The sequence below is a fragment of the Candidatus Krumholzibacteriia bacterium genome, assembly GCA_035268685.1.
Taxonomy (GTDB): domain Bacteria; phylum Krumholzibacteriota; class Krumholzibacteriia; order JAJRXK01; family JAJRXK01; genus JAJRXK01.
This window is the reverse complement of record DATFKK010000019.1, coordinates 1-57,671: the sequence shown is the minus strand read 5'-3', so window position 1 is coordinate 57,671 and position 57,671 is coordinate 1. Positions and strand designations below refer to the sequence as shown.

Here is a 57,671-nt window from a genome sequence, read left to right as displayed (position 1 = left end):
TTCTGGCTCATCGCCCAGATCATCGTCGCCAACGTGCAGGTCACCATCCTGATCCTGCGACCGGGCCCGCCGGTGAAGCCCGCCCTGATCCACTTCCGCACGGGCATGAAGAGCTCGCTGGCCAAGACGGTCCTGGGCAACTCGATCACGCTGACACCGGGAACCTTCACGCTGCACATCCGCGACGACCATTTCCTCGTGCACACGATCCACGAGAACCTGGCCGGTGGCCTGCTCGACGGCACCATGCCGCGCAAGGTGGCCGCCCTGTTCGGCGAGGAACTGCCCGACGACATCGAAGCGACGCTGCTGGACGACCCGGACGCCGTCCGAGAGGAGGTCGAACGGTGGTCTTCCTGAGCGTGATCACGATCATCATCGGATTCGCGCTGATCCTGCCCCTGTACCGGGTGCTGCGCGGCCCCACGGTCTACGACCGCATGGTCGGCGTCACGGTGGCGGGGACCAAGACCGTCATCCTGATCTGCCTGGCCGGCTTCCTCTACGGGCGCATCGACATGTTCGTGGACATCGCGATCGCCTACGCCATGCTGAACTTCGTGGGCGCGCTCGTGGTGGGAAAGTACCTGGAACGCTCCGGCACGGGAGGCCGCTGATGCTCGAGTGGATCTCCTACGCCCTGATCGCGGTGGGCACGGGGACGGTTCTGGTGGGCAGCGTGGGCGTGAACCGCCTGCCGGACTTCTTCACGCGCTCGCACGCCTCGGGCAAGCCCGACACCCTCGGCCTGATGCTGGTCATGACCGGCCTGGCCTTCTACGAGGGCGTCGATCTGAGCACGGCGAAGCTGCTGCTGATCGTGGTGCTGGTGGCCGTGGCCAATCCCGCTGCCGCCCATGCCCTGGGACGCGCAGCGATCCTGAACCGTCAGGTGCCGTGGCTGCGCCGGGATCGGAGCAACGGATGAGCGAAGTCCTGATCGCGTTCTTCTTCTTCCTGGCGGCCGTGGCGGCCGTGGTGGCGCTGCGGGTCAAGGACCTGCTGGCGGCCGCCGTCGTGCTCAGCCTGTTCAGCTTCCTGGCCGCACTCCTGTACGTGTCGCTCGGCGCGGTCGACGTGGGCTTCAACGAAGCCGTGCTCGGAGCCGGCGTGACCGGCGTGCTGTTCGTGGTGGCGATCTTCAACACCCAACGCAAGTCCCGCGACTGAGGAGGATCCGCATGCGAGGCGTTGCCGCGGCCGTGCTGGTGATCCTGGGGGCGACCATGCTCTACGCGGGCCTCGGACTGCCGGCCTTCGGCGATCCGCACGCGCCCGCGGCGGAGCACGTGAGCGACTACTTCATCGAGCACGCCTACACCGACGCCCACACACCGAACATGGTCACGGTGATGATCGGCGACTACCGCTCCTTCGACACCCTCGGCGAGGGAATCGTGGTCTTCGCCGCGGCCTTCGCCTGTTTCCTCCTGTTGAAGGGCAGCCGCCACCGGAAGGACCCCTCGTGATCACCCGGCACCCGAGCATCATCATGGACGTGGTGGTCCGGATCATGGTCCCCGTGATCCAGATCTTCGCCCTGTACGTGATCTTCCACGGGCACTACAGCCCGGGGGGCGGATTCCAGGGCGGGGCCCTGCTCGCGGCCAGCGTGTTGCTGCAGCGGGTGGTGCTGGGGCAGGAACGCTCCCAGCCGAGCTTCCGGCGCGGACTGGCCATGCCCTTCGCGATCACGGGCATCCTCCTGTACCTGATCACCGGCCTGGGCGACATGCCGTTCGGGGGCAACTTTCTCGAGTACGACATGCTGCCCTTCGGCATGGCGCCCGACTGGTTGCACAACACGGGCATCCTGCTCGTGGAGATCGGAATCGCCTTCGCCGTGATGGGCGCGCTGGTGTCGATCTTCGACGAACTCGTGATCAGTCATCGCCCGCAGTCGCAGACGGACGCCGCGGCCGGAACGGAAGAGGAGACCCTTCGATGAGCGAACTCCAGGCCCTGTTCGTCGACCGCTGGCCCTACGTGGCCACCTCGGTCCTGATCCTGATCGGACTGTGGGGGATGGTCTTCAAGCACAACCTGGTGAAGAAGCTCATCGGAATGAACATCTTCCAGGGTGCGATCATCCTGTTCTTCATCGTGCATGCCTACAAGACGGGTGCGAGCGTACCGGTGTACTCCGCCGAGGTCGGCAGCGAGGCCGAGCAGTACATGAATCCGATCCCGCACGGCCTCATGCTGACCGCGATCGTCGTGTCGGTCGCGACCACCGGCGTGGCCCTGACGCTGCTCACCGTGATCCACCGCCGCTTCGGAACCCTGGAAGAAGACGAACTCCTGCGCCGCCTGCGGTCCGAGTAGTCGGGAAGGATCGGGATGGAGTCGGTGTTGCTCTCACTCGCCGCCGAGGTCTCGCGCGCACCGCGGGACGCCGCCCAGGCCTTCGGGCCGACGATGGACCACCAGGCACCGGCGCTGGGCCTGCTGGTGGTGATGGTGGGGGCGTTCCTCGTGGCCGCCCTCGGCTACTGGAAGCGCCGGTTGGCGTATCCGGCCACGCTGCTCACGCTGCTCACCTTCCTGGGCACCGCGATCTACGGACTCGAGCGCGTGCTCACGCTCGGTCCGCTCCACTACCGCATGGCGGGCTGGGAACCGCCGGTGGGCATCGAACTGAACCTCGATGCCCTCAGCGCCTTCGTGATCACCATGATCGCACTCGTGTCGCTGCTGGTGTGCGTCTACGCCGGCACGGCCGTCCGCCGCGAGAACCCCGAGCGCGAGTCGACCTTCTACGGCATGCTCCTGGTCATGCTGCTGGGCCTGACCGGCATGGTGATCACGGCCGACCTCTTCAATCTGTACGTGTGGTTCGAGGTCAGTAGCCTGGCCGGCTATGCGCTCATGGCCGTGGGACACAAGAAGGCCCCGGTGTCGGCGTTCCGGTACCTGCTGCTGGGAACGCTCGGGGCCTCGTTCTACCTGCTGGGTGTGGGCTACCTCTACGTGCTCACCGGCAGCCTGAACATGTTCGACGTCGCGGGGCGACTGGGCGAACTCCAGTCGAACCCGGCCCTGTGGATCTCGGTGGTGTTCATGGTCGGCGGGCTGGGCCTGAAGATGGCCCTGTTCCCCATGCACCTCTGGCTGCCCGACGCCTACACCTACGCCAGCAGCACCAGCACGGCAATCATCGCGCCGCTCATGACCAAGGTCAGCGCCTACGTGATGATCCGCGTGCTGTACTTCGTCTACGGCCACGAGTGGTCGCTCCACGGTGCCGGTGGCCTGGGACCGGCGATCACCTGGATGGCACTCGCGGGGATCGTGGTGGGCAGCGTCATGGCGATCGCGCAGAAGGACGCCAAACGCATGCTGGCCTACAGCTCGATCGCGCAGGTCGGCTACATCGGCGTCGGCATCGGCCTGGCCACGCCCCTGGCGCTGGTGGGCGCCATGCTGCACATCCTGAACCATGCGATCATGAAGTCCTGCCTGTTCCTGGTGACCGGGAGCGTGCAACTGCAGGCCGACACCGTGCGCCTGCGCGACTACACCGGTCTGGGCCGCAGGATGCCCTGGACCTTCGCCGCCTTCACCCTGGCCGCGCTGGCCATGGTGGGCGTCCCACCCACGAACGGCTTCTTCAGCAAGTGGTACCTGGTGCTCGGCGGCATCGCGGCCGGGCAATGGGTCGTGGTCGTGCTGATCCTCGCGAGTAGTCTGCTGACCGCGGTCTACTTCTTCCGCGTGCTCGAGCGGATCTACGCCCGCCCCGCTCCCGAGGGCGAGGACGGCGCCCCCGTGACGGCAGTGGTCGATCCGCCCCTGTCCATGCGGGCGCCGGTGCTCGTGCTCGGCGTCGGCGTCCTCGCGCTCGGCCTGGCCAACGCCTGGCTGGTGTCGACGATCCTGCGCCTGGCCCTGCCCGCCGATCTGCCCTGGCCACTCTGAGGTCACCTGATGCCCATCGACGTCGTCTCCCCCACCACGATCGAATCGGTACGCCCGCTCTGGGCGGTCCTGGTGTCGTTGATCGCGATCCCGTTGATCGTGGCCAGCGACCGCCGTCCGAACCTGCGCGAGGCCTTCACGCTGGTCGCCGCGGCGATCAAGGCGGTGCTGGTGCTGTCGATGCTGCCGTGGGTGCTCGCGGGCGAGCAGGCGGTGGTGCAGCTCTGGGAGATCTCGCCGGGCATCGAACTGGCGCTGCGCGTCGACACGCTGGGCTATGTGTTCGCCGTGGTGGCGTCGGTGCTGTGGTTCCTCACCAGCTTCTACTCGATCGGCTACGTCCGGGGCGCGGGCGAGAAGAAACAGACCCGCTACTTCGCCAGCTTCGCGCTGTGTCTGTCGGCCACCATCGGGATCTGCTTCTCGGCGAACCTGCTGACCTTCGTGGTCTTCTTCGAGATCCTCACGCTGGCCACCTACCCGCTGGTGATCCACAAGGAGACCCCGGCGGCGATCACGGCCGCCCGGAAGTACCTCTCCTACACCCTGCCCGCCGGCCTGGCTCTCCTGCTCGCCGTGGCCTGGTCGGTGTCGGCCACCGGCGGCAACACCGACTTCGTGCCCGGCGGGTTCCTGGGCGCCACGGACCTGTCGGAGACCAGCCTGCGCTGGCTGTTCCTGCTCTTCGTGCTCGCGGTGGGCGTGAAGGCGGGGATCATGCCGCTGCACTCGTGGCTGCCCGCCGCCATGGCCGCACCCACGCCGGTGAGTGCGCTGCTGCACGCCGTGGCCGTGGTGAAGGCCGGCGTGTTCGGTGTGCTGCGCGTGACCGGCTACGTGTTCGGCCCCGAACTGCTACGCGAGATCGACGTGTGGACGGTGCTGGCCTGGGCGGCCGCCATCACGCTGACGGTGGGTTCGCTGCTCGCCCTGCGGCAGGACAATCTGAAGCGACGGCTTGCCTACAGCACGGTGGCGCACCTGAGCTACATCGTGTTGGGCGCCGCGCTGCTCACCAGCGCGAGCTGGTCGGGTGCCGTGATGCACCTGATGTTCCACGCCACCATGAAGATCACCCTGTTCTTCTGCGCCGGTGCGATCTACGTGCGCGCACACAAGGAGAACATCAGCGACATGCACGGGATCGGCCGGCAGATGCCGATCACCATGCTCGCCTTCGCCGTGGGCAGCCTGGGACTGGCCGGAGTGCCCGGCGTGAACGGCTTCGTGAGCAAGTGGTACCTGGCCGTGGGTTCGATGCAGGCCGACCAGACGATCTTCATGGGTCTGTTGCTGCTCAGCGGCGTGCTGAACGCTGCCTATTTCTTCCCGATCGTCCACGTGGCCTTCTTCCGCCGCAACGAGGAATTCGACCGCTTCGGCGAGGCTTCGCCGCTCATGGTGGTGCCACTCGCGCTGACCGCGATCATCTCGGTGGTCCTGGGCGTGGCCCCGAACTTCGGCGTGCACGCCTGGGACCTGGCGCGCTCGATCTCGGCGGCCGTCACGGGAGGTACGTCGTGAAGCTGAAGACTCCGAGCACGCGCGGCTGGATCTTCGCCGCCGCCAGCGGCGCGATCGTGATCGCGCTGCCCTACTTCCTGCCGCACGGCGAGCACCACGGCTGGTGGAGCGCCATTCCGGGCTGGTGGTCACTCTTCGGGGCCGCCGGCTGCGCGGCGATCGTGATCGTGAGCAAGTGGCTGGGCCACGTCTTCCTGCAGAAGGACGAGGACTTCTATGAGTAGATTCCTGGCGTCCTCGACCGCGGCTCGACTGTTGGTGGTCGTGACCTTCGTCCTGCTGGCCGGATCGATGGTGGCCATGGCCGCCACCGAGGGCGGCGGTCACGGCGGCGAGCATGGGCGCATCCTGGCCCCCGTCCTGCATCCCGACACCTTCGCCACCGACTCCTGGCCGCCCGCCGCGATCCTGGTGATCGGTGGGGTGGGCATCCTGCTCCTGCCGTCCCGCATCCGCGGGTACGCGGCCGTGATCCTGTCGGCGATCACGCTGTGGTACGTGTGGAACCTCCCCGACGGCGCGCGTCTGGTCGTGGGCGTCGGCGGGCAGGACCTCACGCTGCTGCGCGTCGACCGGCTGTCGCTGGTCTTCGGCAAGATCTTCTCGTTGATCGGGATCATCGCGGGGATCTACGCCCTGCACCAGCGCGACACCCGCCAGCAGGTGGCCGCACTGTTGTACAACGCCGGTGCGCTGGGGGTGACCTTCGCCGGCGACTACCTGACGCTGTACGTGTTCTGGGAGCTGATGGCCGTCAGCTCGGTGGTGCTGATCTGGGCCCGCCGCAATCCCGAGAGCGAGGCCGCGGGCCGGCGCTACATCCTGGTCCATCTCGTGGGCGGCGCGGTGTTGCTGGGGGGCGTGCTGCTGCACCTCGACGCCACCGGCTCGATCGCCTTCGAGCGCTTCGCGCCCGGCGAGGGCGGTCTGGCCGCCTGGCTGATCCTGATCGGTTTCTGCCTGAACGCCGCGGTACCACCGCTGGGGCCCTGGCTGCCCGACGCCTACCCCCGGGCCACGGTCACCGGCGCCATCTTCTGCTCGGCCCTGACCACCAAGACCGCCGTGTACACGCTGATCCGCGGCTTCACCGGCTGGGAGATCCTGGCCGTGGCCGGCGTGGTGATGGCGCTGTACGGCGTGGTCTACGCCGTGCTGGCCAACGACATCCGCGAATTGCTCGGCTACCACATCATCAGCCAGGTGGGCTACATGGTCGCCGGCGTGGGGATCGGCACGGCGATGGCCGTCAACGGCGCGGCCGCCCACGCCGTGAGCCACATCCTGTACAAGGCGCTGCTGTTCATGGGCGCCGGCGTGGTGATCCACACCACGGGGCGGGAGAAGCTCACCGAACTCGGCGGATTCTGGAAACGCCAGAAACTGGTGTTCGGCCTGTACATGATCGGCGCCTTCTCGATCTCCGGATTCCCGCTCTGGAACGGCTTCATCAGCAAGAGCATGGTGGTGGCCGCCGCCGGCGAGCTGCACTGGGACTGGGCGTTCCTGCTGCTCATGCTGGCGAGTGTCGGGACCTTCCTGCACACCGGCCTGAAGCTGCCCTACGGCACGTGGATGGGCGAGGACCACGGGATCCGGCCGAAGCCGGCGCCGGTGAACATGGTCGTGGCCATGGCCGTGGCGGCCTTCTTCTGCACGATCATGGGCGTGGCCCCCGGGTTGCTCTACGCCCATCTGCCCTACGAGGTGCACTGGGATCCGTGGACCGCACCGCACGTGATGGAGGCGGTGCAGATGCTCCTGTTCACCTTCTTCGTCTTCTACCTGTTCATCCCGAAGCTCGGCGGCCAACCGACGATCTCGATGGACACCGACGTCCTCTACCGCAAGCCCGCTCCGGCGGTGCGCGCGGTGTTCGTGCACGGAGTGGGCGCGGTCTTCGACGGGGCGCACGCCCGGGTACACGCGCTGGCCTCGCGTCTCGCTGCGGCCTTCCGGGATCCGACCGACTGGATCCCCGGTTGGCCCGAGCGGGTGGAATCGGACGAACCCGGCTACGACGAGGACCGGGCCCGGTTGCCGCTCATGCTCCCGTTCACGCTGACGCTGATCGCGTTCGGCGTGATCGCGGGCTGGCGCTTCCTCGGATAGGTCGGTCGATCGGCCGGCGTCGACTGCCTGGTCAGCCGCGCGCGTACCGACCCATGAGCACCGTCTCGTCGAGCACGTGTCCGCGCATGGCCACCTCGAGGCTGGCGCGGTCGGTGCCCTTCGACACGTCGAGCTCGTCGACGTCGAGGGCCAGCAGGCGGAAGCGGTAGCGGTGGTCGCCTTCCTTGGTGGGCGGGCACGGACCGCCGTAGCCCTTCTTCTGGAAGTCGTTGCGGCCCTCGGTGCCGAGCTCGTGGACGTTCTCGATCAGTCCGTCGGCTTCGGCAGGGAGGTCGAAGAGCAGCCAGTGGGTGAAGATTCCCGACGGGGCGTCGAGGTCGTCGACGATGAGGGCGTAGCTGCGTGTCCCGGGAGGCGCAAAGCCCCAGTCGAGCGGGGGTGAGACGTCCTCACCGTCGCAGGTGTAGCGCGTGGGGATCATCGCGCCCTCGGCGAACGCGGGACTCGTCATGGCGAAGGCCTCGGTGGCCATGGGGGCACCTCCTGGGTTGACTCCCGGCCGACCGGAGACCGGCCGGCCGGGGTCGTCGAGCTCAGGTCGTGGGCAGCTCTGCCTTCTCCCACGCGTCGTAGCCGCCAGCGACGACTTCGACGTTCTCGAACCCCTGCTCGGCGAATCGGTCCGCCGCACGGGCGGAGCTCTCGTCGTTGGGTCAGTTGCAGTAGAAGATGATCTCGCGACGACGGTCGAGGTCCTCGGCACGATCCTCGAACTCGTGGAGCGAGATCGCGCCGGAGACGCCGAGGTCGTCGCACTTCTTCTCGTCGTCGTAGGCGCACACGATCAGGGCATCGCCTTCCGAGGCGTGCTGGTGCGCAACCGTCGGTTCGATGCGGGGAATGTCCACGGGGGACCTCCTTGCGTCGGGGCCTGCCGGCGATCCAGGTCGCGATCGTCGGTCGCCGGCCGGGGAGTGCACAGCCTAGCGATGCCGCGTGGCGGGCGGCGCGGGGACGGTCCGTGCGCGGAGCCGGGGGATCTCCCCAGCCCACACCTGCTCGATCACTGCGCCGTGTAGCCGCCGTCGATCACCAGCTCGCTGCCGGTGACGAACTTCGACTCGTCCGAGGCCAGGTAGACGATGCCGTGGGCGATGTCCGCCGGCTCTCCGACGTGACCGATCGGATGCTTCGCGTCGAGTTCGCGCCGGAAGGCCTCGACACCGTCCGGGTGCTCCTTGCCCAGCTCCTCGACGAGCGGTGTCCAGATGTAGCCCGGGTGCACGCTGTTCACACGGATCGAGTCCTCGGCGTAGAGCAGGGCGTCGGTCTTCGTCATGAGCCGGACCGCGCCCTTCGACGCGTGGTAGGGCGGAAGATCCGGAGCCCCGACGATTCCGTAGATCGACGACAGATTGATGATCGATCCGCCGCCGGCCGAGCGCAGATGCGGAATCGCCGCGCGCGTGCACAGGTACACGCCGCGCACGTTCACGGCCATGAGCTGATCCCATTCCTCCGGTTCGATCTCGTGCGTGGGCTTGTTGGGTCCGGCGATCCCGGCGTTGTTCACGACCACGTCGAGCCTGCCGAACTCCTCGACGACCGCGGCGAAGACCTTCTGCACCTGCTCCTCGTCGCTCACGTCGAGCTCCCAGGCGGCGGCCGTACCGCCTTCGTCGCCGATCGTGGCGGCCACTTCTTCGATCTCGTCGGTCTTGACGTCGGTGACGGCCACGGCGGCACCTTCGCGGGCCAGCGCGAGACAGCTCTCGCGGCCGATCCCGAGGGCGCCGCCGGTGACCAGGGCGACCTTGTCCTTCAGGCGTGGCATGGGGTCCTCCTCAGTCGGGGGCATCCGCCCGGTCCCACGGGCCCGGACGGTCGGATCGTGCGCTCGGAGCGTGAGCTAGGCGAGCGCCGCCGAGCCGACCATCGGGGCTTCACGGGTCGGCGGTCTGGGCGCGCCCGGCAGACCGTGGTGCCAATGCCCGGACAGGCCGGTGCACCGGACCCGAAGGCACCTGGCGGGCAGCCTCTGCGACCGCAGACGCCACACTCGATCGCTACTTCCCCGTGTCCATCCGCTCCAGCACGAGGGGGGTCGACTCGAGGTCCATCGCCTTCCGCCAGGCCTCGCGTTCGGTGTCGAAGTCGTCGGGTTCGAGATCGCTGCGCCGCAAACGGATCTCCCGCCGTACACACACACGACCCTCGTCGACCGCGACGCCCAGGGAATAGCCGAAGGTCTCACCCTCGACGGTGGCCGGAGCCGCGAGCCGGGCCGACGACCATCCGTCCGGAAGCGGGAGCCAGGTCTCGAAGACGAACTCCTCGCTGCGGGGAATCCAGAGCGACGAGCGGCGACTTCCGAGCTGCAGACCGGAGAGCGGCGTCTCACCGAAGAACGAAGCCACGTCCAGGATCCACACGTCCCCCTGCGCCTCGGGGATCGGACCGGCCTCGAGCTCGGACGACACCTCGAGCCGGATCCGACCCGGCGTCGACAGATCACGATCGACCCCGGCTACGGTGATCTCGTCGTCCGGGAAGCGGTTCGACCACCATGTCTCGGCGGTGCCGTGCAGGTCGTCGACCGTGCGGTGCCGGGTCAGCGCGGTGAAGCCGTCGGCCACGACCTCCGCCCGAAAGACCTCACGAACGGGATCGAGTTGCAGGATCTCCGTCGTGTGCCCGACCGTCTCGTCGGGATCGCCGGGCGTCCGGACGAAGCGCGCGATGCCCGATGCAGCAATGTGCCTCTGGAAATTCCTCATCTGGGTCTCGGGAACCGAACTCGAGCGCACCGCCGCGGAGATCGCATCGTCGTAGACCTCCTGGGGATCCTTCACCACGTGCAAGGCCTGCACACCGCGCAGGTCCGGCGGAAGGGCTCGGGGTGGACACCCCGGGGCGGCTGGGCAGTACCATTGATCCGCCGATGACTCGAATTCGCCGGCAAGGACCAGCGCCAGGTGACTGAACTGCCAAAGTCCCGGATTCGCCGCGTCCAACCCGCCCAGGGAGGCGGCGCGCAGGAGCATCGGCACGGGTTCGAGGTCGACTCCGCGCATGAGATCGTTCAGGAGCATGGACTTCTCGAGTCCGGTGGCGGTTCGACGCTCGACGATCTCCTCCGACGGCGTGAATCCGGCCTCCGACCCGATCTCCAGCGCGTCGGCGAGGACGATCTCGTCCTGCACCCACGTGTGCAGGGCGTCGGCCCGCCCGATCGGGTCCTCGATCCCCTCCGTGACCTCTTCGGCCAGGGCGACCACGTCGTCGTGGATCTCGTCGTCCAGCATGGTCGACGCCCACAGCGACGTGGCCCAGGTGTTCCAGTTGTTGTTGATGAACCAGCTCGCCCAATCCAGGTCGTAGTCACCGTAGTGGGCGATCCACACATGGGGCGTGCGGATGTCGCGGGGCGGAGCCATCGGATCGTCACCGACGGCGGCCTGCCGGGCCCACGTGAACTTCGACAACGTGGGATACGTCCGGTCCTTCTCGACCGCCTCGAGACGGTACTCGTCGGCGTCGATGTTCTGCGGACAGACGTTGTAGGCGAGGCGATTGCCCGTCAGCACGTGGATCTGCCCGTACCGGACGGGCCATTCGTCCGCGAGATCGATGCGCTTCTGGTAGAGCTTCGAGTCGAGACGTGTCTGCAGGCTGTAGCCGAACACGTCCCCGGGTTCGACCTGGGGAAACCCGATCACGACACGGCGGCCGAGGTCGACCTCCTCCTCGGTCAGACGGATCTTGTCGTCCTCGAGATCGAAGCGCTCGATCGAGCCATCACGTCGCACGACGAAGGCCTCGACCTTCTCGACCTCGATCCCCTGCACCGGGATCGCTTGCGTTGCAACGTCCTCGTCGAGTTCGTCCAGACGGGTGAGCAGGCGGTTGTTCTGGAACGTGCTGTGCTCATCCTGGATGTCCAGGAGGTGCGTGTCGACCAGGATGACGGCGCCCGTGGTTCCTTCCTCGCGCGCCTGCTCGGCGAAGGGGATCACCTTCTCGCAGTAGGCTCGCAGCGCGTCGTCGCCACGCTGACTCAGCATGAAGTCGCGGTCGGCGGTCGACCCCTCGGTCACGAAGCAGGTCAACAGGATCAGGGCGAGAACGGGAGCGCTCGGCAATCGGGTTCGTGGGGCGTTCATCGTTCGGACTCCGAGGCTTCGGGGAAACGGATCTCGACATGGCCGGCCTCGCTGTCGCGGACGGTGTCGAGGACGGTTGCGAGGGAGGACACACTGTCGGCGGGCACGACGCGCGGTCGGAGCTGCAGGTGACGTTCGAGGAACAGGACATCGCCGTCGACCCACCACCTCGTGCGCACACGCGATCCGGCACCTTCGGCCTCGAGGGAATCGGCCGTCACCGTTGTGCCGGGAGGCAGCTGCAGTCGCCAGCGCTCGACGCGGTCGGGAAGAGACCGCAGGTCGACGGGTGTCCGACGCGTGGCCGGCCTCAGATCGAAGCGACGCACGGGGAGGATCCGCCGCGGGAAGAACATGCGCCGCCCGGCGCGCGGCAGCGGTGTCCGGGCCAGCGCCTCGACGTGGACACGTAGCGGTGCGCCCCAGTCGTCGCGGCCCTGAACGTCGACGGAGGCGACGGCCGCGCGCAGCCCGCGGTCGAGCAGACGATCGGCGTGGAGCTGACGTCGCTCCTCGGTCGTGTGCTCACGTTCCGCCAGCGTCGCCATCAGGCGTGCGTTGTCGGTCCGCGTCTCACGGAGCGAGATCTGCCACCGACCGTCCGCATCGATCCGACCGTCGATCTCGACCTCGACGCGACCACGTCGGGCAACGTCGGCCGGCACCTCGACCAAGCGCACCGCTCCAGGCCGGAGGACCAGGACCGGCGACACCACGTTCCGCGTGGGAAACAGACCGGCCGGAAGGCCGTCGTAGGTCGGGTCCAGCCACACACCGCCTCGACCGTCTTCCGCCCACACCGCGAAATGATTGAACTGCGTCATGTTCGGGACGTCGGGATCGATCCAGCGATCGGCCGCTACCAGCACCGGGTGCGCCTCGACGTCCACCGCGCGCAGCATCGCGATCAGCAGCGTCCCCAGTCCCTTGCAGTCGCCGTAGCGACGCTCGAAGGTCGTGGACGCTGGTTCGGGAAGGATCCCACCGAGGCCCTCGAACAGACCCAGATATCGACAACTCGACTGGACGTGGCGGTACAGGCGTTCGATGCGTTCGGCGTTGCTCGTCGCTCCCACGACCACTTCGCGGGCAGCAGCCACGATCTCGTCGTTGGCTTCGAGGGTGGGCGCGATGCGCCGCGCGTAGCCCTTGCCGACCGTGAACCAGGCAGGACCCGCCGCGAAGGCATCGGCGCGCGCGGTCTCGCTCGTCTCGGCGAACGCCGCCGTCCACTGCAGTCCTCCACCCGGTGGTCCGAGCGCGAGCGCCTCGGCCGGGTGCGGCCGAAGGTCTCGCAGCGTCCAGCGAACGACCACGGCGTCGTCCTGTTGCGTGCTGTCGACCTCGACCGTTCGAAGCAACGGATCCGGTCCCCGCACCGACCACAGCAGACGGTGGTCGTTCGGATGCCGGACGCGCAGCGTCCGTTCCCGCGTGGGGTGTCCCGTGTCGTGGAGACCGACCGGGGGAATCCCGTGTAGACGGTCGACGACGTAATCGATGCGGACGTCGAGTCGATCGCCGACGCGGACCGACGGGATCAACGTCGAGCGCATCCGCGATTCGACACGGACCAGCATCCGGGAGCCAGCGCTCCAGGTGGCCCAACCCAGATCATCGCGTCGGAAGGTCCGAGTGGTCCCGTCGGGTCGGGTGAGCGTGGCCCGGAAGCCGTGAAGCTTTTGGTAGGGTTCGTCGACGACCGTCACCCGTGCGATCTCACCGATGTCGACGTCGTCGCCCACCGTCACCGACAGACGCTCGGTCCAACGCCCGCGGACGGCGTCGTCACCGGCGTGGTAGCGCAGGTCGAGTTCGGTGGTCCAGTGGTCGTGGACGGTGGCCGCCGTCGCTCCGCGCGGCAAGACCGGCAGGAGGAGGGCCAGGGCGATGAAGGCCGCGACCATCGCTGACGGTCGCGGTCGTTTTCTGCTCATGAACGGGCCAACCTCGGGCTACGGGAGCCCGACCCGAGACTACCAGACGCCGTCGCGGAGACAACCAGCGCACGAACGACATCTCACTTTCGGAACGGCGGGACCGCAACGCTCGAGACGCGGTGGACCACGGACCCCTCCACCCGTGGGCTCGAGGGTGCGCAGAGGCCCACCCGGCTGGATCCGGATGGGCCTCTGCGTGGTGGGAATCGCCGGCGCGTTACTTCAACATGATGACGCGCCCACGATCCGCCCCCACCGACGATTCGACGAGCACCTGGTACACGCCGCTCGCGGCCACGCGGCCCTGGTCGTCGGTGCCGTCCCAGCGCACGCCGTGCTCACCGGCGGGAAGCGGGTCGACGTCGATCGTCCGCACCCGGCGACCCGCGGCGTCGAAGATCGACACCTGCACCGCACCCGGCGCGGCCAGCTCGAAGCGGAGCTCCGTGGCGGGGTTGAACGGATTCGGCCGGCCGCCGACGAAGTCGATCCCGCGCCCGAGACCCGGAACGTCGTCCACCCCGGTCACCCCGAACACGAACTCGTGGTCGTCGAGCGGCACCAGGTGACGGTCGGCGAACTCGTCGTAGGCCGCGGCGTACTTCACCGCCATCGTCTCGCCGAACTCCGCCACGTCGAACTGCAGGCGCACGGTTCCGTGGCCGGCGCGGGCCGACGCGAAGCCCAGGCGGAGAACGCCACTCTTCTCGTCGTTGCTGGCGACCAGGCCGTTGCCCTCCACGACCGTCGCCGATTCGAAGGCAACGCGCTCGGGATCGTAGGCGAAGAGCATGTCCGCACCCGCGGCCGCGCTGTACTGCAGGAAGACCTCGCCGGGCTCGCTGCCACCGCGCAGGAAGAGGTCCGGCTCCTGGCCCCGTTGCCGGTCCGGCGTGAGGAGGCCGACGGCGGTCTGCAGCACGAGGACGGCATCGCCGACGTCGACGGTGTTGTCGGAGTCCATGTCGGACGCACAGAACTGCAGCGGCGTGGGATCGTACGAGCCCAGCGCGATGAGCAGCGTGCGGATCGCATCGGCCGAGTTGATCTCGTCGTCCTCGACCGGGTCGCCCTTGTCGCAGCCGACGAAGATACGGCCCCCATCGGTGACGTGGGGGATTGCCCCCTGACCGATGTCGAAGAGCCGGCTGGACGTGATGGTGACGTCGGTGAAGCCTTCGACATTGCCGCCGCGGAAGTCGAGTTCGAGCACCGGCTCCTCGACATCCACCGGAATCGAGACCGGACTCGTGCTCGCCGCCGAGATGTCCGCCGTGCCGGACCCGGCGTTGAACTCCACGAGCCAGTCGTGCGTGGTCCCGGTGACCCGCACGTCCTCGAGTGCGGCGAAGACCGGATCCCAATGCAGCTCCAGGTCGATCCCGGCGAGCTGCGACGGGTCCGACTTGGCCACGGGGATCTGGGACACGCCGACGGGCATGCTTACCGTGCCGCCGATCTGCGCGTTGACGGTGTCGAGCGAGAGTTCGACCTCGTAGTCGGGGGGCTGGGTGGGATCGAGGACGGCGCAACCGTCACCGACCAGCGTGAACGTTCCGATCTGGTTGTTGCAGTCCGAGTAGCCGGGCCCGGGTGGGTCGAAGCTGGTCGGATTCGCGGGGCCGACGCAGAGCCTCGAGTCGTCCGGCACGTCTTGGACCGCCAGGAGGGTGAGTGTCACGAGCGTCGCGGTCGTCTCCGGCATGCAAGCACCGGTTCCGACGATGAAGTTCTGGGCCTGAGCGTCGCCGATGTTCAAGGGCGCGGGCCCGTAGAGCGAAAAGCCGAGCTGGAACAGGCCGGCCTCTTCCACCCCACTCACCGACAATTCGTAGGCTTTCAGGCCACCGACGATCTGATCCGCGACGACGTAGACGTCGAACTGAACTCCGGGGACGACGTTGCGCCCCCGCACCGTGCCTTCTTCGTCGAAGTAGATGCCGACATCGCCACCCGGCTGCGCGTGCACCGATGGCACCAGGGCCGCGATCACGACGCATGCGAGCGCCGTCTTCATCAGACTCTTCACGGAACAACCACCTTTGCAATGTGGATCATGGTGACGGACCGCGGTCCATCGAACCGGGATCCGTAGACGTTCGTGAGGGAGCCATGTCGGGGCGCACGAAGGGGAAGCGACGGCGCGGTGCCCCGAGACGAAGCATCGGAGAGGAGTTCTGGAGTATCGCAACCCCACCCGAGCACTTCGACCCCGGTTCCGTGACGAAACGTGTGCGCGAACGGAACGAAACGTGAGATACGGCGAAAACCGGCGCTCGTGTTCGAGGCACCAAACGAAGCGGCCGACCGTACTCCGGGGTTCCGACGCGGAACGTCCCCACTCCGTCCCCACGACCAGGAACGCTTCCGCCGCGGAAGTGACGCACGCCCCACTGCCGTTCGCTGCACCACCCACACGAAAGCCCGCACGGCTGCCACCGCGCGGGCTCTCACGAATCCATCACCGGCACCGAGGCCGGCCTGCGAACCTACTGCGTCAACGCCTCCCCGAACGGCGACGTCAACAGCCCCGCCGTCATGTCGTCGAACCAGAACATCTGGTCCTCCGGACACAGCGCCTCGTGTTCGGCGTCGAAGGTCGAACCCGCGTCGCCGAAGTCCGGCCCGAAGACCTGGGTCAGGTGACCCCATGGGTCGTCCGGATCCACGGTGTCGAAAGCCATGCGGTCGCGGAACCCACTGTCGCCGACCACGCGGAACTCGTAGACCCACTCGTCCATCTGCTGGGTCTCGACGACGGTCTCCTCGGTCTCGCTCTGCGAGAATCCGAACTGCAGTTCCTGGGTGGGCAAGGCGTCGACGGTGATGTCCCTGCGGTACTGCAGATCCACTTCTCGACCGAGCAGGCCGGCGGCGAAGCCCTGCACGGCGGTGGGACCGGCACAGCGCTCGACGATGCACTCCCCACCGGAGTTCTCCATGACTTCCTCGTCGGCGCCGCTGGAGTCGGCACCCGCGCGGTGGACGATCTGAATGGTTCGAATGCTTCACACCGGGCCCGGATCACGGAATCGACACGGAAGCCGCGCCGCGCCGCACATCACGGAGGCACCATCGCCGGCCCCGAACGTTTGGTGTACGGTGTCGGGTCGTTCCCGGCAGTCACCATACCGTCTCACGAGCCCGGACCGGACACCGGCCCGGACGAAAGGCCGTGGACCATGCGTTGCCAGAGAACCCTCCTCGCGCTCGCGTGCACGATCATCGCGTGCGCGCTCCTCGCCCCTGCCCAGGCGGATTCCACGATGACCGGTTCCGACAATCCGCTCCTGGCGGAATGGGACACCCCCTTCGGCGTTCCCCCCTTCGACGCGATCGACAGTGACGACTACCTGCCGGCCTTCCGCGAGGCCATGCAGCGCCATCGCGCCGAGATCGAGACCCTCGCCGCGTCGACCGAGCCCGCGACCTTCGCCAACACGATCGAGGCGCTCGAGCGTGCCGGCGCCGACCTGCAGCGCGTGTCGAACGTCTTCCACGCCGTCGAGGCGGCGAACACCGACGACACGTTGCGCGAGACGAACCGCGTGATCTCGCCCGAACTCGCGCGTCACTCCGACGCCATCGTGCTCGATCCGCGCCTGTACGAGCGCGTGAAGGCCGTGTACGACCAGCGCGACGGCCTCGACCTGACGGGCGAACAGGCCAAGCTGCTCGAGGAGACCCACAAGCGCTTCGTGCGCAGCGGCGCGGCCCTCGACGACACCGCGCAGGAGCGCCTGCGAGAGATCAACGCCGAGCTCGCCTCGCTCAGCCAGCAGTTCGGCGACAACCTGCTCGAGGAGACCAACGCCTTCGAGCTGCGCGTGACCGACGAGGACGACCTGGGCAACCTGCCCGGCAGCCTGCGCGGCACTGCCGCGGCCGAGGCGAGGCGTCGCGGCTACGAAGAGGGCTGGGTCTTCACGCTGCAGCGCCCGAGCTGCAATCCCTTCCTGGAGTACTCGCCGAACCGCGAGATGCGCCGGAAGGTCTTCGAGGGCTACGCCATGCGCGCCAACCGTGGCAACGAGCACGACAACAACCCGCTGCTCACCCGCATGGCCGAACTGCGCGCCGAGCGCGCCCGGCTGCTGGGATACCCCACGCACGCCCACTACGTCCTGAGCGACAACATGGCCGAGACCCCCGACCGCGTCCTCGACCTTCTCGACCAGGTCTGGGAACCCGCCCTGCGCGTGGCGAAGGAGGAACGGGCGGCCCTGCAGGAGATGATGCGGGCCGACGGGATCGACGACCGGCTCCGCGGCTGGGACTGGCGCTACTACGCCAACAAGGTCCGCAAGGCGCGCTTCGACCTCGACGAAGAGGAGACGCGCCCGTACTTCGAGTTCACCGCGGTCCGCGACGGCTGCTTCGCCGTGGCCGAGAAGCTCTTCGGCATCCGCCTCGTCGAACTCGAGGACATGCCGAAGTGGCATCCCGACCAGCAGGCCTTCGAGGTCGTCGAGGCCGACGGCACCCACATCGGGATCATCTACCTGGACTTCTTCGCCCGCGAGAGCAAGAGCGGTGGTGCCTGGATGAACGAGCTGGTCATGCAGCAGAAGCTCACCGGTGACGTGTCGCCCATCGTGACGAACAACTTCAACTTCCCGCCGCCGACCGAGGACGGGCCCTCGCTCCTGTCGTTCAGCGAGTCGAAGACCCTCTTCCACGAGTTCGGGCACGGTCTGCACGGCCTGCTGAGCGACGTGACCTACGCCTCGCTCAGCGGCACGAACGTACCGCGCGACTTCGTCGAGTTTCCGTCGCAGGTCATGGAGAACTGGTTCGGCGAGCCCGAGACGCTCCGGATGTTCGCCCGCCACTACGAGACCGGCGAACCGATCCCGGACGCGCTGATCGAGAAGATCCGGGCCGCGGCGAACTTCAACCAGGGTTTCGCCACCGCCGAGTACCTGGCCGCCAGCTACCTCGACCTGGCCTGGCACACCCTCGAACACGGCACCGCGAAGGTCGCCGATCCAGTGGCCTTCGAGCAGGCCGAGATGGACCGCATCGGTCTGATCGACGAGATCATCCCCCGCTACCGCAATACCTACTTCGCACACGTCTTCGCGGGTGGTTATTCGTCGGGCTACTACAGCTACCTGTGGAGCGAGGTGCTCGACGCCGACGCCTTCACGGCCTTCGAGCAGGGCGATCTGTTCGACCGCGAGATGGCCGGGCGCTTCCGCACGCTGCTGTCGCGCGGAGGCACGGCACCGGGCATGGAGCTGTACGTTGACTTCCGCGGGCGCGAGCCCGAGATCCGGCCGCTGCTCGAACGCCGCGGACTCGTGGGTTCGAGCCGCTGAACGAAGATCGCCACACCGAGCGGGAGCGAATCGAGTGGCCCGACTCTCGGACCTGTCCGTACGACACCAGGTGCTCATGCGGACCTATCGCTACCGCTCGGTGGACTGGCGGCCGGGGGCGCGTCTCCGGCAGCCGGTCCGTGACAGCCGGGTCGCGACGATCACCACGGCCGCCTTCCACGGCCCGGACCAGGAACCCTTCGACCTCGAGGAAAAGGGAGGCGACGTCAGCTACCGCGTGATCGAACGCGGCACCGACCTCGCCACCCTCCGCAGCGCGCACAAGAGCAACGCCTTCGATACGGCGGGAATCGAGCGCGATCCGAACGTCGCGTTGCCCCTGCAGCGGCTCGAGGACCTGGCCGCCGCGGGAGCGATCGGCGACGTCTCGCCGGTGCACTTCAGCTTCATGGGGTCGATCTCCGCGCCGGCACGGCTGATCCAGCGCTCGGCACCAGCGATCGTTCGCGCGCTCGAAACGGCGCGGGCCGACCTGGTCCTGCTGACGCCGGTGTGACCCCTGTGCCATCAGTCCGTGGGACTGATCCAGAGCGTGGTGGAGCGAGCGGGGATCCCGACCGTTTCGATCAGCACGCTCGAACCCGTGAGCCGCAAGGTGCGCCCCCCGCGGGTGCTGGTGCGCGACGTGCATCTCGGGTATCCACTCGGTGAACCCGACGACCCCGATGGGCAGTCGGCCGTGATCCTGCGGGCCCTGGAGATGACGCGAGAGCCGGTCGAGGTGCCGTGGTTCGTTCCCGTCGACGAAATCGGTCCGCCGGGCCTGCGCCGTGCACCCGAGCCCGGCTTCTGGTGATCGCCCATCGCTTGACCCACGGTCGACGCCGAACGGATACTGCCGCGGTCCACGACCTGCACCCGGGAAGCTCTGCATGACGACTCCCACCTGGATCCGCTCCGCTCCCTGGTGGCTGGGATTCCTGCTGGTCGTGAACCTCTACCTGATTCCCGGCTCGGGAACGTCGCCGCGGGGCACCGACCTGATCGCCGCGGGGCTGGCGGTCTGGGTCCTGGTCCGCGCCCATCACCGTGGCGTGCGCGCGCTGCCCCTCGCGGTGCTCGCAGCGGCGAACCTGCTCCCCCTGATCTGGCTGTTCTTCTCCTACCTCGACGGCGACCGGGGGACGTCGGTGCTGGCCGCGCGCTGGTTGCTGTCGATCCCGTGGGCGATCGCGCTGGTCGAGATGCTGCGAGACCGCGGCGCCCTCGATCGCTTCGCCTGGGGCCTCCTCGTGGGCTGCGGTGCGAACGTCGTCGTGGTGCTCATGCAGTTCCTGCAGATCGACGCGCTGCTGCGCCCCTTCGGCATGTCGGTCGGCGATCAGGACATGGCCACGTGGGTCGGCAAGCAGACACGTCTACCCGGTCTGCACCGGCACTACGGCGCGACCTCGGCCGTCACCAGCCTCATCCTCCCTCCGGCCCTGTGGTTCTACCTGCGTGGTCGCCACGGACTGTGGTTGCCGTTGGTCGCACTCGCCGGACTGGCCGTCACGCTGCACCTGACCTTCACGCGATCCCCGCTCGTGGTCGCAGCCGTGGCGGTGCTGGCAGCAGTGGCCACCGCACGCTCTCCACGGCGAAGCGTCGCGATCAGCGCACTCCTGGCCGCGGTCGCCATTCCTGCACTGATCGCGATCGGTCCGCCCGGCGGAGCGGTGCGCTGGTCCGACACCGCGTCGTTCCAGGCCAATGCGCTCGAGCGCGTGCGCAGTACATGGGTGGGCTTCGCGCTGAGCGTGGAGCACCCACTGGGACTGGGACAGAGCGAAGCACGACGACGGATGATCGACGAGACGGCGCTCACGGCCACGCACAACGCCTTCGTCCAGGCCGGCCTGTTCTTCGGTGTGCCGCTCGCGCTGGCCCTGGTCGTGGCCTTCGCGCACCTGGCCTGGGGCCTGAACCGCGGAGCGCAGTCCGAGCAGTGGTTCCTGGCCCTGCTCGCCGTACACCTCACCGGGCTGTTCCTGTTCGAGGAACACCTGAACAACCCGACCTTCCTGGTGCTCGCGAGCTGGTTGATCGCGGCCAGCGCGGATCGTCTGGAGCGAACACGCCGGCCACACGTCGCGTCCGCCGCCTGAGGATCAGTCGTGGAAGATCCGCCGCCGGTGGGTCCAGAGGTAGTCGAACACGTAGGCTCCGGCGACCCCACCGACCAGTCCGAGGAAGGTGAGGATGGTGATCGCGCGTTTCTTCCGCGGGCGGACGGGTTCGTCGGTCACCCGCACCCGGCCGATCTTCTCGATCGGGGACAGCGCATAGAGCTGACCGAGCTTCTCGCGGATCCGCAGCTGCACCGAGCGGATGGCGTTGGGCACCTCGAAGTCACGTGTCATTCGCAGGTCGTGCATGAGGCGGCCGGCTTCGGCGCGCTGGAAGGCGACCAGCGTACGGTTGCGGGTCTCCAGGAACACGGCCTCGCGCTCGGCCGAGCCGATCTCGCGCTGCAGGCTGTCGATCCGGCTGAAGACGGCCGCCGCTTCGCGATCCAGCTGGGCAGTGCTGGCCACCAGGCCGCGCAGGACCTCGGCGTCGGTGATCATCGCCTGCGGACGCACGCCGGACGGCGCCTCCGAGGCGTCGGGAGCCACCCGCTCGCGCACACGAGCCCGCGTGCGCATCAATTCCTCGCGGTTGTCCTCGAGCCGCACCAGACGCCGTTCCAGCGCCACCTTCCTCTGCGTCATGACCTCGCGCTTGTCGTGGAGCCGCGTGATGTCGAAGGCGAGTCGCGCTTCTTCGTCGTCGATCTGCAGACTCTCGACCCGGGCCACGGCCAGGTCGGCGTTCACGCTGTCGACCCGGGCCTCCAGGACCGACTGATAGCGCCGCAATTCGTCGATCTGGATCTCCAGACCCCGCTGGGTCAGGACGATCGAGTTCGACAGCGTGTCGCTCATGGCGTACTCGGTGAAGGCGGCCAGGCTCGCCTGCAGTCCGTCGACCGCGTTCTCGGGCGAGGCGTCGAGCACCGACAGCGTGATCACGTTGCCACCCTGGATGTTCTGCAGGCCACGCTGGATGAAGTCGGCACGCACCAGCGGAACGTCGCTGGGGTCGCGACCCATGAGCTCCCCGGTGTACGGACGATACATGCCGCTGTCGAACCAGCGGGTCAGGTCCTTCAGACGCCACTCGCGCCGGCCGCCGCCGTTGCGGTCGAACGCCGTGATGCCGGGACGGATGCTCGCCGTGGCCTTGTAGAGTGGCGTGACGACCTGGCCGTAGACGATCCCCGCGATCAGGCCCAGAGCGGGGAGTGCGATCACGATCCAGCGACGGCGCCACAGGATGTTCAACACCGACGCGAGACTGATCTCGCCATCGCCCGTTGTGGCTCCGGATGTCGTGTCGGGTTCGCTGCTCATCGGTTCTCGCGTCCTCGTGATCGTGGCCACACCGGATCCGCGGTGCGGCGCCATTCTAGGGCCAGGCGTCGCCGGTGGCGAGGGCCGAGAAGGGTCAAGGAACTGCCCACGGGGGCCAGGATTCCGGTCGCCTCCACGGCGCGGGGTCCTCGATCCCGGCCCGTTGCAGAACGACCCTCACGACCTCCACACGAGCGCGCCGCGGCAGACGGGGTGACCATCCCTGCAACTCCTCCGGCGAGGCCTCACGGCCCAGGAGCTCCCTGTACGCCCGGCGCAGGAAGTCGTCGAAGGACAGATCGACCCGTGCGCCGGGATCCGCTGCGCGCAGGCTGTCGTAGGCCACGTGCGCCGGATGCCAGGGTTCGAAGGTCGTGAAGAGCAAGGACCGGTCCCGGCCCTCGAAGACACGGTCGATTCCGTGCCGGCGGCGGAACTCCTGACTCTCGAGGAACATCCGCAGGATCCGATCGCGATTGGCGTGGCGGATCCGTCGTTCCCAGTCGTCGAGCACCCCAGGAGCCGGCTCGTCACCCGTGGCCTCGCGCGCGACCGCCACGAGCCAGGGCCGCAGGCGACCTCCGTGGTCCTCGAGGAAGGACTCCGAGGCCAACCGTGCCACGCGCGCGTCGTAGGCCTCGACGTGCCGCTCGGTCTGCAGAGCGAGCACGTAGCCCGCGTTCACCCGCATGTTCCGGCTCACGGGCTCCGGCAGCCCCTGGGCGGCGAGAGCGCCGAGCAGCCCCATGGAGAGGGCCGTCCACACGATTCCGACACCCCGCTGGTACGCCGCGGCCCACCCCGCCATGCCCAGTCCCGTGAGCACGACGGCCGCCGGGTTGGGTGCGTGGATCAGCGCGAAGAGCACGGAACAGGCGAGAACGACGACGGCCGGAGGCGCTCCGTCGCGCCGCCAGACGAAGACCGGCAGTGCGAGCGCGGCCCCCAGCTGCACGAGGGCATAGAGCGGATAGGTCGACAGCGCGAGCAACCAACCGCCGATGCCGTCCACCGACTCGCCGCGTGCACCGACGGCGATCACGCCCCCCAGCAGGACCGCCGCGACGAGCGTGCCCGCCAACAGCCAGCGGCCCGCCTTTCCACCCGTGCCGAACCAGGGGCGCGTGCGGGTCCAGCGGACCCGGTGCCGGACCAGCACCGCCGCGCCGATCGCCAGCATGACCGCGAACACGAAGGTGTCGACGCCGCGGAAGGCCTCCCGGTCGCCGATCGCCCACAGGACGACGGGTCCAACGCCCACCAGCGACCACAGCGCGGCGCGATCGAAGGACGACCACGGCGCACGGCCGGCCAGGGCCTGCCGGCGCAGCGCGAGCACCGCCAGTCCGGTGGTGACGGCCGCGAGCATGGGCCAACTGCGCGGACCGAGCCCCAGGGCCAGGTCGACGTCGTGGCCGAAGCGGAAGCCCGCGACGAGCACCGCACCAGCCAGATGGAATAGGAGAAGGGCCGCCATGACGGCGGCCCACGTTACGGTTCCCGGCGATCCGTGGCCAGCACCAGCCGGATCAGCCCTTCGACGTCGTGGTCAGACCCACCCGGTTCATGAATGCGTCCATGTCGAAACACGAATTGCACGTGTCGACCACGTCCTCGAGCGTGTCGGACTCCGGCCGGAAGGGCACCATGCCCAGGACCGGCGCTCCGCACATGCGCTCCATCATGCGGGCATTGGTGTCGACCGAAGGATCGTGCAGAGTGCGGTCGAGACGATTGGCCACGATCCCGGCCACCTCGAGACCGCGCGATCGCGCGTAGTGCACCGTGAGGAAGGTGTGGTTCAAGGTGCCCACGTGCGCCCGGCAGACTACGAGCACGGGCATGGCGCACATGTGTGCGAACGACGCCATGTCGAAACCGTCGTCCAGCGGTACGGCCAGACCGCCGGCCCCTTCCACGATCACGATCTGGTGCCTGGCGCGCAGACGGTCGAGCGCCGCCTTCAGCACCTGGGGTTCCACGGGATCGTGGTGCTGATCGGCGGCCACCTGGGGAGCCACCATCTCCTCGTAGGCGTAGGGTACGACGTCCTCGATCGGATCGTCGCTGCCCGCCGCCTCGCGCAGGCGATCGGCATCGGGAGGCCACTGTCCGGTGTCCTTCGGCCAGCCGACTTCGACGGGCTTCATCACCCCGACGTCGATTCCCCGGTCCTTGAGCAGACGGGCCAGGCCCGCGGCGACGTAGGTCTTACCGACCCCCAGGTCGGTTCCGGTGATGAGCAGGGCGAGTCCGGGAGAGTCGGGACGGGACATGGAAGCGGCCTCCGCGAGGGCGGCCCGGCGCAGGACCGGACCGGAATCGGACGTCCTCGGTCCGAACGTGGAATCCAGATCGGGTTCGATGCGAACATCATAATGCGGACCGGGCCGGACAGCAGGTCCGGCACCCTCTCCTCCCGGGACTCCGAGCCATGACCCGCACCATCCTGATCCTGGTCCTCCTCGGCGTGATGGCCGCTCCGGTCTCCGCACAGCGGATCCACGGAATCACCCTCAGTACGCACACCGACGGGCGCGACTGGGCCGGCCCGGGGCTCGAACCCTCCCTGGACGCCATGATCGAGGTGGGAGCCGACTGGATCGCGATCCACCCCTACGCCTGGATCCGCGACGACGGTCGCGTGGGGTTCCGACCGATCGACCCCGAGCGGCGCCCCGCCTGGCTGGACCGCCCGATCACCGAGGCCCAGGCGCGCGGTCTGAAGGTGTTCGTGAAGCCACATCTGGGCTACTGGGGCTCGCGCTTCTCCTGGCGGGGCGAGATCGCGTTCGACGATCCAACCGCCTGGGAACGCTTCTTCCGCAGCTACCGGGCGTGGATCACGGCGCTGGCCGCGGCCACGCGCGACGCCGACGGCTTCTGCGTGGGCACCGAGCTCGACCGCACCCTCGACCACGAGGAGGCCTGGCGCGCCATCGTCGCCGCGGTCCGGGACGTCACTCCCGCGCCCCTGAGCTATGCCGCGAACTGGACGCATTACCGCGAGGTCGGATTCTGGGACGCGCTCGACGTCATCGGGATCCAGGCCTACTTCCCGCTGACCGACAGCACTCCACCCACGGAATCCGAGATCCGGAGCGCATGGCGCCGGATCCTCGACGACGTGGGAACCTTCGGACGGAAGCTCGACCGCCACGTCGTCTTCACCGAACTGGGATACAATCGCAGCCACGACGCCGCCGCGCGGCCCTGGGATCCGCGCACCGACGGGCCGGACGCCATCGGGCTCCAGGCCCTGTGCCTGCGCGTGGCGCTCGAGGAGATCGAGCGCGAGCACCGCGTGATCGGCAGCTTCCTGTGGAAGTGGTTCCCGCACCCGAGGTCCGCCGGACGCGACTTCGCGCTCGCCGATCCCCCGATCGCCCGTGTGATCGGTCGTCTGTGGGCACCCCGGGCAGCCGGCGACTGATCCCGGTTCCGCTCCTGGTTCAGCGCGACCGGGCGCGCGCCCGTTCCGCGCGGGCCTTCGCGGCCCGGAGCAGGTCGTCCCCGGGGACACGAACGCGCTCCAGCACCTCCACCGCGGCCTCTGCCCAGCCGAGCGCCCGGTGCGGATCGCGCCCGAGTTCCAGGAAGCACTCGGCGCGGAGCGAGTGGATCCTGGCCCGCTCCCAGCTCGCGAGTTCCTCGTCCCGGGCCCGGAGTAGCGAATCGGCCTCGGACAGATGGCGATCGGCCGCTGCGTGGTCCCCCATCCGTATCCTGAGCTCGGCCGCGTCCGTGAGGGTTCGGCCCAGTCGGCGGGTCGTCGCCGGCAGTCCTGCCCGCTGTCCGCGGATCGAAGCCTCCAGTCGGACCGCTGCCGAGTCGAGGGATCCACCGCGCAGCTCGCCCCACCCGACCAGCCCGACCGCGGCGGCCGTGAACGGATGATCGGGCCCCAGGGACAACTCGAAGGCCCCGTGGCCCCGCCGGAGATGGTCGAGTCCGGCGGTCACGTCACCCCTGCCGACCAGGGCCTGGCCCAGGGTGAGGTGCGCCGCACCGGTCTGCAGGCTGGAGGGACCGGTGGTCTCGACGTTGTCCCGCAATGAGCGCCGCAGCACGCCCAGCGCCTGGTCGTACGCACCACGATCGATCAACACCTTCCCCAGTGAGTTGCGCGCGTTCGCCGCGGCTGCGCCCTCGCCCAGACCGAGCTCCTCGGCCAGTCCGATGGCTTCGCGCAGGTAGGTCTCGGCCGCCGGCAGGTCGTGACGGATCGACGCCGAAAGGGCGAGATTGTTCAGGACCTGTACACGCGACGGATAGCGCGGACCGAAGAGATCGACCCAGATCTCGTCGGCCCTTTGCTGCGCGCGCTCGGCCTCCTCGTGCCGCCCGAGTCGTCCCAGGGTCGATGCCAGGTTGTTCCAGCTCAAGGCGACCTTTTCGTGGGCCTCGCCCCACAGCGTGCGACGCATGTCCAGCGCCTCGCGGTACAGGGCATGGGCCTCGTCGATGCGCCCCTGGTCGTGGCGCACGCCGCCGAGAGCCGACACCGACTGGGCGATCTCCTCATGGGGCGCCTCGAGGTGAGCGCGTCGCAGCGCGAGCGAGCGGGTCGCCAGTGAATCGGCCCGCTCGACCGATCCGCGCGTGCTCAGGGGAGACACCACGTCGAAGAGGGCCCGGGCGAGATCCAGCGGATCGGTCGTGGGATCGGCCTCGCGGATCGCCAGAGCAGCCTCGGCCGTGTCCAGGGCCTGCTCGATCTGACCGAGATTGAAGTACGAGTGCGAGATCGCACTCAGGATGTCGGCCCGGAGCGCCGGCGCGTCGGCCAGTTCGGTCTCGATCCGCTCGACACCGCGGGCGAGCAGTGCGCGAGCGGTGGGATTGGACGCGTCGGCCCGCAGCGGGTCGGAACTGTGGAAGATCTCGGCCAGGAACTCGGTCACCGACTGGGCACGGCGGGCCTCGGCGCGCGCGAGGTCGCGCTCGTGCGCCGCGATCCGCGATTGGACGGTGGTTGCGGCCAGCCCTCCGAACAGCGTGAGCAGGGCCAGCGCCGACGCCGCCGCGGTGGCCCGGTTGCGGGACACCAACCGCCGGAAACGGTAGATCGCGGAGTCGGGACCGGCTTCGACCGGCCGGCCCTGCAGGGCGCGCCGGAGATCCTCGGACAGTTCGTGGGCGGACGCGTAGCGGCGTTCGGGATCCTCGTGCAGACACCGGGCCACGACCAGGGCCAGATCACCGGAGATCGACGCGACCGAGCCGTCCCCTCGGGAGGGCACCGTTCCGGTGACGAGCTCGTGGATCAGGACTCCGAGCGCGTAGACGTCGCTGGCCGTCGTCACCGGGGCCGCCTGCTTCTGTTCGGGCGCAGCGTAACTGGGCGTGAGCGGGGATCCCCCCGCCATCGTCAGCTCGGAATTCACCTCGACGGCGTCGTCCAACAGCTTGGCCACCCCGAAGTCGAGCAACTTCACGGTCCCGTCGTCGGTCACGAGGATGTTCGCGGGCTTGAGATCGCGGTGGACCACGAGACGACGGTGCGCCGCGTCGACCGCATCGCACACCGCACGCACCAGGTCCAGGCACGCGGGCGCCGAGAGCTCCTCGTCGCGGCAGTGGTCGGTGATCGGCCGCCCCTCGACGTACTCCATCACCAGGAAGGGCCGTCCGTCGGGGGCGATGCCGCCGTCGAGCAGACGTGCGACGTTCGGATGCTCCAGCGAGGCCAGGATCCGACGCTCCTGGCGGAAGCGCTCGAGGAGGACCGGGTCGTCTCCGGTCCACCGCAGGAGCTTCATGGCGCCGGTCTGTTCGAAAGCTGCATCCGCGCGCTCGACGCGGTGGACCACTCCCATGCCCCCCGCGCCGAGCCGTTCTCCCAGTCGCCAGCGCCCGATCCGCCCGGCCTCGGTGGCCGGTTCCTCCGCCTCGTCGGCGACGAGGTCGGCGGCCAGGCCGGGGGCGTTGGCCTCGAGGGCCCGCGCGGTCGTCTCCGTCGCCTCGAGCAGACCTTCGACCTGGTGCGCGAGTTCCGCGTCGCGTGCGCGCAGAGCGGCCAGCGATGTGCGGCGCTCGTCCGGGGAGGCGTCGCACAGTCGGTCGAAGTGGGTCTCGACCTCGGGCCAGCGGGTCGGATCGAAGCGATTCACGGGCGCGACTCCTCGTCCTCGAGCAGGTCCTGCAGGAGCGCTCGGGCCTTGACCCAGTAGCGACGCACCGTGCGCTCGGTGCAGTCCATGGCCCGGGCCGTCTCGTCCTCGGTGAGCCCTGCGAAGAAGCGGCACTCGACCACCCGCGCCAGGCGGGGATCGAAGTCACCCAGACGCTGCAGCGCCGAGTCGAGGGCCAGGATCAGATCGGCCTGCTCGTCGACCGACAGCTCGATCCGATCGAGATCGACACGCTTGCGTCCGCCCCCGCGCTTGTTCGCGGCCCGACGCCGCGCGAGGTCCACCAGGAGGTTTCGGGTCACCACGCTGTACACGGCCAGGAAATGCCCCCTGTCCTCCCATTCCACCCGGTCGTGGTCGACCAGGCGGAGCCAGGCCTCGTGCACCAGCGCCGTCGTGTCGAGCGTGAGGGCTCCACCCCGCCGGCGCAGGTGCTGCCGCGCGATGCGGCGCAGATCGTCGTACACGAGCGGGACCAGCGCGTCGAAGGCGCCGTCGTCACCGTCGCTCCATGCGCGCAGCAGGCGCGTCACGTCGTCTCGAGGCTCCAAGGGACCGTCCCGGCCGATGGGAATCCGATCCCACGAGGTTAGCAGAGCCCCGCCAGAGAGTTCACGAAGTCCGTCGCGACGACCGGACAGGCGCGTTAACGTCGGGACCGACGATCCCCACTGCACAGGAGGCCCGCCGTGGAACTCGGCTTCGTCGGAACCGGACTGATGGGTGAGCCCATGGCGGCGCGTCTGCTCGACGCCGGACACACGGTGACCGTGTTCAACCGGACGGTGTCGAAGACCGGAGGACTCGTGGAGCGCGGCGCCAGGCTCGCCGCGAGTGCCGAGACCTGCCTGGTGGCGTGCGACCTGACCTTCGTCATGCTCAGCGACGCCGAGGCCTGTCGCGCCGTGCTCAGCGACGGCCACGAGCCCCTCGACCACCGCCTGGTCGTGAACATGTCCACCGTCGCCCCCGAGCAGAACCGCGAACTGGCGCGGTCGGTCGGTGCGCGCGGTGGACGCTTCCTCGAGGCGCCGGTGCTCGGCAGCACGCCGCAGGCCGCGGGCGGGAAGCTCATGGTGATGGCCGGGGGTGATCCCGAGGACTTCGAGCGGGCGAAATCCTACCTGCAGGTCTTCGGCGAGCCGCGCCGGGTCGGCCCGGTCGGCGCCGGTGCGGCCATGAAGCTGGCCTGCAATCACCTGATCGGCGCCGAGCTGACGTCCTTCGCGCTGAGCCTGGGCATGGTCCGGCGCAGTGGCCTCGACGTCGACCAGTGGATGGAGGTGCTGCACGGCAGCGTGATCTGTCCACCCCTCTTCGACATCAAGCTCGAGAACCTGCGCACGCGGGAGCACACCCCGCCGACCTTTCCCACGCGCCACCTGTTGAAGGACGTCCGCCTGGGCCTGGAGCACGCTCGGTCGGTGGGACTCGACGCGGAAGGACTGGACCTGCTGCGCACGATGCTCGAGCGCGCTGTCGACGACGGCCACGCCGACGACGATTTCTCGGCGGTGGCCGAGACGATCGATCCGCCGGACGGGGATTGACGTCCCTCGACTGACGGCGGGGCCGCGAGCACGAAGGCCCCGAGCGGCTCAGTTCCGAACGAGCTCCGACGCTCCACCCGGGGCGTGGAGGTCCCACCAACGCTCGGCGTCGGCGGCCGTCCATTCCTTCGACACCGGTAGGCCCGCCAGAACCCCGGCCAGTGACCTCGCACTGGAGGGGCGATCGTCGGGCTGCTTCGACAGGCACTGCATCACCAGTACCTCGAGCTGCCGGTCGAACCGGCCCTCGAAGGCCTCCGACGGTGCCGGCGGAACGTCGCGCAGGTGGGCGGCGACCATCTCCAGAGCCGAACGACCGGAGAAGACCAGCTCACCGGTCAACAGCCAGTACGCCACACAGCCCAACGAGTACAGGTCGCTACGGGCATCGATCTCTCCGACCCCACGCGCCTGTTCGGGCGACATGAAGGCCGGCGTCCCGGTGGTCACGCCCTCGACGGTGACCATCGTCTCGGTCTCGTCGTGTCCCAGCCCCTTGACCAGGCCGAAGTCGAGCACCTTGGCGAAGTCCTCGCGGAGTCCTCGCCGGCACAGGAACACGTTGGCCGGCTTGACGTCGCGATGGATCAGGCCCTTCTCGTGCGCGTCGGTGAGCGAATCGCAGATCTGCAGCAGCAGGTGCGCGACGCGCCCCGAGGGCATGGGGCCGAAGGACTGCACGAAGCTCTCGAGATCGAAGCCGTCGAGCAGCTCCATGACGTAGTAGAACGTCCCGTCCCGCCGGACACCGAAGTCGAAGAGGTCGATGCTGTGCGGCGACTCGAGCGCAGCCGTGGCCTGGGCCTCCCGCTCGAACCGCCTGGCGAGCCGGCGGCCGTCCGGGCCGCTGGCTCCGATCTGCTCGGGGCGGATGAGCTTCACCGCGGCCGGGCGCGCCAGGTAGCGGTGATCGGCACGCCACACCTCCCCCATGCCTCCCTGACCGATGTGTTCGGTGAGATGGTAGCTGCCCAGCTCGCGTGCCTGCCGCAGCTTCGTGTGCAGCCTCCACTGGATCCTGGCGGGCACCACCGCCAGCAACGCACAGATGTACGTGGGCGCCCAGACGACCAGCTCACTCGCAGGAGGAAAGGAACCGATGATGGCGTGGACCCGGCCGAAGGCGAACAGGGGGTCCAGAGAGGCCACCACCAGGGCGGCCAACAGCATACGCCCCTGCGGAGCCGGAACCGTCATCGAATAGCTCAGGATCCAGACACAGGTCCATGTGATCCCCAGCACCTGCAGATCGCCGTCCGGGAGCACGTCGTAGACGGCTCCGATCAGGGCCACGAGCGCGCCACCCAGGACGTAGTAGGCGAAGCCCAGATCGAGAAGGCGGCGCGGAGACCACGGACTCCAACGAGTCAGCGCGAACATGGAGAGCCCGAGCACGACCCCGGCCACGGACGTGAACTGGTGCCACGAGGTGGCCACCACGTCGGTCACCGGGGTGTGGCCCGTCGCGCCCGCGGGCTCGAGCGCCGGGAACAACACGCGGTACACCAGGGTCGTGGCGAGCCAGATCAGGACGGTGACCAGGCCATGGATCCCCAGGCGGAACGCGCCCTCCCGGTGGACGTCTTCGACGATCTGCTCGCGACCGCTGCCGTGGGTGAGGAAACGACCGCCCCAGCTACGGGTCACGCGTGAACTCTTCGTGGAACCGGGCGGGGGCGGTCCGGCAGCCATCGAGGTCATTCCGATCGCGGGTGAAGACTGGGGTGGGGGTTCGATCCTGCCCGAAGACGACACGGAGGTCCAGATCCACTGGTCACTCACGCGAAGTCGGGTTACCGTGAAGGGGAACGTCCCACCCGACGTGTTGGGGGTGTTCGTGTCGACGCACGCGGCGGTCCGCGCCGTGGCCGACGACACGGGCTGAGATCATACCCTTCGAACCTGACCCGGCTCACACCGGCGTAGGGAAACACCTGAGGAATCCGGCCACCGGCACTCTCCTCACCCTGTTCCTCACCGCGTGGAGCCGCGGCAACCCCATGGGAGGTCGCCGTGAGCAGACCTGCATTCGACGAACACGCCAACGAGTACGACGGCTGGTTCATGAAGAACACCGCCGTGCTCGGCTCCGAGGTCCTTCTGGTGAAGGCCGCACTCGGGGATCCCGGCCGCACCCTCAGCGTGGGCTGCGGCAGTGGACTCTTCGAGTCGATCCTCGCCCGGGACCACGGGATCACCATCCGCGACGGCGTCGAGCCGGCCGAGGGCATGGCCACCATCGCCCGCGAGCGCGGCCTCGACGTGAAGATCGCCCCGGCCGAGGACCTGCCGCACGAAGACGGCATCTTCGACACCGTCCTCATGAACGGCACACCGGGCTACCTGACCGACCTTTCGGGCGCCTTCCGCGAAGCCCATCGCGTGCTGAAGCCCGGCGGCCACGTGGTGGTCGCCGACGTACCCGCGAGCAGCGGCTACGGCATGCTCTACCAGCTCGCCGCGAAGGTGGGGACCTGGGACGACGAGCGTCTGGCGAAGATCGCCCCGGCCCATCCCTACCCGGTGGAATTCGTCGGGGGTGCGAACTGGCGCACCACCGAAGAGGTCGTCGCCGCCATGCGCGACGCCGGCTTCGGCGATCCCCAGTACCAGCAGACTCTGACCACCCACCCGCGCTTCTCGGACGACCAGGTCGAGGAGCCGATCCCAGGATTCGAGCGCGGCGGCTACGTGGCGATCCGCGCACGCAAGTAGGAGGTCGACATGGCTGCAGAACTGCCGACCATCGGCAAGATCTCGTCGGGCGTGTTCGAGGAGATCATCTACCCGCAACTCGGGCGCCGACGCGACGAAGTGGTCGTCGGCCCGCAGAACGGTGTCGACGTCGGCGTCGTCGACATCGGCAACGATCAGGTGATGATCACCACCACCGATCCCGTCTTCGTGGTGCCGCCCTACGGTTGGGAGCGCTCGGCCTGGTTCGCCGTGCACATCCTCGCGTCGGACGCCGTCACCGCGGGCATCGCGCCGGGCTACCTGACCATCGACCTCAACCTGCCCATGTCGATCCAGCGCGAGGACCTCGAGGCGCTGTGGAGCACGATCCATCGCGAGTGCGACAAGATCGGCATGGCCATCGTGTCGGGGCACACCGGCCGCTACGAGGGCACCAACTACCCCATGATCGGCGGCGCCACGGTGATCTCGATCGGCTCGAAGGATCGCTACCTCACCCCGACCATGGCGCGTCCCGGCGACAAGGTGATCGTCACCAAGGGCGCGGCGATCGAGGCCACCGGCCTGTTCGCGGTGACCTTCCCCGATCGGATCGCCGCCGAGCACGGCGACGACTTCGCCCGCCGGGCCGAGGACGTGTTCTGGCAGATGTCGGTGGTCGAGGACGCCATGACCGCCGTCGAGGTCGGCGTGCGCGACGACGGCATCACCTCGATGCACGACGCCACCGAGTGCGGTGTCTGGGGCGGTCTGGCCGAGATCGCCGCTGCGTCGGAGGTCGGCATGAACATCCAGAAGAGCGAGATCATCGTCGACGACCGGGTCGACAAGATCTGCTCGATGTTCGACATCGATCCCATGACCTCGATCAGCGAGGGCACGCTGCTGATCACCTGCCGCCCGCACAAGGCCGACGAGGCCGTGCAGCGGCTGAAGGACAAGGGCATCGCGGCGTCGATCGTCGGCGAGGTGACCGATCCGTCCGAGGGCACCCGCTACTTCGACAACGGCGTCGAGCACGATCTCGTGCATCCGCAGGTCGATCCCTTCTGGGCGGCCTTCGGCAAGGCGGCCGAACAGGCCAAGGGCGGGTGATCGGCGGTGTCGACCGGCTTCGCCCGGCAGCTGCGCGAAAGGACGGCGTCCGTCTGGGACGCCGTCCACGCGCATCCCTTCGTCACCGGCATCGGCGACGGCACGCTGCCGACCGAAGTGTTCACCTTCTACCTGGCCCAGGACCATGCCTACCTCGACGGCTTCGCGCGCGTGCTCGCGGTGGCCGCGGCCAAGGCGGAGTCGCTCGACGACATGCGCCGTCTGGGCGGCCTGCTCGCGCTGACGCTCGAGGAGGAGATGGAGATGCACCGCCGCACGTGCGCGGCCTTCGGCATCACGTCCGACGAACTCGAACGCACCGAGCCCGGCCTGGTGACCTCGGCCTACACCAGCTACCTGCTGCGCACCTGCTACGAGGGCTCGATGACCGACATCCTGGCCGTGCTGCTGCCGTGCGCGGCCGGCTACGTCGAGATCGCCCAGCGGCTCCGGGAACGCGGTCTGCCCGACGTCGAGCACTACCGTGAATGGATCGAGACCTACACCGATCCGTCGATGGTCGAACTCGTCGAGTGGCTGAGCGAACGCGTCGATGCGATGGGCGCCGAGGCGAGCGAGGCGGCCCGCGTGCGCTGGCTCGACCGCTACCGTACGAGCGCCCGCTACGAACTGTTGTTCTTCGACATGGCCTGGAGGCGCGAGACGTGGCCGTCGATCGTTCCCGCCTGAGGGACTGGCGGGTGTACGTGGTGACCGACGCCGGCCTCTCGCGAGGACGGTCCCACGCCGAGATCGTCGCAGCAGCCGTGTCCGGCGGGGCCGACGTGATCCAGCTGCGCGACAAGGAGGCCTCGGACGACGATTTCCTCCGGAGCGCCCGTGCGTTGCTGCGGATCACCCGGCCCGCCGGCGTGCCGCTGATCGTGAACGATCGCGTGTCGGTGGCCGTGGCCGTCGATGCCGAGGGCGTACACGTGGGCCAGTCGGATCTCACAGCCCGGGAAACGCGACGGCTCATCGGCGACGATCGCATCCTGGGCGTGTCGGCCGAGTCGTTGGACGACGCCCGGCGCGCGGTCGACGACGGCGCCGACTACGTGGGCGTGAGTCCGGTCTTCGACGCCCGTGCCACCAAGGCCGACGCGGCGCAGCCCCTCGGCCTCGAGGGCCTGGCCGAGATCCGGCGACACTGCGGTCTGCCGCTCGTGGCGATCGGTGGCATCGACCACGACAGCGCCGCCTCGGTCATCGCCGCCGGCGCCGACTGCGTGGCCGTGATCAGCGCCGTGGTCTCGGCCGACGACGTCGCGGCCGCCGTGCGTGCGCTGCGTACCGCCATCGACGCACCCCCTCGACAGGCCCCCGGGGGGATCGGGTAGGGTCAGCGCAGGAGGTCGCCGTGCACGAAGCACCCACCCGCCGCGCCGAGATCCGATTCTACGAGGAGTTGAACGACTTCCTCCCGCCCGAGCAGCGGAAGCGGTCCTTCGAGACCACCTTCCACGGCTCCCGCTCGGTCCTGGACCTGATCCAGGCCCTCGGCGTGCCGCACACCGAGATCGACGTGATCCTCGTCGACGGCGAGTCGGTCGGCTTCGACCATCGCGTCGAGGGCGGCGAACGCATCGCCGTGTACCCGACCTTCGAGCGCTTCGACGTGTCCTCGGTCACGCGACTGCGGCCCGAGCCATTGCGCGAGCCGCGCTTCGTCTGCGACGTGCACCTCGGTCACCTGGCCCGCGACCTGCGCACGCTCGGCTTCGACACGTCGTACGAGCGCGAGCTCACCGACGACGAGATCGTCGCCCGCGCCGTCGACGAACACCGCATCGTGCTCACCCGGGACCGTGGCATCCTCGACCGCCGCGCCGTGACCCACGGGCACTGGATCCGCACGACCGACCCGGAGGCACAGGTCGTCGAGGTGGTCCGTGCACTCGACCTGAAGGACTCGATCGAACTCTTCACCCGGTGTCGCGAGTGCAACGGAGAACTCGAGGCCGTGGCCCGGGTGACGGTGCACGACGAGGTCCCGCCGAAGATCTTCGCCGAACACGACGAGTTCACGCGGTGTTCGGGATGCGGGCGCGTGTACTGGCGCGGCTCGCACTACGACCGCATGCGCGAGCGACTCGGCGAGCTGCTGGACTGATCAGCGCGGATCCCGCGTGACCGGCACGAAGCGCACCGGCAACAGCTCCCGGGTCTTCACGCGCCCGTCCTCGGTCTTCTCCACGAGGATCAATTCCTGCGCTCCGCCGTCCGGCCCGAGCGGCAGGATCATCTTGCCTCCGGCGACCAGCTGGTCGAGCAGGGTCTGCGGCAGCTCCGGCGCGGCGGCCGTCACGATGATGCGATCGAAGGGCGCGGCCTCGGGCCAGCCCGCCCAGCCGTCGCCCGCGCGCACGTGCACGTCGTCGTAACCCAGCTCCTGGAGCGTGGTGCGCGCGCGCCGGGCCAGTTCGGACACGATCTCGACCGTGTAGACCTCCTCGACGATCTCGGCCAGCACCGCGGCCTGGTATCCCGAACCGGTTCCGAGTTCGTACACGCGATGGTGCGGACCCAGGTCGAGCGCCTCGGTCATGAAGGCCACGATGTAGGGCTGCGAGATCGTCTGCTCCCGCCCGATCGGCAGCGGTCGATCGGTGTAGGCCTGGTCGCGCAACGGCTCGGGTACGAAGTGATGCCGCTGCACGGTGCGCATGGCCCGCAGCACGGTCTGGTCCTCCACGCCGCGCGCGGCGATCTGTTCGGTGACCATCTGCATGCGGCGCTCGCGGTAGGACTCGCCCGCGACGACGAGCGACGACACTGCGATCGTGAGCATTCCCAGCAGGATCGGGATCCTCGGCATGACGGCGACCTCCCCTTGGCGTTCGTACCGGCACCCTACATCGTGTGCGCGGCACCGGCCCCCGGGCGGATCCCCATGGTCGCGGATACCCGCTGCGCCGAGCGTGTGTCGAACGGCACGGGCCCCAGACCCCGGTCCGGAACCCGCCCCGTCGTTCACTTCGCCTGCCGGCTCACGATCTCCCCGTCGATCACCACGCCGACGCAGTGCGTCGTGTACTCGAAGGGATCGCCGTCGTACAGCGCCAGGTCGGCGTCCTTGCCCGGCTCGAGCGACCCCACGCGGTCGTCCACGCCGAGGATCGAGGCGGGGACGATCGTCAGCGCCCGCAGGGCGACCTCCTCGTCGAGTCCGTAGGCCACGGCCATCGCCGCCTCGAACAGCACCACGCGGGTCTTCGGCACGTAGCTCTCGAATCCGCTCTGGAAGGCGAAGGGAATGTTCGCCGCGGCGAGTTGCGCGGGCATCGTCACGGTGACGTTCTCGGTCTCCGACACCGAACCCGGCCGCCCCGGACGCGTCATCGTGGGATGCACGACGACCGGCACGCCGGCCTCGGCGATCTCGTCGAGCACCAGGTGCGCATCGGAGGCGCCGTCGAGGACCAGACGGAATCCGAACTCCCGCTGCAGCCGCAGCGCCGACAGGATGTCCTGGTGACGATGGGCGGTGATCATCAGCGGAACCTCGCCGTCGAGCACTCGCGCCAGGGTCTCGAGCCGCAGGTTGCGGTCGGGATCGTCCTTCTCGGCGTGCTCGCGCGCGTCGATCAGGGCCTGGCGGAGGATCGCCACCGCCTTGCTGCGGGTGCCGGGCACCGTGCGGCCCGATTCGGTGGCCCCGTCGCCGAGGGTGGCGGCGACCATCACGCCGGTGGCCAGCGCGGCGGCGTCGGCGTTCTCGCCGGCGGTCTTCACCACCATGGTCCGGCCGCTCACGACCTTGCCCGGACCGTGGCCGGTGTGCAGCGTGGTCACGCCCAGGTCGCGCACCCACGACACCAGACGCTCGCGGATGTTGAAGGCGTCGATCGCCCGCAACTCGGGCTGGATCGCCTCGCTCGCCTCGAGCTGGTCCTGGTCGGCGTCCACGTTGAACTGTCCGGCCAGGCCCACCACCGAGCGGGCGTCGATCAGGCCGGGCAGGACGACCTCGGCCTCGAGCACCTCGTAGTCGCTCGGCACGTCGATCTCCGACACCGGGCCCACGCGCACGACCCTGCCGTCCTCGATCAGGACCACGCCGTCGGCGATCGGATCACCCGCCATGGTGTGCACGGTCGCCCCGCGTACGGCGAGTTGGGCGTGGGCGGACGACGAGACGAAGAGCAGCAGCAACACGATCAGGGGTGTCCTCATCACTTCGCCTCCAGGCTTCCGTGGCAGCACCAGGTCAGGGCCTGCGGCCGGCTGGCACCGTAGCCGCCCTCGGCCCACAGACGATCGTCCTCGTCGTCGAGGTCGAACACGCGCTCGCCCTCGACCCAGGTCTCGAGCACGCGCGTGCGCAGGGCCAGGGGATCTCCGCTCAGGATCGCGAAGTCCGCGTCCTTGCCCACTTCCAGCGAACCGATGCGATCGGCGAGGTCGAGGTGCTTCGCCGCCTCGATCGTCAGCGCGCGCAGTGCCGCCTCGCGGCTCATGCCCGCGCGCACGGCGAAGGCGGCCGAGCGCAGGAACCACCGGCTGTCGGTGATCGGGTCGTCGGTGTGGATCGACACGCTCACGCCGGCGTCCTCGAGCACGCCTCCGGTCTTCCAGACCAGATCGACCGCCTCGTGCTTGCCGCCCGGACTGTCCAGAAGGATGATCGAACAGGGCACGTCGGCCGCGGCGATCTCGTCGGCCACCTTCCAGGCCTCGCTCACGTGGTGCAGCACCACGCGGAATCCGAACTCCTCCTGCAGGCGCAGCACGGTGAGCACGTCGTCGTGCCGGTGCGTGTGGTGATGGACCACGCGCGCGCCGTCGAGCACGTCGAGCAGGGTCTCCATGCCCAGGTCGCGGGGCGGCATCTTCGCGGGATCGCCGTCAGCCGCCTCGATCTTCCGGCGGTAGTCCTGGGCAGCGACGAAGGCCTCGCGCACCAGGGCCGCGGCCTTGCCACGTGTGCCGGGGAAGGGCTTCGCCTTCTGGCTGTTGGTGCCGTTGGCCATCTTCACGCCGCCGGCGACCATGCCGTCGTCCATGATCAACAGGTCGTCGATGGTGCCACCGTCGCGCAGCTTCAGGTAGAGCGTCTGCCCGCTCAGCAGATGGCCCGAGCCGGGCATGACGTTGGCGGTGGTCACGCCTCCGGCCTGGGCCTTCTGGAAGCCGGCGTCGCGCACGTCGATCGCGTCGAGCGCGCGGCACTCGGGCTGGATCGGCTCGCTGCCGTCGGCCGCCCACGGACCGCCCAGATGGCTGTGCGTGTCGACGAGGCCGGGGATGATCGTGGCGCCGTCGAGTTCGTGGACGTCGGCCGCGGCCGGAAGGTCGACGTCGTCGGACTCTCCGACGTGCGCGATCACGCCGTCGTGCACCACCAGTGTGCCGTTCTCGATCGTCTCGCCGGCCATGGTCAGGATACGCGCGCCGGTGAAGGCCTGCGCACGGTCCTGAGCCGTGGCCGGCGGAGCCATCAGCAGGAGCACCGGCAGCGCGATGGCCACCACGGACCACCGCCGTCCGGCGCGGGACTCGGATCGGATCATGTCGTTCGTTCCAGCCGAGAAGGGGAAAAGGAATCGCACAGTGTAGGGCATCCACGGTCGTCAGGGCCAGCGCGGTGCATCGGACCCGCTGGTCCGGCCGTTGCACCAGCCCCGGGCCATGAGACCCGCGACGACGCCGGGCGGGAATCCCGCGCAACCCCGGGACACCACTCGGCCCACCCCGAACCGAGCGGCAATTCGACGACCCGACGGAATCGAACGTCGGGGACTCGCAATCCGCGGTACCGATTCGCAAGCGCTCCGTTCATTCGCCGATCCCGGCCTCGACTTCGCTCCAGCAGAGGAGACTTCGTGAGCCCCGAGCAGAAGACACTCGTCCTGCAGAGTTGGAAGAAGGTCGAGCCCGCCACGCCCGAGGCGGTCGACCTGTACTTCAAGACCCTCTTCGCCGTGGATCCCGGTCTGCGCATGACCTTTCCCGAGGACCTGGATCGCGAGGGCAAACGGCTGTTCAGCGTGATCTCGACCGCAGTCCGCATGCTCGACCAGGTCGACGAACTCACCCCCGTACTCCGGGACTTCGCCGAGCACTACGAACGACGGGGCGTGCGCGATCGGGACTTCAGTACGATCGGCATCGCCCTGATCAACTCCCTGCGCCACCAGTTGGGGCCGGAGTTCGACGCCGCCACCCAGGAGGCCTGGATCGACGCCTACTCGCTGATCTCGGGAATCGCCCTCGAGAGCCAGGCGAGCGTCGCCTGAGCCACGACAGCGGGGCGTCGGCCGTATGGCGGCCGGCGCCCCTACAGCGCCTCGCCACAGTACTTGCAGAACCGCGCATCGGGATCGTGGCCCTCCGCCGCGCAGCTCGGACACGCCTGTGTACTGACCTGCGCGTGTCTCCGACCCGCCAGGCCCAGCTCCACCGTCACGATCCCGGTCGGGACCGCGATCACGCCGTAGCCCAGGATCATCACGAGCGAAGCCAGAGCCTTGCCCAGGATCGTCTGTGGGGCGATGTCGCCGTACCCGACCGTGGTCATGGTCACGATCGCCCAGTACATGCTCTGAGGGATGTTCGTGAAGCCGCTCGCGTCGCCCTCGATCAGATACATGGCCGCGCCGACGATCAACACCACCGTGAGGACGAAGGTCAGGAACACGATGATCTTCCGCGCACTCTCACGGATCGCCGAGCTCAGCACATCGGCCTCGCCGACGAAGCGGACCATCTTCAAGACGCGGAACACGCGCATGAGGCGCAGTGCACGGATCACCAACAGGGACTGTGAACCGGCGAACACGACACTCAGGTAGGTGGGCAGGATCGCCAGCAGGTCGATCACGCCGAACGTGCTGACGGCATAGCGCCAGGGCCGTCCGATCACCGCGAGCCGGACGGCGTACTCGACCGTGAAGAGCACGGTGAAGAACCACTCGATCGTGCGGAGCAGGATCCCGTGTTCGGCCCGGATAGAATCGACGCTGTCGAGCATGACGGCCGTGACGCTCACGACGATGCTCACGAACAACGCAACGTCGAAGGCACGCCCTGCGGGTGTGTCTGCTTCGAAGACGACTTCGTGAATACGGTTGCGTAGGCTCATGACGTCGGTGGGGCCTCGGGGGAAGGACCCGCCGACGCATTGTTCGCGAAGCCCCCCGACGAATCAAGCGCCCAGCGTTCTCAGTGACAGATGCCGTAGCCACTGTCGACGGCCAGCACCTGACCGGTGACCCAGCTCGCGTCGTCCGACAACAAGTAGTCGATCGCGGCGGCGACGTCGCGGGGCCGACCGATCCGACCGAGCGGGTGCCGGTCGTCCATGCGCTTGCGTTTGGCGTCGCTGTCGATGAGCCCCGACGCCAGCGGCGTGTCGGTCAAGGATGGCGCCACGCAATTGAATCGCACACCGCGAGGGGCGTATTCGGCCGCGAGCGTTCGCATGAGCCCTTCCACCCCCGCTTTGGCCGCGGCGATCGAGGCGTGGAAGCCGAGTCCGTGACCCGCCGCCACCGTGCTCACACCGACCACCGACGCTGCTTCGGACTTCTGCAGAGAGCCGATCGCGTGGTGCAGCACACGGACGAGCCCGCCGACGTTGATCTCCCAGTCACGACGGAACGTGCCCATGTCCAGACGAGGGAACGGCGCCAGTTCGATCGTGCCGGGGAAATAGACCAGCCCCTCCAGCGTCTCGGGCAAGTCGGGAAGACTCTCGTCGGCGACCACGTCGACGACGGCGTCGAAGCCTTCCTGCCGGGACCACTGCACGAGTCGGGTACCTCGATCCCCGAGCCGGGTGCTCAGATCCTGCGCAATCGCGGACCCGGCGCCGACGACGAGAACGGTGGAGTCGGTCATGACATCTCCTCGGAACGAGACACGGCGGTCGTACCGTTTCCATCGATCGGTTCGGGCTGTTGGATGCGACGGAGCTTGTCCCGCGCGATCGCGCGGGCTAGGCTGACGCCCGAACTCCGAATCGGAATGCTCAGAGAGGACGCGAGCGATGGGCCTGCACGTCGAGACCGAGGATCGCTGGGTACGCTTCGTGTTCGAGGGCGCGACCGCAACGCGTGACGTGTACGCCATGTTCCACCGGGCCTTCGAGCATGCGGCCCGCGACGCCGAGCTGCTGATCGACCTCCGCGCCTCGACCTCGCTCGCCGAGCGCACTCCCGAGCTGGTGCGAATGCTCACCGAGTTCGTCCTGAACCACCCCCAGCGCCCGGGCCACCGCGTGGCCGTGGTCGTCCCCCCGGGGCAGGCCGAGCGGTGGCGTCCGATCGCCCATGACGCGTGCACGAACGCGTCCGACGAGTTCGAACTCTTCGAGGAATCGGCCGCGGCCGAGACCTGGCTGGCCGGCTGAACGCGCGGTGGTCAGGCAGCGCCTGCGGTCTCGGCGTCCTCCACGGCTCCGAAGGGCCACCGTACGAGCAGGATCAACACTCCGGCGGTCACCGACGCCACGGCGAGAATGGTTCCCACGTTGCGCAGGTTCCAGCGAAGGTCGCAGACCGAACGGACGACCAACAGCTGCACCAGCACGGTCACGCCGGCACTCAGGGCCAAGGCCGGAGTCCCGGACCCCGGCCAGGCGAGCGACTCACGGCCGGCGGGGACCAGAAGAGCGGGCAGGCCCACGGCCAACCACCGCAACCGCGCCCACCACGCCGACCACCAGGCGTCACCGGTGACGTCGATCGCCGTGCCTTCGGAGAAGGACGCCGTGAAGGGTATTCCGATCGCCACCAGGGCGAGCAGGACACCGGCGTGCGCCAGGAACACCGCCCCGAAGACGTCGTCCCACCGTACAGGGAGCGCGAACTTCAACACCGGGACCTGGACGGACAGGGTACCCGCCACGACGAGGAATGCGTACGCACCAACGACCTCGAAGGTCGCCGGCCAGATCAGATGCGCGAGCCCGATCCCGAGATCCACGTCAACCGTCCTCCCGGACCCGCCGCAGAGCCGAGTGGAGGATCGCGGCCACCGACTTGGCATCGCGGATCCGACCGTCCTCGACAGCCTGGATGGCCTGATCGAAGCGCCACGACTGCACCTCGATCACTTCGTCCTCCTCGTGGGCGGTCCCCGTGTCCACGAGATCGTGGGCCTCGAACAACCAGATCACCTCGTCGGTGAACCCCGGGGTCGTGAAGATCGCTCCGAGCGGCTCCAGCCGTCCGGGGAGGTGCCCGACCTCCTCCTGCACCTCGCGCCGGGCACAGACCGCCGGGGGCTCCTCGTCGTCGATCTTGCCGGCCGGGACCTCGAGGATGTAGCCGCCCATCGCGTGGCGGTACTGCCGCACCAACAACACGGTGTCGTCATCGACGAAGGGGAGCGCCGCCGCAGCCCCGGGATGGCGGATGGACTCGAGCGTGGCGCGGCTACCCCCGGGGAGGCCGACAGCGGCCTCGTCGATCTTCAGCAGCCGGCCGTCGAAGACGCGATGCTCTCCGTGCACGACGACGCCCGGGGCGGACTCGACTCCTTCGTGGCGCGGCATCGGCAACCTCCCGGTCGGGGGGGACGGCCAGACTAGCAGCCCCCCGGAGCGTTGCCAACGGACCGCCGTCCGGTTGACGCGGACATCGGCTTCCATGCACCTTGCACAGTAGCTCTTCCGTTCGTCCCTTTGCTGGACAGAAGGCGAACCATGCTCCTCCATCGGCGGCTCGTCGTCGTCCTCGTTGCCGCCGCGAGCCTCTTCGGCGCCCCGCGCGCCGGCGCGAACCCGAGCTTCGCGATCGCGGACCGGGACGCGGCGACCATCCGGGGACTGGTCGGCTCCCTGGCCGCCGACACCGACGACCTGTCCGGAGAGTTCGATCGCGGTGTGGTCACGCTCGCACGGACCATGCTCTACGAATTCGATCGCTTCGACGCGAGCCGCACCGAGAACCGGATCCACCTCGTCCGGCGCGACACGACGGCTCCTGCCCGCTCGGTGCTCCCGGTCGATTCCCGTTTCGTGGAACGGGCACGCGGTTGGATCCTTCGAGCCGACGGCCGCTTCGAACGCACACCCGAGCTCGGCGGGCCGGACGCGGACGCCGCTCTCGAGGACGATCGTCCCCTCGCGCTGGAGTTCGGCGACCTCGGCCCCGGGGACGCCTTCGGCTGGACGGTGACCAGCGCGCTGCCCTTCGGGGTGGAGCACCGGGCGGAACACCTCTCGCAACGCTGGCCCACGCTGCGCACCCGGATCCACGTCCGGAGCGCGCGGCACCTGAGCTACCGCGTCGAAGCCGTCCACTGCGACGACCTGCCGGTGGCCGTCGAGGTCCGCGAGCGACGCGACGGCCACCCCTCCTGGTACCAGGTCGACGCCGGACCGATCCCCGCGCACCGCGAGGCCGTGTTCGCCCCGCATCCCGTGGTCCACGAGCCCTTCGTGCGCGTGGTGCGCCGCGGACGGTTCTATCGCGAACTGGGATCGTGGGTCCTGCAGAACGACTGGGACGTGTGGGCGGCACTCGAGATGGGTTCGCCGAGGGTCTGGCTCGACGACGGCGTCGAGACGCGCCGGCTCGCCTCCGAGCTGACCGCCCGCGGAGGCACCGAGATCGACCGCGCCGACGCCCTGTACGCCTGGGTCGTCCAGAACATCCGACTGGAACGCTCGCCCTTCCCGGCATCGGTCTTCGAGGACGCCGACCGGACGCTGAACCTCGACCCGCTCGGACTCGAGGATGCACTCGAGTTGAACGAGGGGCCGTCGAGCTTCTACGGATGGCGTCCGCCTTTCGAGTGGGAGACGAACGAGGTCACCGGAGACCCGCACATGGGCCGGTACGACCGTCCGGCCACCGTGCGGCCGGTCGACGAGGTGATCGCCTCGGGGCAGGGGAACGGGTTGGAACGCGCCGCCGTCCTGGCGAGCCTGATCCGCGCGGCGGGACTGGACGCTCTGATCGGATTCGCGCGCGACGACCGCCTCGGACCCGTCGATGTCGAGGCGACCGGCCGATGGCAGTTCACCGACGCCCTCGTCACCCTCCTCGGCGCCGACCGCATCGCACAACGGTGGTACTGCCCGTCCCGCGAGGATCTTCCGGCGGGAAGGCTGGGGCGCGGTCTCCGCCGTGTCCCCGTACTCTTCGTGGATCCGACGATCGACGAGCAGATGCGCAGCCTCTGGAACACCGTCTGGCGCGCCGAGGGCAGGGTCCCGGAACGTGTGATTCCTCGCTACCTCGCGGCCATGGGTCGCGAGACGTGGACGCGAACACTCAGGACGCCGGCGGGAGAGACCCTGCCCGTCCAGACACTGGTCGAGGTCCTGCGATTCGGCCCACGAGCCGTCGCGGCCGCCGCCGACGTCCGCATGGCACCCGCGTTCGACCCGCACGCCTACTGGGCACGTCGCTTCCCTTCGGCCGCCGACAGCACGACACCACTCGCCACGACGCTGGCTCTCGATGCCCGACACCCGACGGGGGGCGCACCCTGGGAGATCGATCCCTCGTCCGTCTACGGACACGGCCCGCTGCACGAATGGACGTCGCCCCGACGTCTTCCCGTGACCTTCGACCGGACCCGCGAGTACCGGTGGTCGGTGTCCTTGCCGCTGCCCGCGAACTGGAAGGGCGTGGCTCCGGTCGACCCCGTGAGCTTCGACCACGATGCGGTGCACTACCGCGCCTGGATGGTCGGCGGAAAGGCGGCGGTGGTCCTCGAACGGCAACTCGTGCTGCGAGCGGGAACGGTCGAAGGCGACGATCTCCACGATCTCGACGCGATCGTCGCCTCGATCCTCGCGTTCGAGGACTCACCGATCGTCCTGCGGTCGACTGCGGACTCGCCCTGACCCCGGGGTTCACTCGGTGCGCATGGCCTCGACCGGCGACAGACGAGCCGCACGGCCGGCAGGGACCACGCCGAAGACCAGTCCGACGACCGTGGCCGTGGCCACCGCGAAGGCCAGAGAGGGAAGCGTGACGGCGGCGTAGACGTCGGCGGCGCTGATCGCACGCATGACGTACGTGGCCAGGTAGGCCCCGGCCACTCCGAACACGACCCCGAGAAGACTCCCACCCGCACACAGCAACACCGACTCGGTCAGTAGTTGCAGGCGGATGTCCGAACCCCGCGCCCCCACCGCCCGCCGCACGCCGATCTCGCGCGTTCGCTCGACCACCGACACCAGCAACACGTTCATGATCCCGATGCCGCCCACGAGAAGGGCGATGCCGGTGATCGCCCCCATGAACGCCTTGAACAGCAGGATCCCCTGCTGGGCCTGCCGCAGACGGCCCAGGTTGGCGTCCAGGGTGGCGCCCTCGCGCCACTCGGGATGGGCGTCGTCGAGCCACGCCTCGATCGCGGCCAGGGTCGACTCGGAGCGCTCCATGCGGTCGATCTCGAGCACCGTCTGTGCGAGCACCCGCTCGGAGGGGTCGATGTCGAGCTGCGCCGACAGCGGTAGCGGGACGATGACCGCCGGCGTGTCGCTGCCGGTCTCGACCACACCGATCACGGTCAGGGTCCGTCCCTCGATGACCAATTCGCGGCCGGGAACGGAGTCGGCGGGGGTGTCCGGGAACACGGCCGGGGTCACCAGGGCCACGTCGCGTTCGTTCTCGAGGTCGGCGACCGTGAAGTCGCGCCCGGTGCGCAATCCGGACGGACCCAGGCCGATCGCCCCCGGCGTCACCCCGAGCAGCGCGACCGGATCGGTCCCGCCGTTGTGATTCTCGATCTCGCCGTGCGTCCGATGGAACGACGCCGCGCCGCGCAGGTTGTCGACGTCGTCGGCGAGGGACCGCACGTCGGCCGGCGACAGGACGAAGCGACGCGCCTCGCGCAGGGGCACGCGACGGCCGTCGACCGTGGTGTGCGTCCGCGGTTCGAGCACCACCATGGCCAGCGAGGTCGAGGCGTCGATCTGGGCCCGGACGTAGGCCTCGATGCCGTCGCCCACGGCCAGCACGGCGCTCAGGGCGGCCACCCCGATCACGATGCCCAGCGTGGCCAGGGAGGTCCGCAGACGGTGCTGGGCGAGCGACCGGGCGGCGTCGACGACGACGTGGCGGACGAGCGGGCGGACCATCGGCGATCACCTCGAGTGGGGGTGCCGACAGGACGTCCACGGAGCTCGAGGGGTTACGCCTTCGCCGCGCGGTCCGGCCGTTCGTCGGTGCCCACCTCGATCGATTCCTTCCAGCAGCGAGAGGCCCACAGCATGTTCCCAGTGCCCCGACGGCATCGCCGCGTCGGCGCCGTCGACCCAGCGCCTGTTCCTGTTCGGCGGCCGCGACGACGCGACCCCGCCGAACGTCCACGACGACCTGTACCTCTTCGACTCGGCGGTGTCCGACTGGATCCCGTTGTCGCCGAGCACCACCGCCTCGAACGGCCGCATGCCCGGCGCGCGCTACGGTGCGAGCTTCGTCGCGCTCGACTCCGACCACTTCCTCCTGTACGGAGGATTCGGCCCGACGAACGGGACCTACGCCGAATGGTGGATCTATGACGCGGCCACCAACGAGTGGACCGACCTGACCGACCCCGTCGACATCCCCGCCGCGCGTTTCCGCGGCTTCGCGGCCGCCGCCGGAACGGGAGGTCACGCCTACGTGTACGGCGGTCTGTACGCCGACGGTTCGACGAGTGACCTCTACGGCCACTACCGGTACGTGGGTGGAACGCAAAACTCCTGGAACGAGGGGACGTTCGGATTCGGGGGACCGGGACCGGTCGCCCACGCCTCGTTCGAGCGGGTGTCGAGCCGGGCGGACCGGACGAATCGCCTGCTGCTGTTCGGTGGCCTGGCCGGCCAGGGACCGCGGCAGGAGTTCACCGACGACACCTGGATGTTCGGCAACGTCGGCGGCGATCTCACCGGCAGTCGTGTGGTCACGGGCTTCGACGACGTGCGTCCTTCCGCCCGCGGCCGCCACGCCAGCGTGAGCTTCCGTCGCGGCAGCGACATCGTGTGCATGATCTTCGGCGGAACCGACGGCCTCGGCTCCGTGCGGAACGACACCTGGATCTGGGCCCCCGGAGGTGACCGGTGAACCGCATCCTGATCCTCGCCACCCTGCTGGTGGTCGCCGGATGCTCGGGCGACGACGAGAACGCACCCCTCGCACCACCGCTGGCCGAAGAGGTCGTCGACGCCAGCGGGGGGACCCTGCGCGTTCCCGACGACGGGATCACCCTCGAGTTCCCGCCGGGCTCACTGTCCGACGCCACCACCGTGACCATCCGCGAGGCCTCCCGGGCTCCGGCCGACGTGATCGGCCGCGCCTACGAGTTCGGTCCGAGCGGTGCGCAGTTCGCCGAGCCGGTCGAGTTCCGCTTCGACTTCCTGGCCGGCGATCTGGCCGACGCCACGTTGCCCCACGAGCTGGCCCTGCTCAGGTGGGACGACGGCGGCTGGACGGTGGTCGAGGGCGCCCTGGTGGAAGCCGCCGGCAGTGCGAGCAACGGCACGCTGACCGTTCCGTTGCAACACTTCTCGACCTACGCGGCCGCGCGCGTCGACGGCGTGAACACCTTCTACGGCACCTTCGGCTTCGGCCCCGACGACGTGTACGCCTACGGCCGCGAGTCCGACGGCGACGGACGCATCGTGCACTGGAACGGCAACGACGTCGCCACCGCCCACACCGTGGCCGGCGGCCGCTTCTTCGACGGCTGGGGCGCGGCACCCGACGAACACTTCGCCCTGGCCTACGACGGCACGGGGCGGATCCTGCGCAGCCCCGACGGCACGACGTGGACGGAGGTCGCCACGAATCCGGAGGCCCTGCTCGCGATCCACGGCAACGGGGCCTGGCGGATCGCCGCGGGCTACGGCCAGACCATCGTCGAGAACGATGGCAGCGCGTGGACCGCCGCGACCGGTGTGCCGACGGTTCCCGGTTTCCCCGTCCCCCGTCCCCTGCACGCCGTCGTGGTCACCGGCCCGGGCGAGGCCTTCGCCGGAGGCGACGACGTCCTGCTCGAGCGCAGCGACGGCGCGTGGTCGGTCGTCGACCTCGGCAACGAACTCACGGCGCGCTTCACGGTCCGCGGGCTATGGGCCCGAGCAGCCGACGACGTCCATGCCGTGGGGTGGGAGACCGTCCCCGGTCAGCCGCGCGAGCCGATCGTGCTGCACTTCGACGGTACGGCGTGGACGGTCGAGCAGCCGGGCGCATCGCTTTCGGGCCTGCTGAACGGCGTGTGGGGCAGCGCGAACCGCACCTTCGCCGTGGGCACGCGGGGAACGCTGCTCGAGGAGACGGCCTTCTTCGCGCCACAGATCGTGCAGACCAACGCGAACCTCTACGACGTGTGGGCCCACGACGACACCACGCTGGCCTTCGTCGGTGCCGAGGGGATCTTCACCCATCCGGGCGTGTCCGACCCGGGCACCGGGGGCAGCGGCGACTGCAGCGGCACGGCCGACGTGTTCCTCGACTTCCGGGCGAGCAGCGGAGCCACCTCCACGCTCGACTGCAACGCGAGCCGCACCGTACGGGGCTTCCCGGTGAGCGTACGTGAAGTGCTCCCGGCACAGGCCGGCGACTTCTTCGACTGCGACACATCGCAGTCGCCGTGCAACGGTTCGATCGACGGCACCGCCCGCGGCGCCGACACCTTCCTGTTCTTCGAGAACTGCAGCCGGGTGTCGATCGACCTGAGCGGCGACGCCCGCACGCTCGGCTGCGTGGAGATCGATGTCGTGGACTTCTGCGACGACGGCTGCGACGGCGGACTCGGATCGCGCACGGTGGCCTTCCTGTACGACGCACAGGACCAGTTGATCGACGTGCAGGGTTCGCTGCTGAGCGGGGCCGAGACGCTCGAGCTCGATGCGAGCAGCGGCCGCGCGGCCCGGTTGGACATCCGCTTCACCTACGGAGGACTCGAGGGCGTGCGGTTGTTCTTCGACTGACGCGCACCGCGACTTGACGGCGGCCCCGTTGCCGGGTTCGCTGGCACGGATCTTCCCGACGCCCACGGAGCACGCACGGCGTGCCCGGCGAAGAGGACCCGACCGTGCCCTCCGGTTCCACGACTCCGCACGCAGTTTCGATCGCCGGTCGCGGACTCCTGGTCGTGGTGGCCGCGGCCCTGGTCGCCCTCGTGTTCGCGCGCGCGCTCGACGCCGAGCTCGACCGCGACGAGTCGATGTACCTCACGGCCGGCGCCCTCGCCGACGACCACGCGCTGTACGAAGACCTCCCCTTCCTCCAGATGCCCTACGCGGCGTGGATCCTGTCGCCGTTGCTCGACGACGCCACCTCGCGCTCGGTGCTGCGGACCGGTCGTGTGTTCACGGCGAGTGTGGCGACGGTCTGCCTGGGCCTGCTCGTCGTGCTGTCGATGCGCTTCGGGGCGGGGGCGGGACGCGGACTCGCACTGGCGGTGTTGCTCGCCTTGCAGCCGGCCTTCGCGTTCGTGGCCGCGCACGCGAGCAATCATCTGCTGCCGGTGTCCTTCGCGCTCGCGGCGCTGGTGGTGGCGACCACGTGTGGGCCGCGACGGCCCCCGTGGCGCGCAGCGGTCGTGGGCCTGCTGGTGGGCCTGGCGGTGGGCACGCGGCTGACCTGGGCGATCGTGGCCATCGGTGCGCTGGCCGCGGCGATGATCGATCCGCGGTCACGGCATCGGTCGCTGCTCGGGCCGGCCGTGCTCGGATTCGCCGTCGCCCTCGTGCCCGTGGTCGTGGCGTGGGTCCAGGCACCGCAGGAATTCCTGTTCCAGAACCTGGGCTACCACGCGCTGAACCGCGCGTGGGCGACGGGCGTCGAACCCTTCGACACCGGCCGCGGGGCCTTCCTGCGGTGGTTGCGCGCCGAGACGACCGACCCCGCGCTGCCGGCGGCGATGGCGGTCGCGCTGGTCGCCCTCGGGCTCCGGCTGCGTGCCGGGATCGGTGGGTGGCCGCGGGCACTGGCCTTCGGCGTGCTCTGCCTGGGCGTGGGACTGGCGACGGTGGCTCCGTCGCCGTGGTGGCCGCAGCACGCGGCGATCTTCCTGGTCGGACTGGCGGTGGCCACCGTCGTGTTCACCGCGCGGATCGAACACCGCCTGTTCGACTCCCTGCTGCTGGTCGCCGCGCTCCTCGCCGCGGTCGGTCCCCTGCGGTACGAGGCGGCCGTCGTGGGTCGTCTGTTCGATCCGGAGACCTGGCGGACGTCGCGTTTCGAACACACGGTCGCGCCCCTGTCCGACGTCGACCCGGGCGGACCGGTGACCACTCTGTCACCGCTCCACGTCCTCGAGGCCGGGCTCCCCGTCGATCCGCGCAGCACCAGCGGACCCTTCCTCGTGCGCGTGCGCGACCTGATGGATCCCGTACAGGAACGCCACGACGCCGGCGGCAGCGACCTGCTCGAGATCACGCCGCGGGTCACCGCCTTCCTCTCGGGCGTCGAACCGCGCTTCGAAGGCGACGTGGAGGAGCGACTGGAGCGCGCGGGCTTCGAGGTGCGCGCCCGGACCGAGCAGGGAGCGGTCCTGTGGGTGCGGCCCACCGGCGTAACGGGGAGATGAGGGCGGACCGGCCGTGCACCGGCCCGCCCCCGAGCGGGATCACCGCGCGTCGGGCTGCGCGGCCTCCTCGTCGATGAAGTCCCGCGACTCGAACAGCGCCCGCACGGGCACGACCCGCACGCGGTCGGGATCGACGTCGAGGCGATGGTGCGCCCACACCGCGTCGAGACGCAGGGTCTCGAGGCGGTTCTCGGGCACTTCCCACAGGGTGGTGCCGTCGTCGAGCTCGGTGGACTCGAGCCGGTAGTCGGCCGGCTGCTTGCCGTAGACCACGCCGTCCTCACGGATGCTCTGCGCGAGATCCCCGGCCCGGCTTCCCTCGGCCACCAGCAGGATCTTGAGGTCGTCGGTCGACATGTAACGGCGGATGGCCGCGTTCACCTGTTCGGTGGTGATGGCGTCGATGCGGTCGAGGTAGCCCTCGAGGTAGCCCGGCTCCATCCCGAAGTAGGCGTCGTCGACCTTCGCCGCGAGCAGTCGCGAGGCGGTCTCGGCGTAGTTCAGGTACAGCACGCGGGCCTTGTTCTTCGAGGCCTCGACCTGCTCCTCGGTCAGGCCCTCCGCGATCATCCGCTCGTACTCGTAGACCGCGGCCTTCAGCAGGTGATGGGCGTGATCGCTCGAGACCGGGCGGATCCACACGCTGAAGTAGTTCTCCGTGCGCGGGAAGTTGAACGGCGGGAACAGCGCGTACGGCCGGTACGGGAAGTGCTCCACGTAGGAGTAGTCGCCGTAGTTGTAGCCGCGCTCCTCGCGGATCTGCTTGTACAGGACGCCGTGCGAGTCGCGGTGCGTGCCGAGGTGCACGTTGGCCACCCACAGCGGCCAGAAGTCCTCGTCGCGGCGGTCGACGGGCAGCGGATGGGCGAAGTGCACGCCGGTGGCGCCGGAGTCGGCCACCTTCACCACGACCGCCTCGCGGCCCTCGATCGCGGGCGCCGGGAGCGGCTGTGGCGTCTCCGGCTCGTTCAGGGCGCCGCGGGCGTTGCCGCTGCCGGCGAGGGCGCCGACCACGGTGTCGATCACCGTCTCGTCGGTGGTCGACATGCCCACGATCATGTTCGCGGGTCGGTAGTGCGCGTTGAAGAAGCCCCGGACATCGGCCGCCTCGATGGCGGTGACCCCCTGTACCGTTCCCGACACGGCATGGCCACGCGGCGTGCCCCCGAACACGTAGTTGTCCAGCGCCTCGAGGCCCACCATCTCGGTCTGGGTGTAGCGGAGAGCACTGGTCAGGTAGGTAGAGGCCTCGTTCTTCAGACGCGCGATCTCGTCGGCATCGAAGCGCGGCGACGCGAAGAGCGGCCGCAGGACCTCGGTGACGTAGCGATCGAGCACGTCGCGGGGGATCACCATGGAGAAAGTCGTGGTCTCCTTGCCGGCGCTCACCGAGGGGTTCGCGGCCCCACCCCAAGCACTCGTGCGGCGGGCCAACTCTTCCTTGGTGACGATGGCGTCGGAGGGCCCGAAGCCGCCCTCGAGCAGCGCATCGGCGGTGATCGAGGCCAGACCTTCCTTGCCCACGGGGTCGTGCATCGATCCGGCCTTCACCATGATCCGCACTTCGATCAGCGGGGAACTCGAGTCGAGCGTGACGACCTGCGGTCCGTCGGCGGTCTGCCCGAACGCAGCCGGCGCGAGGATCAGCAGGAACAGGGCAACGACGTGCCGGAACTCTGGAACGGTCATCGTGGTCTCCTTCCTAGCGCGCGCCCTCGGCGCCACCGACGAGGGTCACGACGACCTGATTGCCGTCGACGAAGTACTGCTGCGCGAAGCGGTCGACGTCCTCGGGGGTCAGCGCCTTCACGCTGGCCACCAGCTCGTCGAACACGGCCAGATCGCGTTCGAAGCGGTAGTACCAGGCGAAGGTCGACGCGGCGTCGGCCGGACTGCTGATCCGCGACAGCAGGTCGTACTGGTACTTGCTCTTCAGCCGTTCCAGCACCTCCTCGGCGTCGTCCCGCTGCGAGAACCACTTCAGGTCCTCCACCGCCGACTCCATGTCGGTCAGCGCTTCCTCGATCACTTCCTGCCCACGTTCCTGGTGATCCGACAGGAACAGCACCGACTGCAGGACGAAGGGGCCGGGCCCGAAGGACTCGTACTGGGCCTTGCCCAACGACAGGGACGAGGCGATCTGCTTCTCCGAGCGCAGTGTCTGGTACAACGGTGCCGTCTCGCTCACCAGCAGCTCGGGCAGGACCTGACCCACGGCGGTCTCCACGCTGCCCGTGCGGTGCGGCGGCATCCGATAGGTGAGTTGCACACGCGGCGGGATCTCGGCCGGCCAGTCCACGCGCTCGCGCTTGGGGCCGTTCACGGGCGGGGCCTCGCCGGCCGAGGGAATCTCGCCCCTCTCCCAGTCACCGTAACCCTCGCGCGCGGCGTCGAAGACCTCGTCGCGCGTGACGTCACCGCTCATCACCAGCAACGTGTTGTTCGGCCGGTAGAACTCCTCGTAGAACGTCACGGCCGCCTCGTACTCGTTGGGCATGTCCTTGACGTCCTCGAGGTAGCCCATGGCCGTGTGGCCGTAGCCGTACTCACCGTACATGGCGGCCAACTGCACCTCGGACACCCGCAGCGACGGGTCGGCGGCGTTGTTGCGGTACTCGCCGAGCACCGCGCCCGCCTCGGTCTCGAAGATCTTCTCGGTGAACTGCAGGTCCTTGAAGCGTCCCTGCTCGAGATCGTGCAGCATCTCGAAGTTCGACTTGAAGGTGACGGGGTGGTAGAAGGTCACGTCGAACCAGGTCCAGGCGTTGTTGAAGGCGCCCATGTCCCCGATGGCCTTGTCGTAGCCACCGACCTCGTCGCCGTACATGTGGCGGAACATGATGTGCTCGAAGAGGTGCGCGAGACCCGACTGGCCCTCGATGGTCTCGTTGCGCGCACCGGCCAGCACCATGGCGTTGTAGCTGAGCACGTCGGCGAATTCGGGCATCTCGATGGCCAGGACGTGCAGGCCGTTCGGCAGGATCTCGCGGTGGACGGGGTAGGGGAAGAACCCGGTATGGGTCTCCACCTCGCTGGACGTCGCCGGGGTCGCCGGTAGAGCGGCGAGCGCCAGAGCGGCGACGAAGGTCCAGGTCGGTCGTGCGAAGCGCATGACGGGCCTTTCCGACGGGGATGGATTCGTGGAACAGGACGACGAAGACCCCCTGGAAGGACGGAGCACCGCGTTCGACGGCGATCCGGATCGCTCCAGGAGGTCGGCAGCCCCGGGATTGTAGGGAAGGGCGAGACGGTTTTCCAGGGGCGAACCCGGCCCGGCAGGGGGCCGGTGACCACCGGGGACGAGCACCGGACGGCTGTTTCCGCCTTCGCCCCGGTCGATCCTGGCAGCGTGAGGGGGGGCGGATCGCCGGCGGCTCCGTTCCGGGCTTGGCCGCTCAGCCCCGAGTGCTATCCTGCGGCCTCGTTCCGCCTCCCGGAGGATGCTCACCCGTGAAACGCCTCGCCGTCCTGACCCTCGCCCTGGTCGCGGCCATCGCCACGACCACCCACGCCACCGTGACGACGACCACCGAGATCCTGGTCACCGCCGAAGACGGACGCGCTCTCGCCCCGCTCGAGAACGTCGATTTCGTCGAGCGCGACGCGAAAGGACCGTCGATCCGCGTGTACCCACGACGCGCGCGGCACGCGGTCGAGGGCATCGGCTCGTCGATCACCGAGTCGTCGGCCTTCGTCCTCGCCCACCTCGATCCGCAGCGGCGCCGCGAAGTCATGGCCCGGATCTGGGGCCACGAGGGGGCGAACTTCTCGATGACGCGGACGCACATCGGCTCGTGTGACTTCACGGTCGAGGGCAAGTACTCCTATGCTCCCGAACCCGGCGACGACGACCTGTCGTCGTTCTCCATCGCGCCCGACCGGGCCGGCTTCGATCCCGATCGCCACGCCGGCGTGGTCGATCCCGACTACGACCTGTTGCCGATGATCCGAGAGGCGCTGGCCATCAAGAACGCGCAGGGCGACGCGCTCCGGATCGTGGCATCCGCGTGGACGGCCCCACCGTGGATGAAGAACACCGGGGAATGGTTCATTCCCAGCAGCGAGGAGAACGACTGGCAGGGAACCGGTGGCTCACTGCTGCCGCAGCACTACGGCACCTACGCCGACTACCTCGTCCGCTATCTCGACGCCTACCGCGCGGCCGGTGTCCCGATCTGGGGAATCACACCCGTCAACGAACCCCATGGCAACGGTGGATTCTGGGAGTCGATGCACTTCACGCCGCAGGAACAGAACACGTTCGTCAACGTCCACCTCGGCCCCGTGCTGCAGATCCGCGGCTTCGGCGACACGAAGCTCTTCGTGTACGACCAGAACCGTGACGGTCTCGAGAAATGGGCCCAGGTGATCTTGACCGACCCCCGCTCGCGCGAATACGTCGACGGCGTCGCGGTGCACTGGTACTCGAGCACGGTCGACGTGTACGAGGACACGATCGCGCGAGTCCGTGCCGAGTATCTACGCTACACGCTGTTGCACACCGAGGGCTGCATCGACGATCTCGGACAGGAGGCCGGGCCGGGGATCGAGGATCCGGACGGTTTCGAGGAAGAGGGCTGGTTCGACAACGACACCTGGTGGTGGAACCGCAACGCCACCGACTGGGCCTACACCGCCACCTGGGCCGGCGAGAGTGCGGCCGACCACCCCATGTACGTACCCGTCCACCGCTACGCACGCGACGTGATCGTGGGCCTCGACCACGGCCTGAGTGGATGGATCGACTGGAACGTGGTGCTCGACCGCCATGGCGGACCGAACCACGTGGGCAACTTCTGCGGCGCGCCGATCATGATCGACACCGAGACGCAGAAGATCCATTTCACGCCGATCTTCCACGTGCTGTCGCAGTTCAGCCGAACGATCCGCCCGGGCGACCGCGTCTTGACGACCGAACGCACCCTCGGCGGCCTCGGCAGCGACGACCTGCACGCCTGTGCGACCCGCGCCGACGACGGAACGGTCACGGTGCAACTGCTGAACACCACGAAGGATCCGCTACGCGTCGATCTGGAGGTCGACCTGAGCGTTGCCGCGATCGACGTGCCGGCGAACGCGATGCAGACGGTGCGGTTCGAGATGGAGTGACCGGGCCACGACACGGCCCGCCCTCCACGACGACGAACGGCAGCAGGACCTCTCCGGTTCGCCCTCGTCGAGGGGGCGGAAGTCGGGCATCAGTTCTGCAATGTCTCGAACCGCGCCCAGTCCTCGCCGGCCACCCGCTCGCGCAGCGCGGCCAGGTTGATCGCACCATCCGCCGCGGCTTCCCCCTGGATCTTCTTCTGGAAGGCCTCGGCCTTCTTCGCCAGGCCGTAGTCGTAGACCAGGGCCTGCACGCCGGTCCACGCCGCCGGAATCGTCCCCGGCTCGCAGCCGGCGCACTGTGGAGCGTAGTAGCGGACCTCTCCGTCGGCGTCGACCCGGAGCACGGAGTCGGTGATCTGTATGAAGTGCTCCCAGTCCTCGTCGAGCGGGCCGAGAGCGGGATCGCGGAACCGGGCGATGGTCACCGGTACGTCGGCCTGCTCCATCATGACGGCAGCCAGCATGATCTTCTCGACCTCGGTACCCTGCCGCTCCCGTACCACGTCGCGCAGCTCGTCGCGAACACTGCTTTCGGAGATCATGGGACCCTCGAGCAGTTCGATGTCGTCACGCACCCACGCGGTGATCGCCGCGGCCTTCTCGTGCTCGGTCTTCTTGCCGGTCGTGATGGCCGACAGGGTGATGTCGAGTCCGTCGGTGTCCTCGGCCACGGCGGCGACAGCGGCGGCGGACTGGGCGGCGAAGTTGTTCCAGCCGGTCATGTCCAACCAACCCGCCTGCACGAAACCGGAGTCGTCGGGATCGACGTACAGCTCCTCGAGCACCAAGGCCACGTGAGGGTAGTCCCTGGGGAACGGCCGACGACGGGGCGGATCCTCGTAGGCCACACGCGCCCGCGCGTTGATCTTCACGGTCATGGGGCGTCCGTCGCGGCTGTCCTCTTCCTTGATCTGCAGCTCGTCGGCCTCGATGCCGTGCCAGTGCGGCTCGTAGGCGTACTGGTCGGCGCCGTCCACACTGATCGCCATGTACACGGTCGGAAAGAGGTCGGCCGCTCGCTCGACCACGGCCATGTAGGGTTCTTGCTGGGAGATGATCGTCGAGTACCCGATGACATCCCCTTCTTCCACCACTCCCCAATCGATTGCCGCTCGGTCGACCCCGATGTCCTCGGGCCCTTCTTCGAACTCGACGGTCGGGCGACTCACGATCGTTCCGTTGCGCCAGACGAAGGCACTTGCGGTCTCGACGCGATCGGCATCACCAACGGGGGGTGCGGTGAAACGCTCGGGCAGAGCATTGAAGTC

Annotated in this window: 53 protein-coding genes and 1 riboswitch (1 of these 54 running past the window's edge); of the genes, 29 read left to right on the top strand and 24 right to left on the bottom strand. The window is 68.9% G+C overall.

Annotated elements, in window-relative coordinates; all coding sequences use genetic code 11:
* The 11 genes in view from VKA86_01885 to VKA86_01835 are tightly spaced (at most 15 nt apart) and all read left to right on the top strand, a layout consistent with a single transcriptional unit that may run on beyond the window.
* On the top strand, positions 1-360 hold the 3' portion of the coding sequence (locus VKA86_01885; protein HKK69939.1) for a Na+/H+ antiporter subunit E. 240 nt of this gene lie to the left of the window's left edge; 360 of the gene's 600 nt are visible here — the last part of the coding sequence; the start codon falls outside the window, past its left edge; its stop codon occupies positions 358-360.
* Positions 348-617 carry a monovalent cation/H+ antiporter complex subunit F gene (locus VKA86_01880; protein HKK69938.1) on the top strand — a complete coding sequence of 90 codons (270 nt, stop codon included), beginning with the start codon at positions 348-350 and terminating at the stop codon, positions 615-617. Before VKA86_01885 ends, VKA86_01880 begins: the two co-directional genes overlap by 13 nt.
* A complete protein-coding gene (gene mnhG, locus VKA86_01875) occupies positions 617-928 on the top strand; it encodes a monovalent cation/H(+) antiporter subunit G (GenBank protein ID HKK69937.1) in 312 nt (103 codons plus the stop codon). The genes VKA86_01880 and mnhG overlap by 1 nt, the downstream gene beginning before the upstream one ends.
* Entirely contained in the window at positions 925-1,170 is a 246-nt protein-coding gene (locus tag VKA86_01870; protein ID HKK69936.1) for a hydrogenase subunit MbhD domain-containing protein, read from the top strand. The genes mnhG and VKA86_01870 overlap by 4 nt, the downstream gene beginning before the upstream one ends.
* An 11-nt stretch (positions 1,171-1,181) precedes the next feature.
* Entirely contained in the window at positions 1,182-1,469 is a 288-nt protein-coding gene (gene mbhE / locus VKA86_01865) for a hydrogen gas-evolving membrane-bound hydrogenase subunit E (GenBank protein ID HKK69935.1), read from the top strand.
* Entirely contained in the window at positions 1,466-1,948 is a 483-nt protein-coding gene (locus tag VKA86_01860) for an MnhB domain-containing protein (protein HKK69934.1), read from the top strand. Before mbhE ends, VKA86_01860 begins: the two co-directional genes overlap by 4 nt.
* Entirely contained in the window at positions 1,945-2,325 is a 381-nt protein-coding gene (locus VKA86_01855) for a cation:proton antiporter subunit C (protein HKK69933.1), read from the top strand. The genes VKA86_01860 and VKA86_01855 overlap by 4 nt, the downstream gene beginning before the upstream one ends.
* Positions 2,326-2,340: 15 nt before the next feature.
* Positions 2,341-3,918: a monovalent cation/H+ antiporter subunit D family protein gene (locus VKA86_01850; GenBank protein ID HKK69932.1), complete on the top strand. Its 1,578-nt coding sequence runs from the start codon at positions 2,341-2,343 to the stop codon at positions 3,916-3,918.
* A gap of 9 nt (positions 3,919-3,927) precedes the next feature.
* Positions 3,928-5,442 (top strand): monovalent cation/H+ antiporter subunit D family protein, encoded by a 1,515-nt coding sequence (locus VKA86_01845; protein HKK69931.1) that lies wholly within the window; start codon positions 3,928-3,930, stop codon positions 5,440-5,442.
* Complete coding sequence (locus VKA86_01840; GenBank protein ID HKK69930.1) at positions 5,439-5,666, top strand: hypothetical protein; 228 nt, start codon at positions 5,439-5,441, stop codon at positions 5,664-5,666. The genes VKA86_01845 and VKA86_01840 overlap by 4 nt, the downstream gene beginning before the upstream one ends.
* On the top strand, positions 5,659-7,554 hold the full coding sequence (locus tag VKA86_01835; protein ID HKK69929.1) for a Na(+)/H(+) antiporter subunit D: 1,896 nt from the start codon (positions 5,659-5,661) through the stop codon (positions 7,552-7,554). Before VKA86_01840 ends, VKA86_01835 begins: the two co-directional genes overlap by 8 nt.
* 31 nt (positions 7,555-7,585) lie before the next feature.
* Here VKA86_01835 and VKA86_01830 read toward each other — a convergent pair whose 3' ends face one another.
* The 7 genes from VKA86_01830 to VKA86_01800 form a co-directional block, all read right to left on the bottom strand.
* The gene (locus VKA86_01830) at positions 7,586-8,047 is read right to left on the bottom strand and encodes a YbhB/YbcL family Raf kinase inhibitor-like protein (protein ID HKK69928.1); all 462 of its coding nucleotides are present in this window, start codon (positions 8,045-8,047) and stop codon (positions 7,586-7,588) included.
* A gap of 181 nt (positions 8,048-8,228) precedes the next feature.
* Positions 8,229-8,423, bottom strand: a complete 195-nt coding sequence (locus tag VKA86_01825; protein HKK69927.1) for an ArsR family transcriptional regulator — start codon at positions 8,421-8,423, stop codon at positions 8,229-8,231.
* A gap of 155 nt (positions 8,424-8,578) precedes the next feature.
* Positions 8,579-9,349 (bottom strand): glucose 1-dehydrogenase, encoded by a 771-nt coding sequence (locus VKA86_01820; protein ID HKK69926.1) that lies wholly within the window; start codon positions 9,347-9,349, stop codon positions 8,579-8,581.
* 232 nt (positions 9,350-9,581) lie between these two features.
* Positions 9,582-11,678: a hypothetical protein gene (locus VKA86_01815; GenBank protein ID HKK69925.1), complete on the bottom strand. Its 2,097-nt coding sequence runs from the start codon at positions 11,676-11,678 to the stop codon at positions 9,582-9,584.
* Complete coding sequence (locus VKA86_01810; protein HKK69924.1) at positions 11,675-13,615, bottom strand: transglutaminase-like domain-containing protein; 1,941 nt, start codon at positions 13,613-13,615, stop codon at positions 11,675-11,677. The genes VKA86_01815 and VKA86_01810 overlap by 4 nt, the downstream gene beginning before the upstream one ends.
* A gap of 220 nt (positions 13,616-13,835) precedes the next feature.
* On the bottom strand, positions 13,836-15,647 hold the full coding sequence (locus VKA86_01805; GenBank protein HKK69923.1) for a FlgD immunoglobulin-like domain containing protein: 1,812 nt from the start codon (positions 15,645-15,647) through the stop codon (positions 13,836-13,838).
* A gap of 460 nt (positions 15,648-16,107) precedes the next feature.
* Positions 16,108-16,560: a hypothetical protein gene (locus VKA86_01800; GenBank protein ID HKK69922.1), complete on the bottom strand. Its 453-nt coding sequence runs from the start codon at positions 16,558-16,560 to the stop codon at positions 16,108-16,110.
* Between the two features lie 324 nt (positions 16,561-16,884).
* Between VKA86_01800 and VKA86_01795 the strand changes: the two genes are divergently transcribed.
* The 4 genes from VKA86_01795 to VKA86_01780 all read left to right on the top strand — a co-directional run bounded on the left by VKA86_01795 (position 16,885) and on the right by VKA86_01780 (position 21,047).
* Positions 16,885-18,939, top strand: coding sequence for a M3 family metallopeptidase (locus VKA86_01795; GenBank protein HKK69921.1), 2,055 nt, complete (start codon positions 16,885-16,887; stop codon positions 18,937-18,939).
* A 34-nt stretch (positions 18,940-18,973) separates the two neighbouring features.
* Positions 18,974-19,456 (top strand): glycine/sarcosine/betaine reductase selenoprotein B family protein, encoded by a 483-nt coding sequence (locus VKA86_01790; protein HKK69920.1) that lies wholly within the window; start codon positions 18,974-18,976, stop codon positions 19,454-19,456.
* Positions 19,457-19,474: 18 nt separating this feature from the next.
* Positions 19,475-19,756, top strand: a complete 282-nt coding sequence (locus tag VKA86_01785; protein ID HKK69919.1) for a hypothetical protein — start codon at positions 19,475-19,477, stop codon at positions 19,754-19,756.
* 76 nt (positions 19,757-19,832) lie between these two features.
* Positions 19,833-21,047, top strand: a complete 1,215-nt coding sequence (locus VKA86_01780; protein HKK69918.1) for an O-antigen ligase family protein — start codon at positions 19,833-19,835, stop codon at positions 21,045-21,047.
* Positions 21,048-21,050: 3 nt separating this feature from the next.
* On the opposite strand, the gene VKA86_01775 is transcribed toward VKA86_01780, so the two are convergent.
* The 3 genes from VKA86_01775 to bioD form a co-directional block, all read right to left on the bottom strand.
* On the bottom strand, positions 21,051-22,334 hold the full coding sequence (locus VKA86_01775; protein ID HKK69917.1) for a Wzz/FepE/Etk N-terminal domain-containing protein: 1,284 nt from the start codon (positions 22,332-22,334) through the stop codon (positions 21,051-21,053).
* A gap of 94 nt (positions 22,335-22,428) precedes the next feature.
* Positions 22,429-23,811: a hypothetical protein gene (locus VKA86_01770; protein ID HKK69916.1), complete on the bottom strand. Its 1,383-nt coding sequence runs from the start codon at positions 23,809-23,811 to the stop codon at positions 22,429-22,431.
* Between the two features lie 52 nt (positions 23,812-23,863).
* Positions 23,864-24,610, bottom strand: a complete 747-nt coding sequence (gene bioD / locus VKA86_01765) for a dethiobiotin synthase (protein HKK69915.1) — start codon at positions 24,608-24,610, stop codon at positions 23,864-23,866.
* 158 nt (positions 24,611-24,768) lie between these two features.
* Between bioD and VKA86_01760 the strand changes: the two genes are divergently transcribed.
* A complete protein-coding gene (locus VKA86_01760; GenBank protein ID HKK69914.1) occupies positions 24,769-25,767 on the top strand; it encodes a hypothetical protein in 999 nt (332 codons plus the stop codon).
* Positions 25,768-25,786: 19 nt separating this feature from the next.
* Here the strand turns inward: VKA86_01760 and VKA86_01755 are convergent, their stop codons facing one another.
* Together VKA86_01755 and VKA86_01750 are read right to left on the bottom strand one after the other, a co-directional pair.
* Positions 25,787-28,447: a serine/threonine-protein kinase gene (locus tag VKA86_01755; protein ID HKK69913.1), complete on the bottom strand. Its 2,661-nt coding sequence runs from the start codon at positions 28,445-28,447 to the stop codon at positions 25,787-25,789.
* Positions 28,444-29,001, bottom strand: a complete 558-nt coding sequence (locus tag VKA86_01750; GenBank protein ID HKK69912.1) for an ECF-type sigma factor — start codon at positions 28,999-29,001, stop codon at positions 28,444-28,446. Before VKA86_01750 ends, VKA86_01755 begins: the two co-directional genes overlap by 4 nt.
* A 156-nt stretch (positions 29,002-29,157) precedes the next feature.
* Between VKA86_01750 and VKA86_01745 the strand changes: the two genes are divergently transcribed.
* Positions 29,158-30,018 carry an NAD(P)-dependent oxidoreductase gene (locus VKA86_01745; GenBank protein HKK69911.1) on the top strand — a complete coding sequence of 287 codons (861 nt, stop codon included), beginning with the start codon at positions 29,158-29,160 and terminating at the stop codon, positions 30,016-30,018.
* Between the two features lie 48 nt (positions 30,019-30,066).
* Here the strand turns inward: VKA86_01745 and VKA86_01740 are convergent, their stop codons facing one another.
* Positions 30,067-31,665, bottom strand: a complete 1,599-nt coding sequence (locus VKA86_01740; GenBank protein ID HKK69910.1) for a serine/threonine-protein kinase — start codon at positions 31,663-31,665, stop codon at positions 30,067-30,069.
* A 170-nt stretch (positions 31,666-31,835) separates the two neighbouring features.
* Positions 31,836-31,964: riboswitch (TPP riboswitch) on the top strand.
* A 67-nt stretch (positions 31,965-32,031) separates the two neighbouring features.
* Here VKA86_01740 and VKA86_01735 point away from each other — a divergent pair.
* The 5 genes from VKA86_01735 to VKA86_01715 are packed head-to-tail and all read left to right on the top strand — an operon-like array spanning position 32,032 to position 35,923.
* Entirely contained in the window at positions 32,032-32,733 is a 702-nt protein-coding gene (locus tag VKA86_01735) for a methyltransferase domain-containing protein (GenBank protein ID HKK69909.1), read from the top strand.
* A gap of 9 nt (positions 32,734-32,742) precedes the next feature.
* Positions 32,743-33,810: an AIR synthase family protein gene (locus VKA86_01730; GenBank protein ID HKK69908.1), complete on the top strand. Its 1,068-nt coding sequence runs from the start codon at positions 32,743-32,745 to the stop codon at positions 33,808-33,810.
* Between the two features lie 6 nt (positions 33,811-33,816).
* A complete protein-coding gene (gene tenA / locus VKA86_01725) occupies positions 33,817-34,500 on the top strand; it encodes a thiaminase II (protein HKK69907.1) in 684 nt (227 codons plus the stop codon).
* The gene (gene thiE, locus VKA86_01720; protein HKK69906.1) at positions 34,476-35,150 is read left to right on the top strand and encodes a thiamine phosphate synthase; all 675 of its coding nucleotides are present in this window, start codon (positions 34,476-34,478) and stop codon (positions 35,148-35,150) included. The genes tenA and thiE overlap by 25 nt, the downstream gene beginning before the upstream one ends.
* 20 nt (positions 35,151-35,170) lie before the next feature.
* Entirely contained in the window at positions 35,171-35,923 is a 753-nt protein-coding gene (locus VKA86_01715; protein ID HKK69905.1) for a Mut7-C RNAse domain-containing protein, read from the top strand.
* Here VKA86_01715 and VKA86_01710 read toward each other — a convergent pair whose 3' ends face one another.
* The 3 genes from VKA86_01710 to VKA86_01700 all read right to left on the bottom strand — a co-directional run bounded on the left by VKA86_01710 (position 35,924) and on the right by VKA86_01700 (position 39,323).
* Positions 35,924-36,628: a protein-L-isoaspartate(D-aspartate) O-methyltransferase gene (locus VKA86_01710; GenBank protein ID HKK69904.1), complete on the bottom strand. Its 705-nt coding sequence runs from the start codon at positions 36,626-36,628 to the stop codon at positions 35,924-35,926. It lies immediately after the preceding gene.
* Between the two features lie 155 nt (positions 36,629-36,783).
* Entirely contained in the window at positions 36,784-37,986 is a 1,203-nt protein-coding gene (locus tag VKA86_01705; protein ID HKK69903.1) for an amidohydrolase family protein, read from the bottom strand.
* Positions 37,986-39,323 carry an amidohydrolase family protein gene (locus tag VKA86_01700; protein HKK69902.1) on the bottom strand — a complete coding sequence of 446 codons (1,338 nt, stop codon included), beginning with the start codon at positions 39,321-39,323 and terminating at the stop codon, positions 37,986-37,988. Before VKA86_01700 ends, VKA86_01705 begins: the two co-directional genes overlap by 1 nt.
* A 312-nt stretch (positions 39,324-39,635) precedes the next feature.
* On the opposite strand from VKA86_01700, the gene VKA86_01695 reads away from it, so the two are divergent.
* Positions 39,636-40,049, top strand: coding sequence for a globin domain-containing protein (locus tag VKA86_01695; GenBank protein ID HKK69901.1), 414 nt, complete (start codon positions 39,636-39,638; stop codon positions 40,047-40,049).
* 41 nt (positions 40,050-40,090) lie between these two features.
* Here VKA86_01695 and VKA86_01690 read toward each other — a convergent pair whose 3' ends face one another.
* Together VKA86_01690 and VKA86_01685 are read right to left on the bottom strand one after the other, a co-directional pair.
* Positions 40,091-40,894 (bottom strand): ion transporter, encoded by an 804-nt coding sequence (locus VKA86_01690; protein ID HKK69900.1) that lies wholly within the window; start codon positions 40,892-40,894, stop codon positions 40,091-40,093.
* An 80-nt stretch (positions 40,895-40,974) separates the two neighbouring features.
* The gene (locus VKA86_01685) at positions 40,975-41,652 is read right to left on the bottom strand and encodes an SDR family oxidoreductase (GenBank protein HKK69899.1); all 678 of its coding nucleotides are present in this window, start codon (positions 41,650-41,652) and stop codon (positions 40,975-40,977) included.
* A 148-nt stretch (positions 41,653-41,800) separates the two neighbouring features.
* Between VKA86_01685 and VKA86_01680 the strand changes: the two genes are divergently transcribed.
* Positions 41,801-42,163: a hypothetical protein gene (locus VKA86_01680; GenBank protein HKK69898.1), complete on the top strand. Its 363-nt coding sequence runs from the start codon at positions 41,801-41,803 to the stop codon at positions 42,161-42,163.
* Positions 42,164-42,174: 11 nt separating this feature from the next.
* Here the strand turns inward: VKA86_01680 and VKA86_01675 are convergent, their stop codons facing one another.
* Both VKA86_01675 and VKA86_01670 read right to left on the bottom strand, forming a co-directional pair.
* Complete coding sequence (locus VKA86_01675; GenBank protein ID HKK69897.1) at positions 42,175-42,738, bottom strand: hypothetical protein; 564 nt, start codon at positions 42,736-42,738, stop codon at positions 42,175-42,177.
* A 1-nt stretch (position 42,739) separates the two neighbouring features.
* Positions 42,740-43,309, bottom strand: coding sequence for an NUDIX hydrolase (locus VKA86_01670; protein HKK69896.1), 570 nt, complete (start codon positions 43,307-43,309; stop codon positions 42,740-42,742).
* Positions 43,310-43,459: 150 nt separating this feature from the next.
* Between VKA86_01670 and VKA86_01665 the strand changes: the two genes are divergently transcribed.
* Positions 43,460-45,613, top strand: coding sequence for a hypothetical protein (locus tag VKA86_01665; GenBank protein HKK69895.1), 2,154 nt, complete (start codon positions 43,460-43,462; stop codon positions 45,611-45,613).
* Positions 45,614-45,622: 9 nt separating this feature from the next.
* On the opposite strand, the gene VKA86_01660 is transcribed toward VKA86_01665, so the two are convergent.
* Positions 45,623-46,855: an ABC transporter permease gene (locus VKA86_01660; GenBank protein ID HKK69894.1), complete on the bottom strand. Its 1,233-nt coding sequence runs from the start codon at positions 46,853-46,855 to the stop codon at positions 45,623-45,625.
* 259 nt (positions 46,856-47,114) lie between these two features.
* Here VKA86_01660 and VKA86_01655 point away from each other — a divergent pair, with 259 nt between their 5' ends.
* From VKA86_01655 to VKA86_01645, 3 genes are all read left to right on the top strand, one after another.
* On the top strand, positions 47,115-47,822 hold the full coding sequence (locus VKA86_01655) for a kelch repeat-containing protein (GenBank protein HKK69893.1): 708 nt from the start codon (positions 47,115-47,117) through the stop codon (positions 47,820-47,822).
* Positions 47,819-49,690 carry a hypothetical protein gene (locus VKA86_01650; GenBank protein ID HKK69892.1) on the top strand — a complete coding sequence of 624 codons (1,872 nt, stop codon included), beginning with the start codon at positions 47,819-47,821 and terminating at the stop codon, positions 49,688-49,690. Before VKA86_01655 ends, VKA86_01650 begins: the two co-directional genes overlap by 4 nt.
* 80 nt (positions 49,691-49,770) lie before the next feature.
* Positions 49,771-51,294 (top strand): hypothetical protein, encoded by a 1,524-nt coding sequence (locus tag VKA86_01645; GenBank protein ID HKK69891.1) that lies wholly within the window; start codon positions 49,771-49,773, stop codon positions 51,292-51,294.
* Between the two features lie 39 nt (positions 51,295-51,333).
* On the opposite strand, the gene VKA86_01640 is transcribed toward VKA86_01645, so the two are convergent.
* The gene (locus VKA86_01640; protein HKK69890.1) at positions 51,334-52,983 is read right to left on the bottom strand and encodes a pitrilysin family protein; all 1,650 of its coding nucleotides are present in this window, start codon (positions 52,981-52,983) and stop codon (positions 51,334-51,336) included.
* Positions 52,984-52,996: 13 nt separating this feature from the next.
* Positions 52,997-54,406: a pitrilysin family protein gene (locus tag VKA86_01635; protein HKK69889.1), complete on the bottom strand. Its 1,410-nt coding sequence runs from the start codon at positions 54,404-54,406 to the stop codon at positions 52,997-52,999.
* A 338-nt stretch (positions 54,407-54,744) separates the two neighbouring features.
* Between VKA86_01635 and VKA86_01630 the strand changes: the two genes are divergently transcribed.
* On the top strand, positions 54,745-56,403 hold the full coding sequence (locus tag VKA86_01630; GenBank protein ID HKK69888.1) for a glycoside hydrolase family 30 beta sandwich domain-containing protein: 1,659 nt from the start codon (positions 54,745-54,747) through the stop codon (positions 56,401-56,403).
* A gap of 89 nt (positions 56,404-56,492) precedes the next feature.
* Here VKA86_01630 and VKA86_01625 read toward each other — a convergent pair.
* On the bottom strand, positions 56,493-57,671 hold a 1,179-nt coding region (locus tag VKA86_01625), incomplete at its 5' end, for a hypothetical protein (protein HKK69887.1).

Bases quoted from the DNA above. Each gene is read 5' to 3' on its own strand.
- VKA86_01640 (HKK69890.1), bottom strand. From the start codon at position 52,983: ATGACCGTTCCAGAGTTCCGGCACGTCGTTGCCCTGTTCCTGCTGATC.
- VKA86_01870 (HKK69936.1), top strand. From the start codon at position 925: ATGAGCGAAGTCCTGATCGCGTTCTTCTTCTTCCTGGCGGCCGTGGCG.
- VKA86_01810 (HKK69924.1), bottom strand. From the start codon at position 13,615: ATGAGCAGAAAACGACCGCGACCGTCAGCGATGGTCGCGGCCTTCATC.
- mnhG (HKK69937.1), top strand. From the start codon at position 617: ATGCTCGAGTGGATCTCCTACGCCCTGATCGCGGTGGGCACGGGGACG.
- VKA86_01700 (HKK69902.1), bottom strand. From the start codon at position 39,323: ATGATCCGATCCGAGTCCCGCGCCGGACGGCGGTGGTCCGTGGTGGCC.
- VKA86_01780 (HKK69918.1), top strand. From the start codon at position 19,833: ATGACGACTCCCACCTGGATCCGCTCCGCTCCCTGGTGGCTGGGATTC.
- VKA86_01660 (HKK69894.1), bottom strand. From the start codon at position 46,855: ATGGTCCGCCCGCTCGTCCGCCACGTCGTCGTCGACGCCGCCCGGTCG.
- VKA86_01815 (HKK69925.1), bottom strand. From the start codon at position 11,678: ATGAACGCCCCACGAACCCGATTGCCGAGCGCTCCCGTTCTCGCCCTG.
- VKA86_01710 (HKK69904.1), bottom strand. From the start codon at position 36,628: ATGCCGAGGATCCCGATCCTGCTGGGAATGCTCACGATCGCAGTGTCG.
- VKA86_01680 (HKK69898.1), top strand. From the start codon at position 41,801: ATGGGCCTGCACGTCGAGACCGAGGATCGCTGGGTACGCTTCGTGTTC.
- VKA86_01770 (HKK69916.1), bottom strand. From the start codon at position 23,811: ATGGCGGCCCTTCTCCTATTCCATCTGGCTGGTGCGGTGCTCGTCGCG.
- VKA86_01800 (HKK69922.1), bottom strand. From the start codon at position 16,560: ATGGAGAACTCCGGTGGGGAGTGCATCGTCGAGCGCTGTGCCGGTCCC.
- VKA86_01830 (HKK69928.1), bottom strand. From the start codon at position 8,047: ATGGCCACCGAGGCCTTCGCCATGACGAGTCCCGCGTTCGCCGAGGGC.
- bioD (HKK69915.1), bottom strand. From the start codon at position 24,610: ATGTCCCGTCCCGACTCTCCCGGACTCGCCCTGCTCATCACCGGAACC.
- VKA86_01690 (HKK69900.1), bottom strand. From the start codon at position 40,894: ATGAGCCTACGCAACCGTATTCACGAAGTCGTCTTCGAAGCAGACACA.
- mbhE (HKK69935.1), top strand. From the start codon at position 1,182: ATGCGAGGCGTTGCCGCGGCCGTGCTGGTGATCCTGGGGGCGACCATG.
- VKA86_01855 (HKK69933.1), top strand. From the start codon at position 1,945: ATGAGCGAACTCCAGGCCCTGTTCGTCGACCGCTGGCCCTACGTGGCC.
- VKA86_01835 (HKK69929.1), top strand. From the start codon at position 5,659: ATGAGTAGATTCCTGGCGTCCTCGACCGCGGCTCGACTGTTGGTGGTC.
- VKA86_01845 (HKK69931.1), top strand. From the start codon at position 3,928: ATGCCCATCGACGTCGTCTCCCCCACCACGATCGAATCGGTACGCCCG.
- VKA86_01635 (HKK69889.1), bottom strand. From the start codon at position 54,406: ATGCGCTTCGCACGACCGACCTGGACCTTCGTCGCCGCTCTGGCGCTC.
- VKA86_01730 (HKK69908.1), top strand. From the start codon at position 32,743: ATGGCTGCAGAACTGCCGACCATCGGCAAGATCTCGTCGGGCGTGTTC.
- VKA86_01665 (HKK69895.1), top strand. From the start codon at position 43,460: ATGCTCCTCCATCGGCGGCTCGTCGTCGTCCTCGTTGCCGCCGCGAGC.
- VKA86_01685 (HKK69899.1), bottom strand. From the start codon at position 41,652: ATGACCGACTCCACCGTTCTCGTCGTCGGCGCCGGGTCCGCGATTGCG.
- VKA86_01705 (HKK69903.1), bottom strand. From the start codon at position 37,986: ATGAGGACACCCCTGATCGTGTTGCTGCTGCTCTTCGTCTCGTCGTCC.
- VKA86_01850 (HKK69932.1), top strand. From the start codon at position 2,341: ATGGAGTCGGTGTTGCTCTCACTCGCCGCCGAGGTCTCGCGCGCACCG.
- VKA86_01670 (HKK69896.1), bottom strand. From the start codon at position 43,309: ATGCCGCGCCACGAAGGAGTCGAGTCCGCCCCGGGCGTCGTCGTGCAC.
- VKA86_01820 (HKK69926.1), bottom strand. From the start codon at position 9,349: ATGCCACGCCTGAAGGACAAGGTCGCCCTGGTCACCGGCGGCGCCCTC.
- VKA86_01775 (HKK69917.1), bottom strand. From the start codon at position 22,334: ATGAGCAGCGAACCCGACACGACATCCGGAGCCACAACGGGCGATGGC.
- VKA86_01760 (HKK69914.1), top strand. From the start codon at position 24,769: ATGACCCGCACCATCCTGATCCTGGTCCTCCTCGGCGTGATGGCCGCT.
- VKA86_01795 (HKK69921.1), top strand. From the start codon at position 16,885: ATGACCGGTTCCGACAATCCGCTCCTGGCGGAATGGGACACCCCCTTC.